The following is a 55898-nucleotide window of genomic DNA, read 5'->3' on the forward strand; positions in this document are numbered from 1 at the left end:
GACGCGGGCAGCGCCTGGACCAGGCCGTAGGCACCGGAGGAGGCGTTGGTGGCGCGGGGGTTCCAGCCGCTCTCCCGTTCGACGATCCGGCTGAACGCGTGGAACTGCACGGCGTCCGGGATCATCCGGCGCGCGGCCGCCTTCGCGGCGGCGGCCGAGTGCCGCGGGGCCGCGTGGGCGGGGGCCGAGGTGAGGGCCAGGGCGGCGGCGGTGGCGGCGGCCACGGCGGTGGTGGCGAAGGCCTTCTTCGGGGTGGCCGTGGCGTGGAGGGCGGAGACGGGCATGGAGGACCTCTTACGTCGGGGACGGGGAATCGCGGGCTGCCGTGCACCACGGGGTGTGGGGCGGGGCGTGCCCTCGGCGCTCCGGCCCGGTGCGGGCCGGAGCGCCTGGCGACGCCGTACAGAAAAGCAGGCGGGAATCCCGTCCGCAAACACCCCCTTTTGCTGGTTTCCGTCGCGTTTGTGATGCTCCGTGTGGGTGTGGGCGGGCTCGCAACGCACAGGTCAGGGCCCTGGCTGCGCGTACATGCCAGGCCGGGCGGGTCGCGGTCCCGGCTCGTGGGCGACCCAGCTCATGTGGCGGCCTCACCGGGCGTGTCACGGTCGGCGTACGCGGTCGCAGCGACCGGTCACGGCGAGGGCGCCTCGAAGGTGACCGGGGTCTCGAAGGCGGCCCGGCGGGTGGCCCGGCGCAGCGCGCGCAGGACGGCGTGGCCGAGGACGAGGGTCAGGACCACGGTGACCGAGGCCCGGCCCAGGTCCCAGCCGAGCGAGGTGGCCAGGCAGTACGCCACGAACCGGGCCAGGTTGGCGGCGATGTCCGCGTGCGGGTCGAAGGCGATGGAGGAGGCGAGGGTGCCCATGAAGGGCCAGCCCGCGAGGTTCATGACGGTGCCGTAGGCGAAGGCGGCCAGGAAGCCGTAGAGCGCGAGCAGCAGCAGTTCCGCGCGTCCGCGCAGCCGGTCGGGGCCCGGCAGCAGACCCGCGCCCATGGTGAACCAGCCCATGGCCAGCATCTGGAACGGCATCCACGGGCCCACCCCTCCGGTGAGCAGCGCGGAGGCGAACATCGTCACCGAGCCCAGGACGAACCCGAAGCCGGGCCCGAGCACCCGCCCGCTCAGCACCATCAGGAAGAACATGGGCTCGATGCCGGCCGTCCCGGCTCCGATCGGGCGCAGCGCGGCCCCGGTCGCGGCCAGCACTCCGAGCATGGCGACGGCCTTCGGGCCGAGTCCTGACTCGGAGATCGTCGCGGTGACGACGGCGACGAGCAGCACGAGCAGACCCGCGAACAGCCAGGGCGCGTCCTGGGCGTGCGCGCTGAGCTGCGAGGCGGGCGGGGCGAGGAACGGCCAGCCGAACGCGGCCACGCCGACCGCGCTGACCAGGGCGAGCGCGGCGAGGGACCGGGGGCCGAGACGAACGGCCCGCACCCGGGCGCCCGCGCGGCGTATCTTCTCGTCGGCCGGACGGGTGTTTGGTCCCGCGGAACGGGTCTCCGCGCCGGCAGGGCGGGCCGTCATGCCAGCGCCTCGCGGACCTGGGTGGCGGTGAGCCACCGCTGCGGGGCCAGGATCTTGGTGACCTGCGGGGCGAACGAGGGGGAGGACACCACCACTTCGGCCGTCGGACCGTCGGCGATCACCTCGCCCTCGGCGAGCAGCACGACCCGGTGGGCGAGTTCGGCGGCCAGCTCGACGTCGTGGGTGGCGAGCACGATGGCGTGTCCCTCGGCGGCGAGCGCCCGCAGCAGGGCGACCAGGCGGGTCTTGGCGCCGTAGTCGAGGCCGCGGGTCGGCTCGTCGAGCAGCAGCAGGGGCGGGCGGGCGGCGAGCACGACGGAGAGCGCGAGCGCGAGGCGCTGGCCCTCGGACAGGTCGCGGGGGTGGGTGCCGTCGTCGACGCCGGGCAGCAGCTCGCGGACCAGGGCCCGGCAGGTGCCGGGCGCGGCCTGCGCGTCCTGGTCGGCGGCCGCGCACTCGGCGGCGACCGTGTCGGCGTACAGCAGGTCGCGCGGCTCCTGCGGGACGAGCCCGACCCGCCGCACCAGTTCGCGGGGCGTCGTGCGGTGCGGGACCGCGCCGCCGACCCGGACGCGCCCGGCGGACGGCTGGACCAGTCCGACGAGCGAGCCGAGCAGCGTGGACTTGCCGGCGCCGTTGCGGCCCATGAGCGCGACGGTCTCGCCGGGCGCGAAGGACAGGTCGACGTTCCGCAGGGCCTGGACGCCGGCGCGCCGTACGCCGAGGGAGTGGACCTCGGCCATGGGCGCGTCCGCCGGGACGGACTCGGGGGCGGGGGCGCGGCGCAGCCGCCACCGGGGGGCCGGACGGGGTGCGGGGACCGGGACCGCTGCCGTCGGTGCCGTCCCGGAGCCCACGGGTTCCCGTCCGTCCAGCCGCTGTCGCAGGTCCGCGGCCCGGCGGCGGGCGTCCCGCACGGTCAGCGGCAGCGGCGACCAGCCCGCGAGGCGGCCCAGGTCCACCACCGGCGGGTACACCGGGGAGACGGCCATGACGTCCGCCGGGGCCCCCAGCAGCGGGGCGGAGCCCGGAGCGGGCAGCAGGACGACCTGGTCGGCGTACTGGACGACCCGTTCCAGGCGGTGCTCGGCCATGAGGACCGTCGTGCCCAGGTCGTGCACGAGCCGCTGGAGGACGGCGAGGACCTCCTCGGCGGCGGCCGGGTCGAGTGCCGAGGTCGGCTCGTCCAGGACGAGGACCTTCGGGTGCGGGGTGAGGACCGAGCCGATCGCGACCCGCTGCTGCTGGCCGCCGGACAGGGTGGCGATGGAGCGGTCGCGCAGCTCGGCCAGGCCCAGCAGGTCCAGCGTCTCCTCCACACGCCGCCGCATCACGTCCGGGGGCAGGCCCAACGACTCCATGCCGTAGGCGAGTTCGTCCTCCACGGTGTCCGTGACGAAGTGCGACAGCGGATCCTGCCCGACCGTGCCGACGACGTCGGCGAGTTCGCGCGGCTTGTGGGTGCGGGTGTCCCGGCCGGCCACGGTGACCCGGCCGCTCAGGGTGCCGCCGGTGAAGTGCGGCACCAGTCCGCTGACCGCGCCCAGCACGGTGGACTTGCCGACCCCCGACGGGCCGACGAGGAGGACGAGTTCACCCTCGGGCACCTCGAAGTCGACGCCGCGGACGGTGGGTTCCACCGCTCCGTCGTAGGTGACGGAGACATCCTCGAAGCGGATCACGACGGCTCCTTGGGGGCGGGACGTGCGGGTGCGGCGAACGCGGGGGCCAGACCGAGGAGTACGGCGGCGGCGGGCCACAGGGGAAGCGTGGGCGCGACGAGCGGGACCACGCCCGGGTGCAGGGCCTGGGGATCGCGGGCGGCGGCGAGCGCCAGCAGGGCCGCGACCAGCGCGCCCGACCCGGCGACCAGGCAGGAGCGCGGGTTCCAGGAGTCCGGGCGGTAGCGGGTGCGCGGGGAGCGGCGTCCGCCGAGCCACAGTCCGGCCAGGGCGGCGGCGACCCCGGCGAGCAGCACCGGCAGCCCGTAGGTGCCGCCCTCGGCGGTGAGCAGCCCGTACGTTCCGGCGCAGACGCCCAGCAGACCGCCGAGCGTGAGCACGGCGGTGGTGCGGCGGACGGCGGGCGCGACCTCGGCGGTACGACCGTAGCCGCGGGCGTCCATCGCGGCGGCGAGAGCGACGGAACGCTCCAACGCGCCCTCCAGGACCGGCAGTCCGACCTGCACCAGGCCGCGGACGCCCCGGTCGGGACGGCCCCGCAGCCGGCGGGCGGCCCGCAGACGCCGGCCGTCGGCGACCAGGTGCGGGGCGAAGGTGAGCGCGACGACGACGGCGACCCCGGTCTCGTACAGGGCGCCGGGCAGGGACTTCAGCAGCCGGGCGGGCGCGGCGAGGGCGTTCGCGGCGCCGACGCACACCAGCAGCGTGGCCAGCTTCAGCCCGTCGTACAGGGCGAAGACGACCGCCTCGGCCGTGACCCGGCCGCCCAGGCGGATGCCCTGCGCCCAGTGCGGCAGGGGGACTTCGGGCAGGGAGACGAGCACGTGCGAGCCGGGAACGGGCGAGCCGAGCACGACGGCGAAGACCAGGCGGATGACGAGGACGGCGAGGGCGAGCCTGACGAAGGCGGTGTAGGACCGCGCGGAGGGCGTGTCGGGGCGGCAGCTCACCACGACGTAGCCGGAGACCGCCAGCAGCAGGCCGAGCAGCAGGGGATTGGTGGTGCGGGTGGCCGCGGTGCCCAGGGCCAGCGCCCACAGCCACCAGGCGCCCGCGTGGACACCGGCGGAGCCGCGGGCGGGTGCGCCGCCGGAGCGGCCCGCCCGCCCGCGGCTGCGCACGGCGTCACGCATCCCTGCGCCGGCGCGCCTGCCAGACGGCCGCCGCGGCCAGTACGACCACCACGGCACCGCCGGCGAGGAGGCCCACCGAGGGGCCCCCGTGCGACTCGTCCCCGGCCGGCTGCCCGCTCTCGCCCGCCGCCGGCTGCTCGCTCCCGCCCGCCGTCACCTGTTCGCCGCAACCCTTCCGCGGGTAGCCGGCGATGGCGCACAGCAGGGCGTTGGCGTCGTACCGCAGCGGTTTCGCGACGGCCGCCAGGGCCTCGGCGGTGGTCGCGTCGGACGGCACCCGGGCGCACTCCGTGCGCGGCGCCGGCGGGGTCTCGCCCGCCGGGGCGTCCGCCTGGACGCCGAAGTCGAGGACGAGCGCCACCCGCTTGCTGCCCTTCTGGGCGGGCGTCTTCGCGCAGATGGCCGCGAAGTCGGCCGTCCCGCGCGGCTTGCTCGCGTCCTGGGAGTCCTCGCTCACCGCGAAGCGCAGGCCCTGCACGTCGCCGTCGGAGGGACGCGCGGTCGACGGGCCCTCGGTGGCGTACACCCACGTGCCGCCGTCGCGGTCCCAGAAGGACCAGTACCGGTAGCCGGTGGCCTGGGCCTGGCCGGCGCCGGCCACCAGCAGGAGCGCGGCGGCGAGCAGCGGTGCGCACAGCGCCCGGAGCCGGCGGGTCACGACTGGCCCTGCTTCTTCCGGCCGCTCAGCAGGAACCCGATGCCGATGCCCGCGACGAGGAAGACGCCGACGGTCCACCAGACGCCGAAGGAGGAGTCGCTCTTCGCGGAGTCCGTGGCGTCCTTGCCCTCGGCGGCCCGCGGCGCCGGTCCGGTGGCGTTGAGCCGCTGGATCAGGTCGACACCGCCGAAGTCACGCGGGTCGGCGCCGGCCGCGCGGGCCGCGAAGACCAACTGGGCGTAGGCGGCGGGACCGCTCTGCTTCGCCCATGCCTCGGAGTTCTTCTCCAGCCACTTCAGCGGCTTCTGCGCCTGCGCGGTCCCGCCCTGCACGGCGAGGGCGACGACCGTGTCGGCGGTGTTGCCGAAGTCGGGCTGGTCGGTGGCGCCGGCGAGGGAGGAGGTGAGGTGACCGTCCTTGGCGACGGCCTGCGCGAGGTACGAGGCGCCGTTCGCCGCGGCCCGGTCGGGGGTGGGCCTGCCGGAGTCCTCGCAACGGGCCGCGCCGCCCGCGTCCTTGCCCTTGCCGCCGGCCTCGGGGGCCATGCCCTGTCCGAGCGCGGCGACGACGGCGGCAGCCGTGGCGTCCGCGTTGGCGTCGAGCTTGCCCTTCTTGTCCGGCTGGTAGGCGAAGGCGCCGGCCCCGTCGCCCGAGCACGGCAGGGCGAAGGTGAGCAGGGCGTCGTAGGGGGACTTGCCGTCCTTGACGACGCTCTCGGGCTTCTGCCCGGCGGCGGCGAGCGCGCCGATCACGACCGAGGTCGAGTTGGTGTCGCTGGGCCCGCCGGGCGTGTACCCCCAGCCGCCGTCCTTGTTCTGCACGGACTTCAGCCACGACAGCGCCTTCGCGGTGACCGTGTCGTGGCCGCCGAGCGCGGCGAGGGCCTGCACGGCGGCGGCGGTGCTGTTGGTGTCGACCATCACCTTGGCGTCGCAGGCCTTGCCCGGCTCGGCGCGGAAGGCGGCGAAGGAGCCGTCGGCGCACTGCTGCCCGGTCAGCCAGTCCACGCCCGCGGCGGCGGGCCGTACCCCCACGGTGTGCTGAGCGAGCAGCGCGACGGACTGCCGCCAGACGCCGTCGTACTGGGGGTCGGTCGTGCCGTAGAGCCCCGCCGGAAGGGCCGGCGAGGACGGGGACGGGCCGGCGGACGCGTCTGCGACGGCGGGGGCCGCGCCGCCGATCACGGCGACGGCTGCGGCCAGGGCCGCGGCGCTGCGGCGGAAGTTCATGATCGGCGGGTGCCTCTCCCTGCGGGGAGCCGGACAGCACGGGACACCCCGGCGGCTCGGCTCCGTATACCTCGACGGTGCGATGCGCCGGCGGGTCCGCCGAGCACATGAGCCGGTCACGTCCGCCCGGGGCATTCCGGCTCGCCGCCCTCGCGGGACGGTTCACGGCTGCGGGTCAGCGCCGGATTTCCACCGGCTTCCCCCCGAACGGGTGTGATGACGACCCGGTCACTCTACCGGCCCACCGGAAAGGCCCCGAGGGGTGGCCGATGCCGGTCTCCGCCCGGCCCGCGAGGAACCGAAAAAATCTTCGGATTGGGGGGTTCCATCCGATACATATGGATTTATTCTGGAAGTGGCCTACGAGGCGAGTGAGGGAGTTCGACCGGAGTAGCCGACTTTGGCGAGACGCTACGGCATCCGCTGGGGCCGACGTCGACGGTCGGGCTGAGAGGCCGGAAGGTAGCAGTCGGACCCGAAGGCGACCCCCAATACCTGATCCGGGTAATACCGGCGAAGGGAACCCGTCTCGTAGGTTCATTCGTGCCCCGGTTCATGCATGTCCCGGTTCATTCGCGCCCCGCGGCGGGCGTGGTCAGGTCGATCAGCCGGCACGCCGTCTCTATGTCCGCCTTCGCCTGGGCCAGGGAGGCACGGCCCGAGAGCCAGGTGATCAGGGCCGACAGCCAGGTGTGCTCGATCACGCGGATCGCGGAGAGCTGCTCGGCGGTCGGCTCCTGAAGCCCCATGGCGTCCAGGACGATCGCGGTGGTCTGGCGGGAGACCTGGTCGACCTCGGGGCTCACGCTGCGGTCCGCGAAGGTCAGCGCCCGGACCATCGCGTCCGCGAGGTGGGGGTCGCGCTGGAGGGCGCCGAAGGCGCGCATCAGAGTCTCCGCCACCCGCTCGCCGGCGCTCTCCCCGGCCGGCGGCTTCTTGCGCAGCGTGCCGTGCAGCCGCTCCAACTGGTCCTGCATCGTGGCGACCAGCAGGTGCACCTTGGACGGGAAGTACCGGTACAGCGTGCCCAGCGCCACCTGCGAGCACTCCGCGACCTCCCGCATCTGCACCGCGTCGAAGCCGCCCCGGGCGGCCAGTTGGGCACTCGCGCGCAGGATGCGGCGGCGACGGGCCTCCTGCCGCTCGGTGAGGGGCGGTGAGGCCGGCCGGGAGGTACTGGCTCGCGCAGGCATGGGTCCCGTTCCGTGACAGTCGGTGAGGGGGCAGGGGGCCGGACCGCGGGCAGTGGCGCGGGCCGTGGCACGAATCACCCGATCCGCTGCTCACAGCGTGGCTACCTGCCGGTAGATTCGGAACCTCCTGAACGATCAAGTCTGAAACTTGTTCTAGATTAACGTCCCGGCGTAATGTCGCGGGACAGTGCAGCCAGAAGGGGGCCGGAGTGACCGCTGAGCCCAGTCAGGCGGGGTCCCCGGCGGACCCGGCCGCGGACGGCGAGCGACGGCTCGGCATAGCGCTCCTCACCTACAAGGGAAACCCGTTCTGCGGCGGGCAGGGCGTCTACGTACGCCACCTCTCCCGTGAACTGGCCCGCCTCGGCCACCGGGTCGAGGTGATCGCCGCCCAGCCGTACCCCGTCCTCGACACGCTCGGTGACATCACCGGCGACGGCCACGACGGCCGGCTGCGCCTGACCGAACTCCCGAGCCTGGACCTCTACCGGCAGCCCGACCCCTTCCGCACCCCCGGCCGCGACGAGTACCGCGACTGGATCGACGCGCTGGAGGTCGCCACCATGTGGACCGGCGGCTTCCCCGAGCCGCTGACCTTCTCGCTGCGCGCCCGCCGCCATCTGCGCGCCCGCCGCGGGGAGTTCGACATCGTCCACGACAACCAGACCCTGGGATACGGGCTGCTGGGGGACATCGGCGCGCCGCTGGTCACCACCATCCACCACCCCATCACCGTGGACCGGCGGTTGGAGCTGGACGCCGCCGAGGGATGGCAGCGGCGCTGGTCCCTGCGGCGCTGGTACGCCTTCACCCGCATGCAGAAGCGCGTCGCGCGCCGGCTGCCCTCCGTGCTCACCGTCTCCGGCACCTCCCGCCAGGAGATCGTCGACCACCTCGGGGTGCGCCAGGACCGCGTCCACGTCGTGCACATCGGCGCCGACACCGACCTGTTCTCACCCGACCCGACCGTCCGGCAGGTGCCCGGCCGGATCGTCACGACCTCCAGCGCGGACGTGCCCCTGAAGGGGCTGGTGTTCCTCGTCGAGGCGCTGGCGAAGGTGCGCACCGAGCACCCCGCCGCGCACCTCGTCGTCGTCGGCAAGCGGCCCGAGAAGGGACCGGTCGCGCAGGCCGTCGCACGCCACGGCCTCGAAGGCGCCGTCGAGTTCGTCAAGGGCATCTCGGACGCCGAACTGGTCGACCTGGTCCGCTCCGCCGAGGTCGCGTGCGTCCCGTCGCTGTACGAGGGCTTCTCCCTGCCGGCCGCCGAGGCCATGGCCACGGGCACCCCGCTGGTCGCCACGACCGGGGGCGCCGTCCCCGAGGTCGCGGGACGCGACGGCGAGACCTGCCTCGCGGTGCCGCCCGGCGACGCCGGGGCGCTGGCCGTGGCGCTCGGCCGGCTGCTGGGAGACCCGGAACTGCGCCTCCGGCTGGGCCGGGCCGGACGGGAGCGGGTCCTGCGGCACTTCACCTGGGCCCGCGCCGCCGAGGGGACCGTGGCCCGGTACCGCGAGGCCCTCGCCCGCTCCCACGCGGGCAGCCCCGCAGCCGCCACGGGGACCGGCACCACCACGACCGACGCCGACCTCAACCGCGAAAGCAGGGCCACGTGCTGACCGTCGACTTCTCCCGGTTCCCGCTCGCCCCGGGCGACCGCGTCCTGGACCTCGGCTGCGGCGCCGGCCGGCACGCGTTCGAGTGCTACCGGCGCGGGGCCCGGGTCGTGGCGCTGGACCGCAACGGCGAGGAGATCCGCGAGGTCGCCAAGTGGTTCGCGGCGATGAAGGAGGCCGGTGAGGCGCCGGAAGGGGCGACCGCGACCGCCATGGAGGGCGACGCGCTGGCGCTGCCCTTCCCGGACGAGTCCTTCGATGTCGTCATCATCTCCGAGGTGATGGAGCACATCCCCGACGACAAGGGCGTCCTCGCCGAGATGGTCCGGGTGCTCAGGCCCGGCGGGCGGATCGCGGTCACCGTGCCGCGCTACGGCCCCGAGAAGGTCTGCTGGGCCCTGTCCGACGCCTACCACGAGGTGGAGGGCGGCCACATCCGCATCTACCGGGCCCACGAACTCCTCGCCAGAATGCGCGAGGCGGGCCTGAAGCCCTACGGCACCCACCACGCGCACGCGCTGCACTCGCCGTACTGGTGGCTGAAGTGCGCCTTCGGCGTCGACAACGACCAGGTGCTGCCGGTGCGCGCGTACCACAAGCTGCTGGTCTGGGACATCATGAAGAAGCCGCTGGCCACCCGGGTGGCCGAGCAGGCGCTGAACCCGCTCATCGGCAAGAGCTTCGTGGCCTACGCGACCAAGCCGCACCTGCCCGCCACCGCCGGGCCCGCCGAGGCGGCCGCCACGTGACGACGCCCCGGACAGAACACCTCGTCCTGCCCGGGGTCCTCACCGCCGGGCAGGCCGCCGCGACCGTACGCGGCATACTCGCCGCCCAGCGGCGGGACGGGGCGATCCCGTGGTTCCGCGGGCACCACCTCGACCCGTGGGACCACGTCGAGGCGGCGATGGCCCTCGACGCGGCCGGCGAGCACGAGGCCGCCGAGCGCGCCTACGCCTGGCTCGCCCGCCACCAGCTCGACGACGGCTCCTGGTACGCGGCCTACGCCGACGGCGCCCACGACGACGTCACCGACCGCCGCCGCGAGACCAACTTCGTCGCCTACACGGCCGTGGGCGTCTGGCACCACTACCTCTCGACGGGCGACGACACCTTCCTGGACCGCATGTGGCCCGTCGTCCACGCCGCCATCGAGTTCGTGCTGCGGCTCCAGCAGCCCGGCGGGCAGATCGGCTGGAAGCGGGAGGACGACGGCACGGACACCGCGGACGCGCTGCTGACCGGGTGCTCCTCGGTCCACCACGCCCTGTGCTGCGCGCTTGCCATCGCCGAGCAGCGTGAAGAGCCGCAACCCGACTGGGAGTTGGCGGTCGGCACGCTCAGGCACGCGATCCGCGCGCACCCGGAGCGGTTCCTCGACAAGGACCGCTACTCCATGGACTGGTACTACCCGGTGCTGGGCGGCGCGCTGACCGGCACGGAGGCCAAGGCACGCATAGCGGCGGGCTGGGACCGCTTCGTGGTGCCCGGACTCGGGGTGCGCTGCGTCGTCCCCAACCCGTGGGTGACGGGCGGGGAGTCGGCCGAACTCGCCCTGACGCTCTGGGCGTTGGGCGAGTCCGACCACGCCCTGTCCGTGCTCCAGTCCATCCAGCACCTGCGCGATCCGGACACCGGCCTGTACTGGACGGGCTACGTCTACGAGGACGACGCCGTGTGGCCCCGCGAACTGACCACGTGGACCGCCGGTTCCCTGCTCCTCGCCGTGGCCGCGCTCGGCGGCCACGAGGCCACCTGCACGGTCTTCGCCGCGGGCGACTGCCTGCCGCGCGGCCTGGAGACGGACTGCTGCGGCTGACGCCGCCCTGCCTGCCGGCTCCGCCCGGTACGCCGTCGTCAGGTCCGTCGGCCCGGTACGCCGTCGTCAGTGCCGGTGCATCCGGTTGGCGACGGCGTGGCCGACGAAGAGGTAGACCACGGCGGCCAGTCCGTAGCCGGCGATCACGCGGGCCCAGGGCCTGTCGAAGGTGAAGAGGTCCCGGGACCAGCCGGCCAGCCAGTCGGCCGCGCCGTGCACGAACCGGACCAGCTCGTTGGCCCTGTTGGCGTCCAGCAGGTACATCAGGATCCACAGTCCGAGGATGACGGCCATGACGTCGGCGACCACCGCGATGACCGTACCGGCGGAGTTGGGACCCGTGCGATATCGAGGGGACATGCTCTGCGTCTGCCCCGGAATCACGCCGGAAACCCGGTCCGCGCACGGGGAGTGACCCGGAGGGTACCTCCGGTGCACTGTTTCGGCGCGGCCACCCGGGATCACACGGACCTTCTGAACACCCGCAGCGACACGTTCCGGGAGGACACCGTGCCCGTACCGATGCGGCGCCTCGCTCTGGCGCTGACGCTCTGCTGCGCCCTGCTCGCCGGTTCCACCGGCTGGGCCGTGGGCGCCCAGAGCATTCCGCAACACAGTCCGACGGTCGCCGTGGCGGCGGCCACGCCCAGCCCCACCACGCCCGCGCAGAGGCAGCACTTCGCCAAGACGCGGTTCGTGGCGAACGCGGCGCTCGCGGCCGGGGCCACCTACGAGTGGATCGTGAAACCGTACAAGCAGGGCAAGTTCAAGAAGGGCGCTCCCCACCGCAAGGGCACCCTCGTCAAGGCGGCCCTCGCGGGCGCGTTCACGTACAACCGGCTCAAGGCCGCCGTGCGCAACGCCAAGGGCGACCCCCTGCTGTCGAAGGCCCTCGCCCCGCTCAACTCGGCCATCAACGACCTGCGAGCCCTGCCCTCCAAGCTGCGCCACGGCGACACCTCGGCGGTCGGTGACTACAACAACGTCATCAACAAGGTGAAGGGCGCCGGGAGCAGCGCGGGCGCGCCGGTCCACAACAAGGTGCCGTCCCACTCGCAGCTCCTCCAAGGCTCCTAGGAGCCGTCCCGGGCTTTCTCACGGACGGCCCGCCGGGTCCAGGCCCCGCGTGCGGCACGGCAACGGCCCCCCGCCCGTGAGGGCGAGGGGCCGCGGGGCCGGTCCGGCGGGCCGGATCAGCCGCGCTGGATGTTGGAGGTGTCCTGGAGGACACCGCGGCGGCCGTCCTGCATCTCGGCCAGCAGGCCCTGACCGCGCTGCTCCACGGCCAGGTACCACACGCCCGGCGCCAGTTCGGCGATCGGCGCCGGGGAGCCGTCCTCCGCGAACAGCGGACGCGGCGCCGGCACGGCGAACCAGAACGGCGAGAAGCCGGCCGCGGGCTGCTGGCCCTGTTGCGGCTGGCCGGCGCCGAACGGCTGCCCCTGCTGCGGCTGACCGCCGAACGGCTGCTGCGCGCCCGGGTAGCCGTACCCGCCCTGCGGCTGCGCGCCGTACGGCTGCGGCGCGGCCGGCCTGGGCGCGGGCATCAGGGCTGCCTGGAGCGCCGGGACCAGCGGGGTGGCGACGGCGCCGGCCGCCAGGACCAGGGCGGCGACGAAGCCCAGGATCAGGCCGGCGCCCGCGCCGACCTGGGGGGCGTCCACCAGGTTCCAGAACATGATCCACGCGACCAGGACCGTGAACGCCACTCCCGCAGCGCCCAGGTCCAGGCCCGCCACCTTGCGGGGCTGCGGCAGACACCGGTTGACGACGATCAGCGCGGCGCCGATCACTCCGCCCATGTAGACGCCGAAACCCAGACCGAGCGAGTCCCAGGCGTTGTTGCTCAGGTAGCTCGAGTAGGTGTGGAGGAACGACGCGATGAACAGCAACACCGCTGCTCCGATCACCACGCCGTCGCCCCGAGTGAGGGAGCGGATATTCACGTCAGGTCCTTCTGGTTCGTCGTCTCGTCGTCGGTGGAGGCGTCGCTGTCGCCGTCTCGCCGGTCGGGCGGCGGCGCGAAGCGCGGGGGTGGCACCTCATCGTACGGATGACACTATCGTCCGTACGGCCGCGATGTCCGCCGGGATGAGCGCCCTGATCACGACCCGCGCAGGAAACTCACGATTCCCTCAGAGATCCCCTGGGCCGCCTTCTGCCGCCAGGCGCCGCTGGTGAGCAAGGCCGCGTCCTTGCTGTCGCGCATGTTGCCGCACTCGATGAACACCTTGGGAACCGTTGACAGATTGAGACCGCCCAGGTCCTTCCGCGTGACGAGTCCGGTGCCGCCGCCGAGGTAGTTGGACGGCGCCTCGCCCGTGACCCGCACGAAGTCGCCCGCGATGCGCTCGCCCAGGTCGCGGGAGGCGGAGACGATCGGGCGGGTGTCGGCGGAGCCGGAGTGCACGGCCCCCGGCAGGATGACGTGGAAGCCGCGGTCGCCGGACGCCGCGCCGTCGGCGTGGATCGAGACGGCGGCGTCCGCGTGCGCGTCGTTGCCGATCCGGGCGCGCTCGTCGACGCACGGGCCCCAGGCCGGTGAGCCGCCGTCGTGGGTCAGCTTCACCGTGGCACCCTGCGCCTGGAGCAGCGCGCGCAGCCGGTGGGCCACGTCCAGCGTGAACCGTGCCTCGGAGTAACCGGCGTTGGTGGACGTGCCGGTGGTGTCGCACTCCTTGCGGTTGGTGCCGATGTCCACCGGGCGGTTGATCTCCGCCGTGTGCCGGAAGTTTCCCGGGTTGTGGCCCGGGTCGATGACGACGACCTTGCCCTTGAGCGGACCGGAGGCGGCGGGCGCCGAGGACTTCCGCGTGGGTGAGGGGCCGCCCCCCTTGTCGTCCTGTCCGGGATAGGAGGGCAGGAGCGGCCCCTCGGACCCCGAGGCGGAGCCGGACGCCGGGCCGGAGCCGCTCGCCGACGGCGGGGCCGCCGTGTCCGAGCCGCCGCCGGGGTCGCCCACCGCCTCGTACACCAGCCAGCCCAGCAGCGCGCCGGGCACCAGTGCCGCGAGGGCGACGGTCAGCAGCCCCCGGCGCAGGCGGCCGGGGCGCTCGGGCTGCGGGACATCGAATTCGGGGCCTTGGTACGACACGTCTGCGACTCTAACGGCGGGCGCGGGCGGCTGCTTCCGTTCGCCGCAGGACGCGCAGCGATCCGGTCGCCGACACCTCGGTGAACTCGCCCGACTCCAGGGCGCGGAGCCAGACGCGGTACGGGGCCTGTCCGGTGAACTCGTCCACCGGGTCCGGGAACACGTCGTGGATGACCAGCAGCCCGCCCTCGGCCAGGTGCGGCGCCCATCCCTCGTAGTCGGCGCCGGCGTGCTCGTCGGTGTGGCCGCCGTCGACGAAGACCAGGCCGAGCGGGGTGTTCCACAGGGCGGCGATCTGCGGCGAGCGGCCGACGAGCGCCACCACGTGGTCCTCGAGACCCGCCCGGTGCAGGGTCCTGCGGAACGTGGGGAGCGTGTCCATCAGCCCGGTCTCGGGGTCGACCGTCTCCGGGTCGTGGTACTCCCAGCCGGGCTGCTGCTCCTCGCTGCCGCGGTGGTGGTCCACGGTGAGCGCGGTGACCCCGGCCCGCCGGGCCGCGTCGGCGAGCAGGATCGTCGAGCGCCCGCAGTACGTGCCGACCTCGAGCAGCGGCAGCCCGAGCCGCCCGGCCGTCATGGCCGCCGCGTACAGCGCGAGTCCCTCGTCGGTGGGCATGAACCCCTTCGCTGCCTCGAACGCGGCGAGGATCGGGGGTTCAGGTGCCGCGGGCATGAGGGTCCTTCCGGTCGTGCGTCCCGGCCGTGCGTCCTGGTCGGTCGCCCTGGCCGGTCGTCCTGGTCGTGTCCGTTCAGGCCGCCATGCTGCCGCACCCCCGGCCGCGCGGGCGACCGGGGGTGCGGGTGGTGCGTCTCTCGGGCGTGCGTCCCGTCCCAGGGGAGGCTCAGGCGGTGACCGTCTCGCCCGGCAGGAACAGGTCCAGGTCGACCGGGTGGTCCTCGCCGGTGTGGTGCGCGGCGCTGGCGAGCGGACCGTGCCCGGCGGCGCGGGCGGCCAGGACGTACGGGCCCCGGGCCGGTACCACGAGGGCGTAACTGCCGTCCTCGGCGGAGAGCGTGGCGCCCGCCTGACGGCCGCGGCGGTCGATCAGCGTGACCTTGGCGCGGGCGACCGGGGCGCCGCCGGCGTCCAGGACCCGGCCGCGGAAACCGCGCAGAACCGCCTCGGCCCGCGCCAGGTTGGCGTCCTCCTCACTGCTCGCACGCAGTTGCGTGCCCGTCGACCGGTTCGGCCGGGGCAGGCACAGGGCCAGCGCCAGGCCCACGACGACGGCCGCCGTGGCGATCAGGAAGGAGACACGGAAGCCGTGCATGGTGGGGATCGCGAGACTGCCGGAGTGGTGCGCGGTGTTGGCCAGCACCATGCCGATCACGGCGCTCGACACCGAGGTGCCGATGGACCGCATCAGGGTGTTGAGGCCGTTGGCCGCGCCGGTCTCGGAGGCCGGGACCGCGCCGATGATCAGCGCGGGGAGCGAGGAGTACGCCAGTCCGATACCGGCGCCCAGGATCACCGACACGACGACGGTCTGCCAGGCCGCCGCCATCAGACCGAGGCCGGCGGCGTAGCCGACCGCGATCACCAGCAGGCCGATGATCAGCGTCACCTTGGGGCCGTAGCGGGCGGAGAGGCGGGCGTAGACGGGCGCGGTGAACATCATGGTCAGGCCCAGCGGGGCCACGCACAGACCGGCGACGACCATCGACTGCCCGAGCCCGTAGCCGGTGGCGGTGGGGAGCTGGAGCAGTTGGGGCAGGACGAGGGAGACGACGTAGAAGCTGACGCCGACCATGATCGAGGCCAGGTTGGTCAGCAGCACCTCGCGGCGGGCGGTGGTGCGCAGGTCGACCAGCGGGGCCGCGACGCGCAGCTCCATCAGGCCCCACAGCAGCAGGACGACGACGGCCGCGGCGAACAGGCCGAGCGTGGTGGGCGCCGACCAGCCCCAGTCGCTGCCCTTGGTGACGGGCAGCAGGAGCAGCACCAGGCCGCCGGACAGGCCCAGCGCGCCCGGCAGGTCGAAGGAGCCCTCGGCGCGCGCCGGGGACTCCGGTACGACGAGGAGGGTGAGGCCTATGGAGAGGACGCCGAGGCCGGCGGCGCCGTAGAAGAGGGTGTGCCAGTCGGTGTGCTGGGCGACCATGGCCGCGGCGGGCAGGGCGAGTCCGCCGCCGACGCCGATCGAGGAGCTCATCAGCGCCATGGCGGAGCCGAGCCGCTCGCGCGGCAGCATGTCCCGCATCAGGCCGATGCCGAGCGGGATCGCTCCCATCGCGAAGCCCTGGAGCGTACGGCCCACGATCATGGGCAGCAGCGCGGAGGTGAACGCGCTGACCAGCGCGCCGACCACCATCACGGCGAGGCTGGCGATGAGCAGGCGGCGCTTGCCGTACAGGTCGCCGAGGCGGCCCATGATCGGCGTGGCCACCGCGCCGGACAGAAGGGTGGAGGTCAGGACCCAGGTGGCGTCGCTGGGCGAGGTGTCGAGGAGTTGCGGCAGGTCCTTGATGACCGGGACGAGCAGGGTCTGCATCACCGCGACGGCGATCCCCGCGAAGGCGAGTACCGGGACGACGGCCCCGCTCGCGCTCCCTCGGGTCCGTCCGGTCGTCGTGAGCGTCATCGAGTGGGGCCTCCGGGCCGTGAGGAGTGGAGCGTGCGGTCATCCGAGCGGAACGAGCGCTGGGTCAACCCCGTCGACCGAGGCAACTATTCCGATGCTTTGGCGTACTAACGAATTCTTGACCGTTCCGTGAGGTTCCGCACGCCTGCCGGGCGGCCGGTGGGCCGGGGGAGTGGAGCAGGGAAAACCGCGGCCGGCCCGGCGGTGGAAGCCCTTCTCCGGCTCCTGGACGGGGGCGTGGGCGGACTTTCGCACCGGGCCCGGGGGCGTGTCCCTCCGGTGCCCGCCACGGTCCCGCACCCGCCCGCACAGCGGTCCCGCGGGACCCCGCGCATGCCCGCTGACCTGGGCTTTTGCGGTGTCCGGCCGTAGAATCGACCCACTCGGACACGGATACGGGAGGGGGCCGTATGGAGCGGGGCGTGCGCACGGTCGAGGACGTACTGGCGCTGCTGGACGGGCTGTTCGCGCCGGACGCCGACCGGTGGACCGGAGACGCGGCCGGCTGGTGGGACGGGTTCTACGCGGACCGGAACCGGCCGGTACCGTTCTTCGCGGACAAGCCGGACGAGAACCTCGTCGAGTGGCTGGAGCGGGGGCTGATCGGCGGTCGCCGGGCACTGGACCTCGGGTGCGGGCCGGGGCGCAACGCCCTGTATCTCGCCGAGCGGGGCTTCGAGGTGGACGCGGTCGACCTGTCGCCGCAGGCCATTGCCTGGGCCCGGGAGAGGGCCACAGAGGCGGGGGCCGAGGTGCGCTTCCTGTGCGGGGACGCCTTCGGCCTGGCCGGCGCGCAGCTCACCGGGCCGTACGACGTGGTGTACGACTCCGGCTGCTTCCACCATCTGCCGCCGCACCGCCGGATCAGTCACCTGGCCCTGCTCGACCGGGTCCTGGCCCCCGGCGGCCATCTCGCCCTGACCTGTTTCGCGGCCGGAGCCATGGGCTGCGAACTGTCAGACACGGAGCTGTACCGCTCCGCCCGCCTGCACGGCGGCCTCGCCTACACGCCCGAGTCGCTGCGGCGGATCTTCGCGGACCTGACGGAGGTGGAACTGCGCCGGATGCACGACGAGCCGGAGGACTCCCCGCACTTCGGAGAGGCGTTCCTGTGGGCGGGGCTGTTCCGGCGGGAGACCGTCTAGCGCACGCTCAACGCGCTTGCCGAAGGCGGGAGTTACAGCCACCCCTGGCGGCGGGCCTCGCGCAGGGCCTCCATGCGGTTGCGGGTGCCGGTCTTGCCGATCGCGGCGGACAGGTAGTTGCGGACGGTGGACTCCGACAGATGCAGCTTCGCGGCGACGTCGGCGACCGTCGCCCCGTCGGCGGAGGCCCTCAGCACGTCGCACTCGCGGACGGTGAGCGGGCTGGGGCCGGCGCTCAGGGCGGCCGCGGCGAGCGCCGGGTCGACCACCGTCTCCCCGCCGAGCACCCGGCGGACCGCCGCCGCCAGTTCCTCCACCGGCCCGTCCTTGACCAGGAAGCCCCCGGCCCCGGCCTCCATGGCCCGGCGCAGATAGCCGGGCCGGCCGAAGGTGGTCAGGATCAGCACCCGGCAACCGGGAACCCGCTCGCGCAGCTCGGCGGCGGCGTCCAGGCCGCTCATCCCCGGCAGTTCGATGTCGAGGAGCGCCACGTCGGGGCGGTGGGCCAGCGCGGCGTCCACGACGGCGTCGCCCGCCGAGACCTGGGCGACGACCTCCATGTCGTCCTCCATGCCGAGCAGCAGCGCGAGCGCGCCCCGCATCATCTGCTGGTCCTCCGCGAGCAGAAGGCGGATGGACTGGGCGGGCCGGCGGTCCCCGGGCATCTCGTTCACGCACCAAGGGTATTGACTCGCGCCCCGCGGGAGGGCGCGCGGGCCGGTCACCCCACCGAGGAGCCGAGCCGGGCGCCGCCGCTCTCCACCGTCTCCCCGCCGTCCAGGGGCACTTCGGCGGTCACCGTGAAGCCGCCGCGGGGCGAGGGACCGGCCCGCAGCGAGCCGCCCGCCGCCGCGAGGCGTTCGGTCAGGCCCTTCAGACCGGTGCCGCCCGCCCCGTCCGCCGGATCCGGGTCCCCGGCCCGGCCCGCGGACGTGCCGTCCCCGTCGTCGACGACCGTCAGACGGACCCGCTCGGCTGTGGCGGTGACGGCGATCTCGCAGCGCCGCGCGCCACTGTGCCGTACGGCGTTGGTGACCGCCTCGCGCACCGCCCAGCCCAGCAGCGCCTCGGCGTCCGGCGTCAGCGGCGGGCCCGACCGGCGCACCACGGGCTCTACGCCGGCGGCGGTCAGCGCCGAACGGGCCCGGTCCAGCTCCGTGTCGAGGCCGCCCTCGCGGTAGCCGGTGACCGCCTCGCGGATCTCGGTGAGCGCCTGCCGCCCGACGGACTCGATGTCGGTGATCTGCGTCAGCGCCGCCCCCATGTCACGGGGCGCCAGCCGCCGGGCCGCCTCCGACTTCACCACGATCACCGACAGCGTGTGGCCGAGCAGGTCGTGCAGGTCCCGGGAGAAGCGCAGCCGCTCCTCCTCCACCGCGCGGCGGGCCAGCTCCTCACGGGCCGCCCGCAGTTCCCGTACGGCGTCGGACAGGCTGAGGATCACCGCCGTCACCACCGTCGACAGGAACGTGCCGTAGCCGACGTTGATCCCGTTCCAGCCCTCGCGCAGCCCGGCGACGATCCCCGCGAACAGGCCGAGCCCCACACCGATCCGGCCGAGCGCCGGACCGCGCAGGGACGCGCCCGTCGCCAGGCCGAACAGCGGCAGGAACAGCAGCCAGGTGCCCCCGTACCCGATGGCCAGACCGCAGGTCACCAGGAACAGCAGCAGCAGCGCGAGGCGCGTGGAGCGGGCCGTGCGCGCCCGCTTGTCGAAGGCGCGGAACACCACATAGATGTAGAGCGAGTTGAAGGCGAACAGGCCCACTGCGCCGATCCACGGGTTGGGGGTCTTGCCCTGGAAGAGGTTGGAGAAGGCGCCCATCCCCATCAGCAGCCAGGGCAGCAGGGAGAAGCCGGTGGGCGGCGGCCCCGGGCGCTCGTGCTCCTGCCCGCCCCCGCGCCCCGCCCCCTGCTTCACGCGGCAGGAGACCCTGCGTGACCAGTTCATGTTCCGCTTCCCCGATCAGACCTTGCCGGCATTGCGGCGGTAGGACAGCACAGCGTACGAACCGAACAGCGACAGCCAGCCCGCCAGTACGAGGATGGCACTCGCCGCCGGGGCGTGGCCCTCGGTGACCGATACCCCGAGTCCGGCGATCCCGTGCGTGGGCGTGTACGTGGACACGGCGCGCAACCAGTGCGGGAACAGCTCGACGGGGAACCACAGGCCGCCGAGCACGGCGAGCCCCAGGTTGCACACCATGTTGACCACTCCGGTGGTCTGCGCGGTCAGCCCGTAGCCGTTGCCCAGGCCGAGCAGCGTGAACGGGACCGAGCCGAGCCACAGCAGCAGCACCGCCGCCGCCCACTGCCACGCCGCCAGCCGTACGCCGTTGATCAGACCGCCCGCCAGCAGCACCGCGCCGATCGCGGGCAGCACGGTCGCCGAGGCGGTCAGCGCCCGCCCGGCGACGACCTGACGCGGGGTCATCGGGGTCACCCTGAGCTGCCGCAGCCAGCCGACCGTACGGTCCTCGGCGACGCCACCGCCGGTGTTGAGGGCCGAGCCGACCGCGCCGTAGGCGGCCATGCCGACCATGGAGGCGGTCCGCCAGCCCGAGTCGGCGCCGTCGCCGAGGTTGGTGAACAGCAGGTACATCAGCACCGGCATCGCGATCCCGCCGATCACGAAGCCCGTGTCGCGCAGGGTGCGGCGCACCTCCAGGCGCAGGTAGTCGAGTATGTCGCGCATCACGCCACCTCCCGTTCGCGTTCCGTGGCCGCCCGCGCGCCCGTCAGCGCCAGGAAGGCGTCGTCCAGCGAGGCCGGCGCGACCTCCAGCCCGCGTACGGCGCCCAGTCCGGCCAGGGCGATCACGGTCGCGTCCGGGTCGTCGGTGCGCAGCCGCGCCCGGTCCCCGCGGACCTCGACGGACCGCACGCCGGGCAGGAGTTCCAGGCCGTCGGCGCCCCGCCCGGCCAGGTCGAAGGCGACCAGGCCGCCGCCCGCCGCGCGCCGCAGCTCCTCGCCGGTGCCGTCTGCGACGATCCGACCGTGGTCCAGGACGAGGATGCGGTCGGCGTGGGCGTCGGCCTCCTCCAGGTAGTGCGTGGAGAACAGCACCGTGCGACCGCTGCGCGCGTAGGTCCCCATCGCCTCCCAGAAGGAGAGGCGGGCCTCCACGTCCAGGGCCGCCGTCGGCTCGTCCAGCACCAGCAGCGCGGGGCCGCCGGCCACCGCGACCGCGAACCGCACCCGCTGGGTCTGGCCGCCGGAGAGCCGGTCCACCCGGCGTCCGTCCAGGTGAGCGATCCCGGCCAGCTCCAGGGCGCGCGCGACGGACAGCGGCGCCGGGTACCGTCCGGCCACGAAGGTCACCAGCTCGCGGACGGTGACCCGGGGCACCGCCCGCGCGTCCTGGAGCATGGCCCCGACCAGACCGGCGCGCACCGCACGCTCGGGCGGCCCGCCGAACAGCTCGACCCTGCCCTCGTCGGGCGGATGCAGGCCGAGCAGCAGGGAGATCACGGTGGACTTCCCGGCGCCGTTGAGGCCGAGCAGGGCGACCGTCTCGCCCCGCTCGATGGTGAGGTCGACGCCGTCGACGGCGCGCACCGCGCCGAAGGACTTGACCGCCCGTGTGAAGGACACGGCACGTTCCGTCCGTGTCATGTCTACGACTTGTGTCATGTCTACGACGCTACGAACTCCCGTGCCTCGCCCGGCAGATGCGCTTGTACGGACTCCGGCAGGACAAATGTCACGGCCGGCGGGCGCACCGCGTGCACCTGACGCGGTGTCTGGATCTGTCTGGATCCTTCCCAGCCGAAGGGCGCTGGGCTAGATTCTGGAAGCCCATGCCCATCGACGCAGCCGAGGCCCTCGCGGCCGGACCCCGTACCGGTGAGATCTCCTGGACTCCCCGGGACGTCCTGCTCTACCACCTCGGCATCGGCGCGGGCCTGCCCGCCACCGACCCCGCCGAGCTGCGCTACACCCTGGAGACGCGGCTGCACGTCCTGCCGAGCTTCGCCACCGTCGCCGGTGGCGGACCGCCCGGTGTGATCGGCGGCCTGTCCATGCCCGGCGTCGACGTCGACCTCGCTCGCGTCCTGCACGGCGGCCAGTCGCTGACCGTGCACCGCCCCCTTCCCGTGGCGGGCGCCGCCACCGCCACCAGCCGTATCGCCGCCGTCTACGACAAGGGCACGGCGGCCGTCCTGGTCATGCGCACCGAGGTCGCCGACGGCGACGGCCCCCTGTGGGCCGGTGACGCGGAGATCTTCGTCCGGGGCGAGGGCGGCTGGGGCGGCGACCGCGGTCCCTCCGCCCGCACCGCCGCGCCGGCCGGCGAGCCGGATCGCACCGTCGAGCGGACGGTCCGCGAGGACCAGGCCCTGCTCTACCGCCTGAGCGGCGACTACAACCCGCTGCACGCCGACCCGGAGTTCGCCCGGCGCGCCGGCTTCGACCGGCCCATCCTGCAGGGGCTGTGCACCTACGGCATGACCCTGAAGGCAGTCGTCGACACACTCCTCGACGGGGACGTGACCCGCGTACGGTCCTGGTCCACGCGCTTCGCCGGGGTGGTGTACCCGGGCGAGCCCCTGCGCGTCCGCATGTGGCGGCGGGACGGCGGGGCCCTGGTGGCGGTGAGCGCCGTCGAGCGGGACGACGCGCCGGTGCTGACCGGCACGGTCGCCTTCGACGCCCCGGTACGCGAAACGGCCCCGCCCGTCTGCTGACGGGCGGAGCCGCGGCGTTCGACGTGCCGTCAGGCCGCCGATTCGTTCTGCTCGGCGGGCCTGCGGTGGCGGCCGCTGGGTGCGGACTCACCGTCGCCGGCCGAAACCGGACCCCGGTGCTTGCCGTGAGCCGCGGACTCTTCGACGTCGGCGGCGGAGCGCTGGGTCGTGCTGGCGTCGTTCATCGGAAGAAATTCACCCCGTCAACAATGATCTTTCGTACTGCCCGGCGAGTCTAACCGGCACACCTCGGGCCGAATCCAGGCGGCCACGCCAACCGGCACTACTTCGTTACAAGCCGTCCCAGAGGCGCCTGTTGAAGCGGAACGGGACGGTTGGCGAGGGGAACCGGATGCCCGGATTCCGGGGTGGGAGAGGATGCGGGGGAGGAGTCGGGGCCGGGGTGCGGGCCAGGGGCAAGGGCGTCGTGCGGGCCGGCTTCAGGGACGGGACAGGGCCATCCGGTTTCGGGTGTGGCGTACAGGGCGGCCTGGGTCGCGGGGTGGGGTTCTGAGCCGGGCCGGATGAGGAGCCCGGTTCCGAGGGTGGCGTGAGTCCTGGTTCCGGGGGCGAGGTGCTGGTGCGGGGCGACGTCGCGCGGGGCGGGGGACCCGCTTTCGGGCCCGATGGGGGGCTTGGCGCCGGACTCGAGTGTGGGGCGGGGCCCGGGTTCGCATCCGGTGTGGGGCCCGGCCGCCTGGGGCGCGGTTTCGGGGCGAGTGTGGGGTCCGGCGTCGGGCGCGGTGTGGGGTCCGGCTTCGGGCCCGGCCCCGGGAGTGACGTGGGGTTCGGCCGGGGGTGCGGCTCCTGGTCCGGATTCGGGCCCGGGCCCGAGTGTGGTGTGACGTTCCGCTTCGGGGCGGGCTTGCGGTCCGGTTCCGTGGGCGGCGCAGGGCCCGGGTTCGGTGGGCGGTCCGGGTACGGCTCGCGGCCCGGGTACGGCGGGCGCGGGTGGTACGAACCCGACTCGCGGTCCGGGCCAGGACTCGGATGCGAGGTGTGGTTCCGCCTGGAGTGCGGATTCGGGCCCGGCCTCGGGTGTCGCCCGGCGTTCCGGTTCGGGGCCGGCGAGCGGGCCGGTGCCGGGCGGGGCGCAAAGCCCCGGTACGGCGCGCGGTCCCGGTACGGAGGGTGGGCCGAACCCGGCTCGCGGGCCGGACTCGGTTCCGGGGCGCGGGACCGGTGCCGTGCCCCGGTCGGGCACGTCAGGCGGCGCGTGGAGTGGGGCGCGTGCCCCCTCCGGCTCCGGTGCCGGCACCGACTGCCTCGTCGGAGACGTCCACCGCGCCACACCGCACGGCACCGCGCTCGTGGCGTAGGGCAGACGGAGCACTCCGTCGTCGGTCCACAGACCGGACCCGGCCAGCCAGCCCTCGGGGGCCGGAAGATGACGTACCTGACGCTCGGCGGGCCGCCACACGGCCACCCAGCTGCCCGATGCGCCGTCGCAGCGCAGCGCCACCCCGCACTGCTCGGGGGTGAGCACCTGCCCCGGCTGGATCGCGAACGGCGTCACCACGCAGTCCGGCAGCCGCAGGCACTCCGGGAAGCGCACCGGCCGCGTGCTGCCCAGCACGCCCCAGCCCAGCCGCTGCCGCCCGGGCGAGGGGGCGTCCGAGCGGATCAGCAGCAGTCCGCTGTCGGGGTCGGCGAGCAGCAGCCGGTCGTCGCTGCCGGCGGCGATCTGGAGCAGCGGCGACGTCTCGCCGCCGCACTCCAGGTCCACCACCACCGCCTTGGTGCGCCCGCCGCTCTCCCGGTCCAGGGCCAGCATCCGCCCGCCACGGTCCAGCCAGACCCCGCCCGAGCAGCGGCCCGGCACCTCGGCCAGGTGCTCGGGCCCGAAGGCGCCGCCCACCACCAGCCACACCGCCGAGGACCGCAGGCCCACGGCGAGCGCGTAGGCCCGCTCGCCGCCGGGCGCCGGGGGCAGCAGCCGCAGCCCGGTGCCCTCGGGGCACTCGATGGCGCCGAGCGGCAGCTCACCTGTGCCCGGCCCGGTCGGGTACAGCAGCGAGAAGGTGTGCCGGCCGTCCACCAACCGCCGGATCAGCACCCGGCCGTCGCCCATCGGCAGCACCTCCGTGCCGCGCTCCTCGGGCTGGTTGCCGGGCAGCGGCACCGCGTACGGCTCGGGGCCGTCCAGCGTCCAGCGCTCCGGGTACAAGGAGTCGCCGCTGCCCGCGAGCCGGGCGGCGTAGGCCCCGTCCACCGTGATCGTGCAGCCCGCCCGCGGGGTACCGTCGTCCTCCTCGCCGGCCGCCGAAGTCTCGACAATGCAGGCTGTCATCGTTCGGTCACCTCCTGCCAGGACGGTAGTTTTCCTACACACACCGGGCGGACCGGCGGGCGACTGCTTCACACATACGGGTGGCCGAAAAACGATTCGCCTGAGGAAACCGGACTGATGTGCTGGACGGCCCCGGTTCGGACGGGGGGCGGCGGCACCGGTTCTGCCGCGGCGAACACCCAGGTAGCCTTGCACCCGTGCCCCGTCTGTCTGAAGTCATCGCCGCGCTGGAGAACCTGTGGCCCGCCGAGCGGGCCGAGTCCTGGGACGCGGTCGGCACCGTCGTGGGCGATCCCGAGCAGGAGGTCGGCCGGGTCCTGTTCGCCGTCGACCCGGTCCAGGAGATCGCCGACGAGGCGGTGAAGCTGGGCGCCGACCTGCTGGTCACCCACCACCCCCTCTACCTGCGCGGCACGACGACCGTCGCGGCCTCCACCTTCAAGGGCCGCGTGGTGCACACCCTGATCAAGAACGACGTCGCTCTGCACGTGGCCCACACCAACGCGGACACCGCCGACCCGGGCGTCTCGGACGCGCTGGCCGGCGCCCTCGACCTCCGGGTCGTACGCCCCCTGGTGCCCGACGCCACCGACCCGGAGGGCCGACGGGGCTTGGGCAGGGTCTGCGAGCTGGACCACCCGCTGACCGTGCGCGAACTCGCCGCCCGCGCCGCCGAGCGGCTGCCCGGCACCGCGCAGGGCGTCCGCGTGGCCGGCGACCCGGAGGCCGTCGTCCGCACGGTCGCCGTCAGCGGCGGCTCGGGCGACAGCCTCTTCGACCACGTACGGGCGGCGGGCGTCGACGCCTTCCTCACCGCGGACCTGCGCCACCATCCGGCCTCCGAGTTCATCGCGGACCGCGCCCGCAGTCCCCTCGCGCTGCTCGACGCGGCGCACTGGGCCACCGAGTGGCCCTGGTGCGAGCTGGCCGCAGCCCAGCTCGACGAGATCTCCGACCGGCACGGATGGGGCCTGCGCGTCCACGTCTCCACGACGGTCACCGACCCCTGGACCGCCCACGCGGCGTCCACCACCGCCACTTCTAGCGACATGGGAGCCCCCAACTGAACGCCGCGCCCGCCGACCAGATCCGACTTCTCGACGTCCAGGCCCTCGACGTCCGCCTCCAGCAGCTGGCGCACAAGCGGAAGTCGCTGCCCGAGCACGCCGAGATCGAGTCGCTGAACCGGGACCTCGCGCAGCTGCGCGACCTCCTGGTGGCCGCGCAGACCGAGGAGAGCGACTGCGCCCGCGAGCAGACCAAGGCCGAGCAGGACGTGGACCAGGTGCGCAAGCGTGCCGCCCGTGACCAGCAGCGCCTGGACTCCGGCGCGATCACCTCGCCCAAGGACCTGTCGAACCTCCAGCACGAGATCGTGTCCCTCGCCAAGCGGCAGGGCGACCTGGAGGACGTCGTCCTGGAGGTCATGGAGCGCCGCGAGTCCGCGCAGGAGCGGGTCGCCGAACTGACCGGGCGCGTCGCCTCCGTCCAGGCCAAGGCCGACGACGCGACCGCGCGCCGGGACGCGGCCTTCGAGGAGATCGACGGCGAGGTGGCGTCCGTGACGAAGGAGCGCGAGGTCATCGCCGCCGCCGTACCCGCGGACCTGCTGAAGCTCTACGACAAGCTGCGCGGGCAGCAGGGCGGCATCGGCGCGGCCAAGCTGTACCAGCGCACCTGCCAGGGCTGCCGCCAGGAGCTCGCCATCACCGAGCTGAGCGAGATCCGCGCGGCCGCCCCCGACACGGTCGTCCGCTGCGAGAACTGCCGCCGCATCCTGGTGCGCACCGCCGAGTCCGGTCTGTAGCCGGGTCTGCAAGGAGTAAGCGGCGTGCGGGAGTTCATCGTCGAGGCCGACGGCGGGTCACGGGGCAATCCGGGGCCCGCGGGCTACGGGGCGGTGGTGCTCGACCCGGCGACGGGGGAGACCCTGGCTGAGCACGCCGAGTACCTCGGGGTGGCCACGAACAACGTGGCCGAGTACCGGGGCCTGCTCGCCGGACTGCGCGCCGCGCACGCGCTGGACCCGGCGGCGGCCGTGCACGTCCGCATGGACTCCAAGCTCGTCGTCGAGCAGATGTCGGGCCGCTGGAAGATCAAGCACCCCGACCTGAAACCGCTGGCGGCGACGGCTTCCCGGGTGTTCCCGGCCGACCGGGTCACGTACGAGTGGATCCCGCGCGAGCGCAACAAGCACGCCGACCGCCTGGCCAACGAGGCGATGGACGCGGGCGCGCGCGGCGAACAGTGGTCCGGGCCGTCCGCGGACACCCTGACCGTCCCGAGCCCGAGCCCCAGCACCGACAGCGGCGAGGGCGCAGACGTCCGGGCGGCGCGCGCCACCGCCGGCGGGGCCGCTTCCGGTGCCGGAACCGGCGTCGGTGCGGGGGCCGAGGGGGCGGCAGCGGTCGCCACACCCGGCTGGGCGCCCGCCGATCTGGGCGCGCCCGCCACCTTCGTACTGCTGCGGCACGGGGAGACGCCGCTGACGCCGCAGAAGCGTTTCTCGGGCAGCGGCGGCACCGATCCGTCGCTCTCCGGCGTGGGCCGCGAGCAGGCCGAGAAGGTCGCGGCGGCGCTCGCCCGGCGCGGCACCGTCCAGGCCGTCGTGTCCTCGCCGCTCGCCCGCACCCGCGAGACCGCCGGCATCGTCGCCGCCCGCCTCGGCCTCGACGTGACCGTGGAGGAAGGGCTGCGCGAGACCGACTTCGGCGCCTGGGAGGGGCTCACGTTCGGCGAGGTGCGCGAGCGCTACCCGGACGACCTGAACGCCTGGCTGGCCTCCCCGGACGCCGCGCCCACCGGCGGCGGCGAGAGCTTCGCGACCACCGCGGTCCGGATCGCCGCCACCCGGGACAAGCTGGTCGCCGCCCACGCGGGCCGCACGGTGCTGCTCGTCACGCACGTCACCCCGATCAAGACGTTCGTCCAACTGGCCCTCGGCGCCCCGCCGGAGTCCCTGTTCCGCATGGAGCTGTCGGCGGCGTCCCTGTCGGCGGTGGCGTACTACGCGGACGGCAACGCGAGCGTCCGCCTGTTCAACGACACGTCCCACCTGCGCTGACCGGCGCCACCGCCGCCCGCGCGTCAGTGGATCTCCGTCACCACCACGTCCAGCGCCCACGGCCGCCCCGCCTTCCCCGGCGGCTCCGCCTCCACCACGTACCCGAGGTCCCGCAGCGCCTCGACCAGCCCCGCCGGGTCCTTCGGAGCGGCGGCCCCGGCCAGCAGGGCGCGTACGATCCGGCCCTTGGTCGCCTTGTTGAAGTGGCTGACCACGGACCGCTTCTCCACCCCGTCCACGACCTGGGAGTGCAGCACCCGCACGGTCGCCGTCCGGTCCGCGACCTCCCCCTTCGGCTTCCACGCCGCCGCGTACGCCGAGGACCGCAGGTCAAGCACCAGCCCGTCACCGGCCGCCTCGGGCAGCACCGAGGCCATCGGCGTACGCCAGTACGCGGCCAGCGCGCCGAGGCCGGGCAGCTTCACGCCCATCGAGCAGCGGTAGGAGGGGATCCGGTCGGTCACCCGGACCGCGCCCCACAGCCCCGAGAAGACCAGCAGCGAGCGTGCGGCGCGCCGCTTGGCCGACGGGTCGAGGGAGGCGAGGTCCAGGGCGTCGTAGAGCACACCGGTGTAGATCTCCCCGGCGGGCCGCGTGCCTGCTGTGCGCAGCCCCGCGTTCTTGGCGATCTCGCCGCGCAGGCCCTCGCTCAGCCCGAGCACCTCGCGGGCCTTCTCCTCGTCCCCGGTGCACAGCTCGACCAGTTCCGTCAGCACCGTCTCGCGGGCGGCGGCCAGCCCCGGCAGCGACAGCGACTCGGGCCTCAGCGGGGCGCCGCGGCCGGCGGCGGCCTTGCCTTCGGACGGGGGCAGCAGCACAAGCACGGGGGTTACTCCTTCGGATAGCGCTCCGCGCCAGCGTACGGCGTGCCGCCCAGGGGCCCCCGCCCCGCGTCCGCAGCCGTCGTCGCCCGCGTGAGCTCCTGTACGAGCGCACCGGCGTCCTCGGCGTGGAACCGCACGAGCCGCACCGGCCTGCGCCTGCCGAGGAGGGTGACGTGCTCGACGGGCGCGGTCAGTTCGAGGGTGACGGAGGTCTGCGAGCCGACGGGCAGGTTCAGCTCGCCCTCGGCCCGCTCGTGCGTGGTGCGCGTCTCGCGGCGCGTGGAGGCGATCCGGTCCAGCGGGACGCGCAGATCGACGTGGGCGGCCTGCCGTATGCGCAGATGGTCCGCGTCCAGCACATGCGGCCGGACCACCGTGGCCGCGTGCAGGGCCACGACGAGGACGACGGCGTACACGTCGAGGAGCAGCACCACCGTGTGCACGGCCGGCCAGTTCCGCAGCAGGACGGACATCGTCACGGTCTCGGTCACGCAGACGAACGCCAGCCCGGCCATGACGGGGCCCTGACCACGGGCATACCCGAAGGCCTGCCCGCCGCCGGCGCCGTGGGTGCGGCGCGTCACCCACAGGACCAGGCCGGTCAGCAGCCGCAGCTCGTGCCGGGCGAGGCGGGCCGCCGCCCGCGCCGCGGCCCTCACCGCCGTCCCTCCGAGAGGATCCGCAGGGCCTGCCGGACCGCCTCGGCCTGGGCCGGTGCGAAGTCCGCGTAGAGGGCGCGCAGGAATCCGTGGCTCTCGTCGGGCCCCGCGCCCTCCGGCAGGACGGCGCAGGCCTCCCGCGGCAGCATGTCGCGCGGCACGCACCCGGCGATCACGCGGGCCGCCTCCGCGATCCGCGGATCCCGCGGACTCGCCTCGGCGTCCACGTCGGCGAGCGCGTCCAGCAGGGCGTAGGCCTCCGCCGCCCGCGCGGCCCCCTCCGGCGAGCCGAAGGCCGCGCTCATGGCGCCCATCGTCCGCTCCCAGTCCGCGGGTGCCGCGGCCGTCTCCAGCAGGGCGAGGATCTCGCGGTCCTTGGCGGCCGCCGGGGAACCGGACAGCCCGGCCCCCGCCGTGGCGAACAGGGCGGCCAGCTCGGGGGAGACCGGCCCCTCCGCGGGCAGCTCCCCCACGTCGAGCAGGGCACGCAGCCGGGCCCTGCGGTCCCGGATCGCCGCCTCCTGCCGCGCCAGGTCGGCGTCGAGTTCCTCGAGCACCTCGGCGAGATCCTTCCCGGCGTCGTCCGCGAGCACGTCCCGTACTTCCGCCAGTCCGAGCCCCAGCTCGGTCAGCCGCCGGATCCGGGCCAGTGCGACGGCGTGCCGCAGGCCGTAGTGCCGGTAGCCGTTGGGCCGCCGCTCCGGCTCCGGCAGCAGCCCCAGGTGGTGGTAGTGCCGCACGGTCCGCGTCGTGACACCGACGGCCGCGGCGAGTTCTCCGATCCGCATGCGACCAGTACAGACGTTGACGCCACGTGAAGGTCAAGCGCGGGGTGCGGCGCCTGACCACTGCCCGATGGGAGACGGCGCGGCCCGCGCGACCGGTACGATGGTGCCCACGGCAGACGAGCCGGGCGGGCGGCCGCGTGGAGTTCCCCTCACGGGGGCTTCCCGAGGAACGTCCGGGCTCCACAGGGCAGGGTGGTGGCTAACGGCCACCCGGGGTGACCCGCGGGACAGTGCCACAGAAAGCAGACCGCCGGGGATCTCGGTCCTCGGTAAGGGTGAAACGGTGGTGTAAGAGACCACCAGTGCCCAGGGTGACCTGGGCAGCTAGGTAAACCCCACCTGGAGCAAGGTCAAAAGGAAACACCCCGGTGTTTCTGCGCGGACGTTCGAGGGCTGCCCGCCCGAGTCCGCGGGTGGACCGCACGAGGCCGGCGGCAACGCCGGCCCTAGATGGATGGCCGTCGCCCCGGGCTCCGCGAGGAACCCGGGGAACAGAACCCGGCGTACAGCCCGACTCGTCTGCCGCTCTCCCTCGCGTATTGTCCGCCGCAGCAGTACCCGGCCTCCCTGGGTCGGCCGTATGCGAGCCGGGGCCGATATGGCGCCGGCGGGCGGATTCCGGCAGGTCAACCGGCATCGGTACGGGTGACCGTGGGGAAGACCGCTGTCCGGGGAGGTCGGTGTCCGCTTCCTCCTTCGCGAGGCCGACTGGACCGTCGACGACCTCGAAGAGCACCTGAAGCAGCACCGTCCACGAGGCTCTCACCGCCGGCCCCGGTGTGCGGCTGCTGGCCCTGGCAGAGGCTGTCGAGCGATCTCGCCGTTATCGGGGCCCATCGGCAGGACGTCAGCCGGATGGGCTCCGAGGGTGCCTTGCCCGCCGGTTTACAGCGACCCCGGAACTCAGAGTTCAGCTTCGAGTGGCGTGTGGTTGGCTGGAAAGCGGCTGTAGGTGACCGGAGTTGACGCGTGAGCAGCGATCTTTTTTGCAATTTTGACACTCCGTCAGCACATTTGGCGGCCTGCCCTTGTGCGTCAGTGCGGGTGGGACGGCGTCATCTCCCTTACCACGGGCGGGCGTTCAGGCGGTCGGTTCGCGACGAACTTGGGTCAGTGGCGGAGTGGGCGATTAGTCAGATCTTCTCGCGCAGAAGGATGGCTAGCATGAGCCAGTACCCGGTCGGAAGATCGTCGTCCTCTTGGCGACCCATCTCCGGCCCGCGGCCGCCGTGAGCCGGCTGCCCCGTTTCTTCTGATCTCATGGACCGAGGGACCGCGGAATGTCAGTGCCTGCACCGCCCAGTCAGCACCGGTCGGCGAAGGCGCCGCACACCTCGCCGGCCGCGCCCCTCGCCGTACTGGTGGTGGCCGCCGCGGGCGGCGGTGCGGCCGTCGCCCTCGCGCCCTCCGGCGCCCGCACCTGGGCGCTGACCGTCGCGGCGGTCGCCTGGGTGTGCGTGGCCGTGACCGTCCTCGTCAGCCGCCGGCTCATCCACCGGGCCCGGCGCGCGGCCGCCGCGCAGGCCGCGGAGACCGGCCGTCTCAAGGCGCAGTCCGCGCAGCTCTCGGCGGAGACCGCGCACCTGGTCAACGTGACCCTGCCCGCCGTGGCCAAGCAGCTGAGGGACGGCGCGAGCGCGGACGACGCGGTGGGCAGCGTGCCGCCGCCGTCCGAACCCCAACTCGGCCGGATCGTGCACACCTTCGCCGCCGCCGTCGAGGAGGGCGTGCGGCGCGCGGCCTCCCTCGACGACGAGCGCCGGCAGGCCCGGCAGGAGCTGGCCGAGGCCACCACCGCGCTGGAGCGGCTGGAGCAGGAGACACTGCCCGCCGCGGTCGCCCGGCTGCGCGACGGCCAGTCCGCCGACACGGTGCTCGCCGAACTCGACCTGCCGCGGCTGCCCGTGGTGCGCACCCCCACCGAGTCGTTCGTCCGCGAACTCGCCCACAGCGAGCGGCGCGCCGCCGCGGCCCAGGCCGCCTCCGCCAAGGCGCTCAGCCGCGTCCAGGCCAAGTCCGTCAGCATGCTCGCCGACCTGCGGGAGATGCAGGAACGCCACGGCGAGGAGGTCTTCGGCGACCTGCTCAAGCTGGACCACAGCACCTCCCAGCTCGGCCTGATGACCGACCGGCTGGCACTCCTCATGGGCGGCCGGTCCAGCCGGGCCTGGAACAAGCCGATCGTGATGGAGAGCATCCTGCGCGGCGCCGTCGGCCGTATCGCCGCCTACCAGCGGGTGCGCCTGCACTGCTCCACCACCGCCGCGATCTCCGGCTTCGCCGCCGAGGGCGTCATGCACCTGCTCGCCGAGTTGATGGACAACGCCGCGAACTTCTCCCCGCCCATCGACGAGGTGCACGTCTACGTCGAGGACCGTGCCGCCGGCATGGTCGTCACCATCGAGGACAGCGGTCTGAAGATGGCCGACGCGGCGATGCGCCGCGCCGAGGAGGCGGTGTCCGGACGCATGACCGACCTCGCCTCGCTCCAGGGCACCCGGCTCGGACTCGCCGTGGTCGGACGGCTGGCGGGGAAGTACGGCATCAGCGTCAACTACCGGCCCTCCTCGCGCGGCGGCACCGGCGTCGTCGTCCTGCTGCCCCCGCAACTGCTCGCCCAGCAGCGCGAGTTGCTCCCGCGCGAGACCAGCGGCCGTCCCGCCGCGGGAACCGCGCCCACGCCCGGTCCCGCCCCCGCCGTGGCGCCCGCCCCGGCCCCGGCGCCCGAGGCCCCCTCGCGCCCCGGCGTCCCGGAGCGGCCCGCCGTCCGGCCGGAGCTGCCCGAACAGGGACGGCCCCGGCGTGCCGGCGGCGCCACGCCGAACGGCCTGCCCGTCCGCGCCCCCGGCCGCACCATGGCCGAGGCCGAACGGGAGCGCGAGCAGCGCCGGTCGGCGTCCGAGGCGACCACCGGCCCGGCCTCCGGCACGGCGTCCGAGGCGGCCGACGGAGCCCGCCCGGCACGCGACGCCGGTTCACGGTTCGGCGCCTTCCACCGCGGGCGCCGCTCCGCGGGCGGCACCGCAGGCTCGGACGCCCGGCCCGAGTCCGAGCCGCCGGCCGCCCCCTAGTGCCGTGCCGGGCGTCGCGAGCCGGTGAACCTGTCCGGTCGCAGCACCAGTGCTGTGGCCGCCGCCCCCTTCCCGTACGGCGCCCGGGGCGTCGACGCCCACGTCCCGCTCGATTTCCCGAGATTGGAGGAACGGGCCGGTGACCGGTCGAACCGGGCACCACCGTCCCATCACCATCATGCAGACCACAGACAACAGCCTCACCTGGCTGCTCCGGAGCCTTCTGGAGCGCACCCCCGGCACCCGGCACGCCCTCGCCCTGTCCCGGGACGGCCTCAAGCTGTGCTGGACCGAACACCTGGCCCTCGACCAGGCCGACCAACTGGCCGCGATCTGCTCCGGCATCCAGGCCCTCGCCCAAGGCGCGTCCATGGAGTTCGGCGACGGCAGCGGCGGCGTCCGGCAGTCCATGACCGAGTTCCACGGCGGCCTGCTGTTCATCGTGGAGGCCGGCGAGGGAGCGCATCTGGCCGTCCTCGCCGACGAGGACGCCGACCCCGGCGTCGTCGGCCATCAGATGACGGAACTGGTCGAGCAGATCGGCGAGCACCTGCGCGCCCTGCCCCGAGAGCCCGTCCCGGGGAGTGCCGCGTCATGATGCGCAAACCCGTGGACACCGGTGACCCCGACCGGCTCTACACGGTCACGGCCGGCCGCAGCCGCGCCGACGACTCCTTCGACCTGGTCACCCTCATCGTCAGCGAGAGCCGGCCCACCGCGGGAATGCAGTCGGAGCACACCCGGATCCTGGATCTGTGCCAACACCCCACGGCCGTCGTCGAGATCGCCGCGGAGCTGAGACTGCCCATCACGGTGGTGCGGATCCTGCTCGGCGACCTGCTCGACATGGGCCGTATCACCGCCCGCCATCCGCGCGCGGCGCAGTCCGTCGCCTCGCTCCCCGATTCCGCCCTTCTCAAGGAGGTGCTCCATGGGCTCCGCAACCTCTGAGCTGCCCTCCCACCGCACGCCACTGGACGACGCCGCGGAGACCGGCCTGAAGATCGTCATCGTGGGCGGTTTCGGTGTCGGCAAGACCACCCTGGTCCGCTCGGTGAGCGAGATCCGGCCGCTCAACACCGAGGAGGTGATGACGCAGGCCGGCGTCGGCGTCGACGAGACCAGCGCGGTCGCCACGAAGACGACCACGACGGTGGCGTTCGACTTCGGGCGGATCAGCCTCAACGAGCGCATGGTGCTGTACCTGTTCGGCGCTCCGGGCCAGGAGCGCTTCTGGTTCCTGTGGGACCGACTGTTCTCCGGCACCCTGGGCGCCGTCGTGCTCGTGGACACCCGCCGGATGGACGACTCCTGGTACGCGATCGACCGCCTCGAGCACCACAAGACGCCGTTCGTGGTGGCCGTCAACCGGTTCGACGACGACACCGACCGGTATTCCCTCGACGAGATCCGCCAGGCGCTCGCCCTGCCCGAGCACGTGCCGATGCTCGACTGCGACGCGCGGGTCAGGCAGTCCGGCAAGGACGTGCTGATCACCCTCGTGGACCACCTGTACGAACTGGCCATGGCCCAGGAGGCGACACCGTGACCGACTCCTCTTCCGCGCAACCGGCCCCGCCGGGCTGCCCCGCCCACCACCCCGACGCGGTGCGCCTGTCGGGGCTCGAGTACCAGCAGACGCCGTCGCAGCTCTACCGCGCGCTGCGCTGGGAGCACGGCGCGGTCGCGCCGGTGCTGCTCGACGGGGACATCCCGGCCTGGCTGGTGCTCGGCTACTCCGAGGTCACCTACGTGACCAGCCACGACGAGCTGTTCGCGCGGGACTCCCGGCGCTGGAACCAGTGGGACAACATTCCGGCGGACTGGCCGCTGATGCCGTACGTCGGCCATCAGCCGTCGGTGCTGTTCACCGAGGGCGACGAGCACCGGCGGCGGGCCGGGGTGATCACCGAGGCGCTGGAGGGCATCGACCAGTTCGAGCTGGCCCGCAACTGCCAGTTGATCGCCGACCGGCTCATCGCCGACTTCGCGGGGAGCGGGCACGCGGAGCTGATGTCCGGTTACGTGCACGCCCTGCCGATGCGGGCCGTGGTGCAGATGTGCGGGATGCCGACCTCGGGCGAGGACACCCAGCAGCTCGTCGAGGACCTGCGGATCTCGCTGGACGCCGCCGAGGGCGACGACCCCGTGGCCGCGTACGGGCGTGTGGGCGAGCGGCTGCGGCAACTGGTGAAGGACAAGCGGGTCAGCCCGGGCCCGGACGTCACCTCGCGCATGCTGCGGCATCCGGCGGGGCTGACGGACGAGGAGATCGTCCAGGACCTGATCTCGGTGATCGCCGCGGCGCAGCAGCCGACGGCGAACTGGATCTGCAACACGCTGCGACTGCTGCTGACGGACGAGCGGTTCGCCGTGAACGTGTCGGGCGGCCGGCTCAGTGTGGGCGAGGCGCTCAACGAGGCGCTGTGGCTGGACACGCCGACGCAGAACTTCATCGGGCGCTGGGCCGTCCGGGACACGCAGCTCGGCGGGCGGCACATCCGGGCCGGCGACTGCCTGGTGCTGGGTCTCGCCGCGGCCAACACCGACCCGCAGATCTGGCCCGAGTCGCACGTGGGCGCGGAGAACGCCGCGCATCTGTCGTTCAGCAACGGCGAGCACCGCTGCCCCTATCCGGCGCCGCTGCTGGCGGACGTCATGGCGCGTACGGCGGTCGAGACGCTGCTGGAGCGGCTGCCCGACCTGGTCCTCTCGGTGGAGCCGGAGACGCTGACCTGGCGCCCGTCGATCTGGATGCGGGGGCTGACGTCGCTTCCGGTGCGGTTCACGCCGGTGGTGCAGTAGGCGGGCCGATGGGCCCCTGTCCCCTGTCCCTGGAAGGGGCCCATTGCCTCCGCGGTGGTGCGGGTCTGCCGGTCAGGCGCTCACGGGCGTGAACCGCACCGGCAGCCGCTCCGGTCCACGGGTGAAGACGCCCTGCTCGACCGGGTCGAAGCCGTCGGCGAGGCGCAAGTCGGGCATGGCGTCCAGCAGTTGGCTGACGCCGATCTCGACCTCCGCCTTGGCGAGCAGCGCGCCCACGCAGAAGTGCCGGCCGAGCGCGAAGGCGAGGTGGTCGGCGGCGGCGGAGAACGCCGTCGTCGTGGTGAGGTCGTCGCGGAAGATGTCGAAGCGGTCGGGGTCGCGGTAGCGGTTCTCGTCGCGGTTGGCGGCGCCGATCAGGCAGGTGACGGTGACGCCCGCGGGTATGGTGCCGCCGCTGAGCTCCACCTCGGTCGCGGACTGCCGCATGATCATGTGGACGGGCGGGGTGTACCGCAGGGTCTCGGCGAAGGCCCGCGGGATCAGGTCGCGGTCCGCGCGGACGGCGGCGAGCTGGTCGGGGTGGAGCAGCAGGTTCGCGAAGATGCTGGCGATCGCCTTGTCGGTGGTCTCGCCGCCGGCTGCCAGCAGCAGGCTGCAGAACGCCTTGACGTCCTCGTCGCTCATCCGCACGCCGTCGACCTCGGCGGCGCACAGCGTCGACAGCAGGTCGTCGCCCAGGTTCTCGCGGCGCTCGCGGATGATCGGCAGCATGTACTCGGCGAACTCGACGCGGGTCCGCTCGCCCGCCGCGGCCACCTCGGGGTCGCCCGAGAGGTTGCCGAGGAAGGCGATCACGGACGTGTACCAACGGTGGAAGCGCGCGTGGTCGGCCTTGTCGAGGCCCAGCATGTCGGCGATCACGTTGACCGGGAAACGGGTGGCGTAGTCGCCCACCAGGTCGGCGGAGCCGGAGTTCCGGAAGGCGTCGATCAGTTCGCGCGAGTTGCGCTCGATGACGGGCAGGAACTTGTCCTGGAGGTCGGCGCCGCGGAAGGCGGGGGCGACGAGGGCGCGGCGCACGGCGTGCTCACGGCCGCTGAGCTGGAGGATCGTCTTGCCGTGCACCGGCTCGATCTGCCAGTCGTAGTTGTCGGTGGTGAACTCGCCCTTCTTGTCCTTGAAGACGCGTTCGACGTCCTCGTAGCGCGAGATGACGTAACTCTGCGTGGCCTCGTGCCAGATGAGGGGCGCGGTGTCGCGCATCAGACGGTACGCCGGGTAGGGGTCCGCGGCGAACTCGGGCGAGAGGATGTCGGGCACCTGCTGCGCGGTGGACATGGGGCTCCCTCAAAGTGAGTGACTGGCTTACGGCACAAGGTAATTGATCAACTGTCAACCAAGACAGCCCCACTCCCTGCCCAGCCGTCCCACCAGCGCCCCTTGGCCGAAAACGGCCTCTTGGCCCGGCCGGAGCAGCCGGGCCGGGCCGTCGCGTCAGCCCGAACCCGCCCGTGCCCCCGTCGCAGAGCGGGAGCTCACCCCGCGCGACGGCCGGCCAGGGGCGCCCGCCGCGGCCGACCGTCCAGGGGCAGGTGGAAGGACTGGAGGGAATGCCGTGCTCCGCCGGTGTCGAAGCGGTCGGCGACCCTGCCCAGCGGGTTCCGGACACGCCCGTCCGGCATGAGGACGCCGACCGGCTGGCAGAACCGGGCCCGCTGTTCGGCGTCGAGGTCCACCCAGGTCGCACCGGCATGGCGCACCAGCACCTCACCCACGTACGCGCCGAGGCCGAGCAGCGGACCCCGTACGCGCTCGCGCGAAGCACCGCTCTTGCGCATGCCGTCGATCAGGAAGTCGACGATCCGCAGACTCGCCACGGAGTAGTCCAGAGGCAGCCGGCTGCGCTCCGCGAGACGGGCGACCAGGGCGGCCGCGCGCAGGGGCATTCCCGCCGCGTCCCGGTTGCTCTCGTCGGCCTCGGCCATGGAAATTCCACCCTTCGCTTGCCATGGGTGCCTTGACGGGCTCCCTGACCAGCAAGCGGATTCCACCGCCGGAACGTCACGCTCCGCCGGTGCGCGGGCCGCTCGGCCGGCTCTCGCCGCCCGACCCCAGTGAGCGCTGCCTGACCCGGTCCAGGTGCCGGGCGAAGATCTCACGGGCCTGAGGGGTCAGGGTGCGCAGGGCCACCAGGGCGGTGATCACCACGTCGCACAGTTCGGATTCGACGTCGTCCCAGGTGTGGGTGGTGCCCTTGCGCGGGTTCTGGCCGGTCGCGCCGATCACCGCCTGGGCGACCTCGCCGACCTCCTCCGACAGCTTCAGGATCCGCGGCAGCACCGACGCCTCCCGGCTCTCGTCGAGCGGGCGGTGCCCGTCCAGCCAGGCCCACAGGTCGTCGACGGCGGACCAGAGGTCGTCGGGCGGTGCCGGCGCGGTGCCGGGGTGCTGATCGCTCATGCGGCGCAGCCTGCCACGACCCGCCCGTCCCGCTCATCGAAAGCGCCTGTCGCTACTCCTCGAAGAGCACCTCCTGCTCGCCCTCCTTCTCCTGGCGCAGCCGCCGTACGCGCGCGCCCAGGATCACGGACGTCGCCGCGGCCACCGTCGCGAACGCCGCGGGGACCATCCAGCCGCGGTTGACGGCGTGCCCGAGGGCGTGGTCCACGGAGAGCCGGCCGGGGCCCGTGATCGCCAGGCCCGCGGAGGTCAGGCCGAGCGAGGCGGCGTACTCGTAGCCGCCGCTCTGGGCGAAGAAGCCACTGGGCGCGTGCACCGCCGCCGCCCCCGCCATCGCGCCGGCCGCCGCCGCTCCCGCCGCCGGGGTCGCCAGGCCCATGGCCAGCAGCAGACCGCCGCCGGCCTCCGACAGCCCGGCCGCCATCGCGCTCGCCTTCCCCGGCCGGTAGCCCACGGACTCCATGAACCGGCCGGTCCCCTCGATCCCGCCCCCGCCGAACCAGCCCAGCAGCTTCTGCGCTCCGTGCGCCGCCAGCACGCCGCCGGTACCCAGCCGGAGCAGCAGCAGGCCCAGATCACGTCGGTCGTAACAGGTCACGGTGACTCCCCAGGCAGACGGCGGAAGAGCAGCGGCTTCGGACTCCGGGTGTCCACCGTCGCACCGCCCACACCGCGCGGGCCTGTCCTGGGTGCCGTTCGAGTGGCGGCCTTGCCCTCGTGTGCGCTTCAACTCGTAGCGTTCCGGGGCATGGAGACCACCACCTTCACAAGGACACTGGGACGCGACGGGATCGAGGTCAGCGCGCTCGGCTTCGGATGCTGGGCGATCGGCGGTGAGTGGCGGTCGGCGGACGGGCAGCCGCTCGGCTGGGGCACGGTGGACGACGAGGAGTCCGTACGGGCGGTCCGGCGCGCCCTCGACCTCGGCGTCACGTTCTTCGACACGGCCGACGATGGGGGTCCCCCCTGCTCCTTAAGAGCTTGGGGGAGGCTGCGGGCACAGCGAGCGGCTGCTCGGGCGGGCCCTGGGCAAGCGCCGGGACGAGGTCGTCGTCGCCACCAAGTGGGGCAACCTGTTCGACGAGCGCACCCGCACGGCCGACGGCCAGGACGCCACCCCCGAGCACGCGCGCCGCGCGCTCACCGCGTCCCTCGCCCGCCTCGGTACCGACCACGTCGACCTGTACCAGCTGCACATCTCCGACGCCTCTCCCGGCCACGCGGCCGCCCTTCGGGACGCCTGCGAGGAGTTCGTGGCCGAGGGACTGATCCGGGCGTACGCCTGGAGCACGGACGACCCCGACCGCGCGGCCGTCTTCGCCGAGGGCGAGCACTGCGCGGCCGTGCAGCACGCGCTGAACGTGCTCCAGGACGCCCCCGGGATGGTCGCGCTGTGCGAGAAGCAGGACCTCGCGAGCGTGAACCGCAGCCCGCTGGCCATGGGACTGCTCACCGGCAAGCACGCCGGGCGCGCGCCCCTGAAGGCGGGTGACATCCGCAGCCGGCCGCCCGTCTGGCTGAAGGGTTTCGGCGACGGCTCCGGCGCCGACCCGGAGTGGCTGGCCCGGGTCGAGGCGGTGCGCGAGATCCTGACCAGCGGCGGCCGTACGCTCGCGCAGGGCGCCCTGGCCTGGCTGTGGGCGCGCAGCGGGCGGACCGTGCCCATCCCCGGCTTCCGCTCGGTCGCCCAGGCCGAGGAGAACGCGGGCGCCCTCGCCAAGGGCCCACTGACCGCCGCCCAGCTGGCCGAGACCGACCGCATCCTGGTGCGCTGAGCGGGCGGTGAGCGCGACGGCGGCGCAATACGACAGGGCATCGGGTGACTCGTCCTTTGATGATCTTTTGATCAGCCTTTGAGGACATGTCGTGCACGGGCTCAGGATCGCTCTGTACGGTCCCGGGGTGCGTGTTTCCTCTCGGTCCCCCCACCTGTCCCGGCGTTCCCTGCTCACCCTCGCCACGGCCGCCCCGCTGGCCGCCGTGACCGCCACCGGCCCGGCCGTGGCCGCCGTGCCCGCCCGCGCCGGCACCGTGATCGGCGGCGAGCGGCTGGCCCGTACGGAGGTGCAGGTGAGCGGCGCCACCCCACTGCCCGGCCGGCTCACCGCCCGTGCCTGGCTCCTCGCCGACTGGGAGACGGGGCACGTGCTCGCCGCCTACCGCGCGCACCAGCGCCTCGCGCCCGCCTCCACGCTGAAGATGCTGTTCGCGGACACGGTGCTGAGGAAGTTCCACCGCGCCGAGCGGCACACCGTCACCGATGCCGAGCTGGCCGACATCCCCATGGGCTCCAGCCTCGTCGGGATCCAGGCCGGGGCCACCTACACGGTGGAGCAGCTGTGGCAGGGCGTGTTTCTGCGCTCGGGCAACGACGCCGTGCACGTGCTCGCCCACATGAACGGCGGGGTGGCGAAGACGGTCGCCGAGATGCAGGCCAGGGCCCAGGACCTGCAGGCCCTGGACACCCACGTGGTCAGCCCGGACGGCTTCGACCACCCCGGTCAGCTCTCCTCGGCGTACGACCTGACGCTGATCGCCCGGCACGGGCTGCGCAACGCCGACTTCCGCGGCTACTGCGGCACGCGCGCCGCCGACTTCCCGGCCGGCCGGCGCAGGACCTTCGGGATCCAGAACACCGACCGCCTGCTGACCGGAGCGTGGGGCCTGAAGGCGTACCACGGCCTGATCGGGGTGAAGAACGGCTACACCAGCGACGCCGGCAACACCTTCACCGGCGCGGCCGTACGCGGTGGCCGCACCCTGCTGGCCACGGTGCTGAACCCCGCGACCGGCAGCAACGCCGTCTACGAGGAGACCGCCGCCCTGCTCGACTGGGGCTTCGCGCAGGGGAGTTCCGCGCAGCCCGTCGGCACGCTGGTCGAACCGCTGAGCGAGGGCGGGCAGAAGGCGGACCCGGGCGGGAAGAAGGCGGACCCCGGCGCCCGGCCCGTGAAGCGGGCGGCGCCGGCCGCCGCGGGGCCGCCTGGCGCGGCGGCGGACGGCAGCCCCTCGGCCTGGCGGCTGCTGGAAGGCGCGGGCGGGACGGTCGCGCTGCTGACCGGCGGCGTGTGGGCGCTGCGCCGGCGCCGGGCCGCGGCCGCCGCGTCCGGGGGACGCCACCGGCGCTGAGCCGTACGTGCGGCAGCCGTTCCACGCACCGGCGCGTATCCCGCGGTCCCGCCACGAGGTCCCCCCCCGCCCGGTGCCGTGGAACGGCTGCCGCCTCCCTCCCCCGGGATGTGGCTCTGGACCCGGCCGACGGAAGCGCGCTCCTCCATCTGTGAAGCTCCGATGGAGGAGTTGTCGAGCATAGGTGTGCCACCGGCCCCGACGGTGCGGAACTTGGAACTCCGCTTGTGTGGATCGCCCGCCTGCGGCCCGGGTCGCCGCCGATCCCGCGCCGTTCGGGCCCGTTCCGGGCGGCTCAGCCCCGGCCCACGTACGGCATCGTCGTCGCCAGCACGGTCGCGAACTGCACATTCGCCTCCAGCGGCAGCTCCGCCATGTGCCGCACGGTGCGCGCCACGTCGGCGACGTCCATCACGGGTTCCGGGACCACCTCCCCGTTGGCCTGGAGGGCGCCCGACTCCATCCGGGCCGTCATGTCGGTGGCCGCGTTGCCGATGTCGATCTGTCCGACCGCGATCCGGTAAGGCCGCCCGTCCAGGGAGAGCGCCTTGGTCAGGCCGGTCAGGGCGTGCTTGGTCGCGGTGTAGGGCGCCGAGTGGGGCCGGGGCGTGTGCGCCGAGATCGAGCCGTTGTTGATGATCCGGCCGCCCTGCGGGTCCTGCTCCTTCATCCGGCGGTACGCGGCCTGCGCGCAGAGGAAGGCCCCGTTGAGGTTGGTGTCCACCACGTGCCGCCACGCCTCGTAGGACAGGTCCTCCACCGGCACGCCGCCCGGCCCGAAGGTGCCCGCGTTGTTGAACAGCAGGTCGACCCGTCCGAACCGTTCGACGGTGGCGGCGAACAGCGCGTCCACGTCGTCCGGCCGGGCCACGTCGGCGCGTACGGCGAGGGAGGCGGCCCCCGGGGCGAGCGCCGCCGTCTCCCCGAGCGTCCCGGGGCGGCGTCCCGCCAGGGCCACGGACCAGCCCGCGCACAGCAGTTCCACGGCGACGGCCCGCCCGATGCCCGAGCCGGCTCCGGTCACCACCGCGATCTTCGATTGCCTGTCGGTCATGGCACCGGAGCGTACGAGGACGGTCCGCCACGCGGAATCCACTGTCCGCCATACGGATGCCCGTGAGTGCCCACTCAGGCGAGCGCGGCCTCCCGGGCCCGCCCGGTGTCCGGTCCGTCCGCCTCCGCCGGATACCGCACGCCGATCCGCTCACGCACCGCGTCCAGTGTCCGCATCACCGCCAGGGTGCCCTCCAGCGGCACGAGCGGCGACTCCGTCTCGCCCGCGCGCAGGGCCCGCATCACCTCCCGCGCCTCGTGTCGCAGGGTGGTGCGCGGACCGTCGGCCGGGTCCGCGGTGAACTCCTCCGGGTCACGGCCGTGCCGGCGCAGCACGAAACGCTCGGGGTGGAAGAAGCCGGAGGGCACGTCGATCCGGCCCTTGGAGCCGGTGACCGAGGCGCAGGTCGCGGTGGATCCGGTGATGGAGCAGTGCAGTTGGGCCAGCGCTCCGTTCGTCCAGGAGAGCAGTGCGCCGGTCTGGAGGTCGACGCCCTCCGCGGAGAGCACCGCCCTGGCCGTCACGTCCGACGGCTCACCGAGCAGCAACTGCGCGAACGACACCGGGTAGACGCCGAGGTCGAGCAGCGCCCCGCCACCGAGGTGCGGGTCGCGCAGCCGGTGCGAGGGCGGGAAGGGGCCGGCGAGCCCGAAGTCGGCCTGAACGGTGCGCGCTTCGCCGATCGCGCCGTCGTCGACCAGTGCCTTCAGCCGCCGTACCAGTGGATTGCAGTACATCCACATGGCCTCCATCAGGAACCGGTCGTGCTCCCGGGCGAGCGCGACGAGTTCCCCGGCCTGCCGCAGGTTCAGCGTGAACGGCTTCTCGCACAGCACGTTCCGCCCGGCCTCCAGGCACAGGCCGGCGGCCGCCCGGTGGGCCGTGTGCGGGGCGGCGACGTAGACGACGTCCACGTCCGGGTCCCGGGCGAGCGACTCCCAGTCGCCGTACGCCCGCGGGATCCCGAACCGTTCCGCGAACGCCTTCGCCGGCGCCTCGGTGCGCGAGGCCACCGCCACGACCTCGGCGTCCGGCAGGTCCACCAGGTCCGCGGTGAACGCCGCCGCGATCTGGCCGGTCGCCAGAACGCCCCAGCGCACCCTCTGTTCCGCCACCCCGGACACTTCCGACATCCCGGACCCCACCCTCGCTCACGCGTTCCTCGGCACGGTGTACGAGCTGAGAGCATAGGCGGCGGATCGGCCGAGGAGCCCGGAGCGGGCCGAAGAGTGCCGAAGAGGGCCACGAGTGGGCCGGGAGAGGAAGGGACACACATGTCGGAGGGTGGGGCGCCCGCACCGCACGCGCCGCGGACGGCCGTACCGGAGCGGGGACTCGCCGGCCCGCCGGCGCGCTCGGCCCGCCGTGCCGGGCTGCTGGTGACGCTGATCCTCGGCGGGCTGACGGCGACGCCTCCGCTCGCGATGGACATGTACCTCCCGTCCCTGCCGGAGGTCACCCGGTCCCTGCACGCGCCGGCCGCGACCGTCCAGCTCACGCTGACCGCCTGCCTGGCCGGCATGGCGCTCGGGCAGATGGTGGTCGGCCCGATGAGCGATCGGTGGGGGCGCCGCCGACCGCTGCTGGCGGGGCTCGCCGTCTACGTCCTCGCCACCGCGCTGTGCGCGTTCGCCCCGAACGTCGAGACCCTGGTCGCCTTCCGGCTGGCCCAGGGACTGTCGGGCGCGGCCGGCATCGTGATCGCCCGCGCGGTCGTCCGGGACCTGTACGACGGCGTCGCCATGGCTCGCTTCTTCTCCACCCTGATGCTGATATCCGGGGTCGCCCCGATCGTGGCGCCGCTGATCGGCGGGCAGATCCTGCGGGTGACGGACTGGCGGGGCGTGTTCGTCGTCCTCACGGTGGTCGGCGCGCTGCTCGCCGTCGTCGTGTGGACCCGCCTGCCGGAGACCCTGCCGCCCGCCCGGCGACACGGCGGCGGGGTGGGCGAGACGCTCGGCTCGATGCGCCGGCTGCTCGCCGACCGCGCCTTCACCGGGTACCTGCTCGCGGGCGGTTTCGCCTTCGCCGCGCTGTTCGCGTACATCGCCGCCTCGCCGTTCGTGATCCAGGAGATCTACGGCGCCTCCCCGCAGACGTACAGCCTGCTGTTCGGGCTCAACTCGGTCGGGCTGGTCATCGTGGGCCAGGTCAACGGCCGGGTGCTGGTCGGCCGGGTCCGCCTCGACCGGGTGCTGGCCGTCGGCCTCCTGGTGGTCATCCTGGCCGCGACCGGACTGCTGCTGATGGCCACGGGGGTCTTCGGTCACGTGGGCCTGGCGCCCGTCGCCGCCGCGCTGTTCGTGCTCATGTCCGCGATGGGCGTCACCCTGCCCAACACGCAGGCGCTCGCCCTGATGCGCACCCGTGAGCACGCCGGTTCCGCGTCCGCCCTGCTCGGCACGTCCTCCTTCCTCATCGGCGCGGTCGCCTCCCCGCTGGTCGGGATCGCCGGGGAGCACACCGCCGTGCCCATGGCGCTGGTCCAACTGGTGGCCGCGCTGGTGGCGCTCGCCTGCTTCATGGGAATGTGCCGTCCCTGGAGGCCACATGCGGCCGAGAGCGTGCAGGAGGAGAGCTGAGCGCACCGAGACTGCGCGGGGACACACCGGAGAGGGCCGGACTCGACCCCGCCGAGCTGCGTCACCTCGTCCGCGAGGTCCACGACCTCACCACCGGGGAGCACCCCTGGGCGGCCGGCGCCGTCGTGGTCGCCGGGCGCGGCCCGGTGGTCGCCGTCGCCGAGGCGGCGGGCTGGGCGGTGCGGTACGCGTCCTACGACCCCGCCACCGACCGGGGCGTCGAACTGCCGCCCGCCGAGCGGGTGCCGATGACCGTGGACACGCCGTTCGACCTGGCCTCCCTCACCAAGCTGTTCACCGCGGTCGCCGCCGTGCAGCAGATCGAGCGGGGCACGCTGGGCATCGACGCGCGGGTGGGGGCGTACCTGCCCGAGTTCCGGGCGGCCGCCGCGCACGGCGTCACCGTACGGCAGTTGCTCACCCACACCTCCGGGCTGCGCCCCGAACTCCCGCTGTACGACTGCCCCGACGCCGCCGCCCGGTCGGCGATGCTGCGCGCGGAGGCGCCGGCGGGCGTGCCCGGCACGTACACCTACTCGGACCTCAACCCGCTGCTGCTCCAGCGCGTCCTGGAGCGGATCACCGGCCGCACCCTGGACGTCCTGGTCCGCGACGGGATCACCCGCCCGCTGGGCATGGCGTCGACCCGCTTCGGTCCGTGCCCCGGCGCGGCGGCGACCGAGGACCAGCGGCGGCCGTGGGCCAAGGCGGACCGGGGGATGCTGCGCGGCGAGGTCCACGACGAGAACGCCTGGGCGCTGGGCGGTGTGGCCGGCCACGCGGGCCTGTTCTCGACGGGCCCCGACCTCGCGGTCTTCTGCCGCGCCCTGCTCGCGGGCGGCTCGTACGGCCCCGCCCGGATCCTCGGCCCCGACTTCGTCGACCTGCTCCTCACCCCGCCGGGCCTGGGCTTCGCGGTGGACCAGCCCTGGTTCATGGGCGAGCTGGCGGGCCACGGAGCAGCCGGCCACACGGGCTTCACCGGCACGTCCCTGACCCTCGACCGGGCCACGGACACCTTCCTGGTCCTCCTCGCCAACACGGTCCACCCCCGCCGCCGGCCCCCGTCGAGCGACCCACGGGCGAGGGCGGCGACCCGTTTGGCCCGAGCGGTCAGGGGCGCCCGCCGGACCTGAGCGGTCGACTGCTCCGGGCGCCCCGCCGGGCCGGGACGCGCTTGTCGTGCGGGGCTCCCGCTCCCGCTCCCGTTCCTGAACCGCCGGCGCCGACGGTTCAGGGGGTCCGCCGGACCTGAGAGAATCGCACGGTGAACGACGTTGTACCGCCGTCGGAGACTCTCCGTAACGCGCTTTCCGGGTTGCTCGACGGGCTGCCGCCGAGGCAGGCCGCGGGGGCCGTGGAGCGGCTGATCGCCAACTACCGGGGGACCACCCCGACCGACGCGCCGATCCTGCGCGACCGCGCCGACGTGGTCGCGTACGCCGCGTACCGGATGCCGGCCACCTTCGAGGCGGTGCGCTCGGCGCTGGCCGCGTTCGCCGAGGCCGCGCCGGAGTGGTCGCCCCGCAGCCACACCGACGTCGGCGGCGGCACCGGCGCCGCCGCCTGGGCCACCGCCGCCACCTGGGACGGCGTCCGCCCGGTGACCGTGCTCGACTGGGCAGAGCCCGCGCTCGCCCTCGGCCGCGAGATCGCCGAGGCCGACCCGGCCCTGCGGGACGCCCGCTGGCAGCGGGCCCGGATCGGCGCGGCGCTCACCCTCGACGACACCGACCTCGTGACCGTCTCCTACGTCCTGGGCGAGCTGACCGCGCCCGACCGCGCCGCCGTCGTGGACGCGGCCGCGGCCGCCGCCCGCGCCGTCGTGGTCGTCGAACCCGGCACACCCGACGGCTACGCCCGCGTCATCGAGGCCCGGGAGCGGCTGATCGCGGCCGGCTTCCGGATCGCCGCGCCCTGCCCGCACAGCGCCGCCTGCCCGATCGTGCCCGGCACCGACTGGTGCCACTTCTCCGCCCGGGTCAGCCGGTCCTCCCTGCACCGGCAGGTCAAGGGCGGCTCCCTCGCCTACGAGGACGAGAAGTTCAGCTACGTCGCCGCCACCCGCTTCCCGGTCGCCCCGGCCCCCGCGCGCGTCGTCCGCCGCCCCCAGATCCGCAAGGGCCAGGTCCTGCTCAACCTGTGCGCGCCCGACGAGGGCCTGCGCCGTGAGACGGTCACCAAACGCCACGGCGACCTGTACAAGGCGGCCCGCGACACGGACTGGGGCGCCTCCTGGCCGCCCCCCGACCCGGCGCGCTAGCCACCGGGCCCCCTCCGGCGGGAGCGGCGAGACGCGCCGTCTCACCTGGCTGCTACCGTCGGCGCATGCCCGACAAGCCCGTCCCCGACGCCGGCCGCCGCAGCGAGAAGTCCCGGCGCGCGATCTACGCCGCCGCCCTCGCGCTTGTCGCCGAGACGGGGTATCCGAAGACCACGGTCGAGGGGATCGCCGCGCGGGCCGGGGTGGGCAAACAGACGATCTACCGCTGGTGGCCCTCGAAGGCGGACGTGCTCCTGGAGGCGTTCCTCGACCTCGGCGAACAGGCGGCTGCCCGGCAGGGCGACGGACAGGGCGACGGGATCCCCGACACCGGCGACCTCGCCGCCGACCTCAAGGCCGTCCTGCGCGCCACCGTCGACGAACTCTCCGACCCGGTGTTCGAGGCACCGGCCCGGGCGCTGACCGCGGAGGGCATGGTGAACGAGCAGCTCGGCCGGCGGTTCGTGGCCCAGCTGCTCGAGCCGCAACTGGAGCTGTACGTCCGCAGGCTCCGCTCGGCCCAGGAAGCCGGCGCCGTACGCCCCGGCATCGACCCGCGCATCGCCCTGGAACTCTTCGTCTCCCCGCTCGCCCAGCGCTGGCTCCAGCGCACCGCGCCCATCTCCCACGAGTACACCGACACTCTCGTCGACTACGCGCTGTACGGGCTCGCACCGCGCTGAGCACCGCCCCGGCCACCCCGGTTGCGGGCTCCGGCCCCCCGAGGCGGAGGATGGTGGGACCATGGGACATGCTGTCCACACCAGCGAGGTCAGGGGATAAATGAGCGCGGAGTTCGGCGGTCGTACCGGCCGGGAGGGCAAACTCACCAGGTGGCTGCGGGGACGCCGCCCCAAGGAGACCGCCGGCGACGGCGGCCGTGAGGACCTGCTGCTCGCCGCCGCCACCGCGGGACTGCCCCTCGCGCCCGCCGCGCACCCGGCCACCGGATACGGCTGCTCCTGCGACCGCGTCGGCTGTCCCACACCCGCCCGGCACCCGGTGTCGTTCGCCTGGCAGACGCAGTCGACCACCGACCGCGCCCAGATCGAGCGCTGGGCCCGGCACCAGCCGCAGGCCAACTTCATCACCGCGACCGGAATGGTGCACGACGTCCTCGACGTGCCAATGGAGGCCGGGAGCGAGGCCCTGGAGCGGCTGCTCGCCGAGGGCGTCGAGGTCGGTCCGGTCGCGGTGAGCGACGACGGCCGCATGCTGTTCTTCACCCTCACCCGCGGCACGCCCGAGGACGAGGACGAGTGGTGGCCCTGCGAGCTGGACTGCCACCCGGAGACCATGGACGAGCACCCGGGCCTGCGCTGGCACTGCCGCGGCTCCTACGTCCTGGTGCCGCCGGCCCGCCTGCCCGGCGACGACGACCAGCAGGTGCGCTGGCTGCGCGGCCCCGAGTACGCCCTCCCGGACCCCCTGAGCCTGCTGGAACCCCTCACCGACGCCTGCGCCCGCCACGCCGCACAGGCGACGGATCCCCACTCCACGACCTGGCCCCTGCGCCACTGAGACGCCGGGGCCCGCGAGCTCCCGGCGGCTACTCGCCCTGGGCCGAGGTCAGGCCCTGGACCCGGGCCAGTATCGACACCTGCTGTCCGGCCGCGCCCTTCGGCGGGTCGAGAGCCGCCTGGTTGGAGACGAACTCCATCGTCAGGGACTGCCTGACCTCGCCCGTGGTGAGCGCCTGGACGTCCTTGTTGGGCGTGGGCACGGAGGCGCCCTCGGCGGCGGTCTGCTTCTCGTAGTGGCGGGTGGTGAAGAACACCAGGGCCCCGCCGTCCGCGGTGCGCAGCGCCAGAGGGGCGAACGCGCCGTCCGTCCTGGGCTGGTCGATGTACTGCCGCGCCAGCCCCGGCCGGCTGGCCGCCTTGTCGCGCAGCTTGCGCCAGCCGGTGGTGTGCGGGCCGTCGGCGAAGGTGTCCCCGCCGTTGCTCAGGTAGGTCGCGTAGTCCTGGCTCAGGTCGCCGGGAACGACCGCCAGTTCTGGGCTGCTCTCGGGCAGGGCCTCGGCCCGGCCGTCCTCGTCCTTCCGGAACTCCGGTATGTCCCCGGGGGCCATCAGCGTCAGGTACGCCACCCGCCACTCCTCGGTGACGCCGTAGCGCAGGAACACCAGCAGCCAGCGCTGGCCGCCGCCCTTGTTGCCCTTGGCGTCGGCGAGGAACCAGCGCGGCCAGCCCGCCTTCTGCGGGATGGTGAACCTGGCGTCCGTCAGCGTCAGCGGTGTGTGCGCGGGGTTGCCGTCCGGATGGTTGGTGCGCCCGGCCTTCAGCCGCGCCCCGTCGATGGCGCCGAGCGCGCCGACGACGAAGTCCGCGTCCAGGGTGCGGTCGTAGGCCTTGTCGGCCGCGTTGTAGGCGTCGGTGAACCGGCTCAGCGCCTTCGCGGCCTCCGCGGGGGTGGTGGCCGGAAGCACCTCACGCTCACCGTGCACCACCACGCACCCGCTCGCCGTCAGCGTCAGCGCGGCCGCCGTGACCGTCGCCGTCGCCCAACGCTCAAGCCTGCGAAGCCTGTGAGGGCCGCGAACCCTGCTCATCAGCCACCGTCACCTTCCTCTTCCCGGAGGGGAACCCTACCGGGGCGAAGAAGAACGTGAGCGTCGGGACCAAGTACAGCAGCCACACCGTGACCTGAAGCACCGTCGGGTCGGGCTGGAAGTTGAACACGCCCTTCAGCAGCGTGCCGTACCAGCTGTCCGGTGGGACGGCGCCGCTGACGTCGAAGGCCAGGTTGCCAAGCCCCGGCACCCAGGCGGCCTCCTGGAGGTCGTGGAGGCCGTACGCCAGCACACCCGCCGCGACGACGACCAGCATGGCGCCGGTCCAGGTGAAGAACTTGGCGAGGTTGATCCGCAGCGCGCCCCGGTAGAACAGCCAGCCGAGCAGGACCGCCGTGGCCAGGCCGAGGGCGACGCCGATCAGCGGGCGCGGGGTGCCGTCGGAGGCCGCGTGCACGGACGCCCACACGAACAGTGCCGTCTCCAGGCCCTCACGGCCCACGGCGAGGAACGCGGTGGCGACCAGCGCGCCCGTGCCCATCGCCAGCGCATGGTCCAGCTTGCCGTGCAGTTCGGACTTCAGGTGCCGGGCGGTGCGCCGCATCCAGAAGACCATCCAGGTCACCAGCGCCACCGCGAGGATCGACAAGCCACCCCCGAGCGCCTCCTTCGCCTCGAAGGTCAGCTCCTGGGAGCCGAATTCGAGGACGCAGCCGAAGCCCATGGCGATGGCGACCGCGATGCCGATGCCGGTCCAGATCGGCTTCAGGGCGTCCCTGCGGCCGGTCTTGACCAGATAGGCGATGAGGATGCACACGACGAGGCTGGCTTCCAGCCCCTCGCGCAGGCCGATCAGATAGTTGGAGAACAAGGGTCACGCCTCCTCGGACAGCAGGGTGCGGCCCCACCAGTCGTGCGTGTCACGCACGCCGGGCGGGATCGCGAAGACCGCCGAACCCACGTGCTGGATGTACTCGTTGAGGGCGTCCGACGCCGCCAGCCTGCGCTGGAGCGGGATGAACCCGTGACGCGGGTCGCGCTGGTAGGCCAGGAAGAACAGTCCGGCGTCCAGACGGCCGAGGCCGTCGGTGCCGTCGGTGAAGGAGTAGCCGCGGCGCAGGATCGTGATGCCGTCGTTGGAGTCGGGGTGCGCGAGCCGTACGTGCGCGGTGGGCTTCATGGCCTTCAGGAACGGCTCGTCGTGCTCCTTGGGCTTGCCGACCGGCGCGCCCTCGCCCTTGTCCCGGCCGAAGATGTCCTCCTGCTCCTGGAGCGGAGCCCGGTCCCAGGTCTCGATGTTCATCCGGATGCGCCGGGCGACGAGGTACGAACCACCGTGCATCCAGGCGTCGTTCGCGCCGCCGTCCTGGTCGCCGACCCAGACGTGCTTCGTCAGCCGGGCGGTCTCGGTGCCCGCGATGTTGCGGGTGCCGTCCTTGAACCCGAAGAGGTTGCGCGGGGTGTGGGCGTCCGGGGTGGTGGAGGAGGTCTTGCCGAACCCGAGCTGGGACCAGCGGACGGCGACCTTGCCGAAGCCGATGCGGGCCAGGTTGCGGATCGCGTGCACGGCGACCTGCGGGTCGTCCGCGCAGGCCTGGATGCACAGGTCGCCGCCGGTGCGGGAGCGGTCCAGGTTGTCGCCGGGGAACCTGGGCAGGTCCACCAGGGCGGCCGGCCGCCTGTCCGCCAGGCCGAACTTCTCGAACAGCGAGGGACCGAAGCCGATGGTCAGCGTCAGCCGCGAGGGGTGGAGGCCCAGCGCCTCGCCGGTGTCGTCGGGCGGCGCCTCGGGGAGTCCGCCGTACGCGCCCTCGCCGACCTCCTTGCCGGCGGTCATCCGGCGTGCGGCGGCCGTCCAGTCCTTCAGCAGCCGTACGAACTCGGCGCGGTCGTCGGTCTTCACGTCGAACGCGGCGAAGTGCAGCCGGTCCTGCACGGGTGTGGCGATGCCGGCCTGGTGGGCGCCGTGGAAGTCCACCGCGCCGCCCGCGTCCGCACCGACCGGGTCCAGGTCGGAGCCGGTCCTGGTCATCGCCACGGCGCCGCCGGCCGCGACGGCGCCGAGCGCGATCCCCGCGCCGCCCCAGCCGATCACGGCGCGGCGGGACGGAGAGCTGCCCTGGGTCTCGGTCATCTCCAGCCTCTTCTTCACTACTTCACGACGGCCGCGGCGAGCTTGGACAGCGGCTCGGCGAGCGCGTTCACCGCGTCCGAGAGCTCCTTGCGGTCGTCCTTGCCGACCTTGTCGTAGGAGACGAACTCGTACGACGTCCTGTCCGTGCGGTACTTGTCGAGAAGCGCCTCGAGCGCGGCGAACTGCTTGTCGAGCTCCCTGGCCAGCGCCGGGTCGTTCTTCGAGGCGACCGGCTTGAGGAGTTCGTACGCCTTCTGCGCGCCCTCCACGTTGCCCTTGAAGTCGACGAGGTCGGTGTGGGCGTAGCGGTCCTCCTCGCCGGTGACCTTGCCCCGGGCGACCTCGTCGAGGAGTTCCTTGGCGCCGTTGGCCATGGAGGTCGGGGTGATCTCGGCGGTGCCCACCCGCTGCTGCCAGTCCCTGAGGTCGGCGAGGAGCTGGTCGGCGAGCGTCTTCTCCTCGGAGCCGATCCTGCCGTCCTTCCACAGGGACTTCTCCAGACGGTGCCAGCCGGTCCACTTCTGGCCGTCCTCCAGGCCGTCCTCGCGGACGTCGACCTTGGGGTCGATGTCGCCGAAGGACTCCGCGACCGGCTCGGTGCGCTCCCAGCCGAGGCGGGAGATCGCGTAGGCCTTCTTGGCGGCCGGCACGTCGCCGGCCTTGATCGCCTTCACGAAGGCCTCGACGCGGGGCAGGGTCTCGTCGGCCTGGTCCTGGGCGTACTGGCGGTAGTCGGCGACGGCCGCGTCCAGCTTCGGGTCGCGCTTGGCGACCTGGCCGCCGGTCGCCTTGACCTCCTGGCGGATGCCCTTGCCCTTCATGCCCGGCTTGCAGGCGATGAGGTAGTCGCCGGCCTTCACCTCGGCGGTGACCTTCTGCTTGATGCCGGGGCCGATGTTCTCGCGCTCGGCGACGATCCGGTCGTCCGGGAAGAGGAGGTAGACCTCGGTGACCTTCGAGCCCTTGTTCTCGACGGCGAGTTCCACGTGCCCGGCCGGGAATTCCTTCTTCGAGACCTCGCAGGAGTCGTCCTTCGCGGTCACGTCGACCACGCGGTCGGCGCTCTCGGCGCCGCTCTTCTGCGTACAGGCCGTCACGGCGGTCAGCGCGACCGCGGCTGCGGCGGTGATGACGGAGAAGCGGACGGCTCGCACGAGGGCTCCCGGAAGTGGCTGGAAGGTGACCTGACACCCCACGACCGTTAGTGAGGCTTGCCTAACTTAACCGAGGCTTACCTCATTCCTACCCGCGCGGACCGTGATTCCTGTCTCATGATCGGCGTACGGGAACGAGCTGATCGCGAATGTGTCATGAAAAGGCAAAGGGGTGGTCAAGGGCAAGTCAACGGCTCCGTCTGGGGGTCACCAGGACCGCGCCCGTACGCGGATGCGGCAGCACCTCGACCCGCTGGTCGTAGACCCGGGAGAGCAGTTCCTCGGAGAAGACCTCGGTGGGCGGGCCGTCGGCCACTACACGGCCGGCGCACAGGATCGCGACCCGGTGCGCGTACGAGGCGGCCAGTCCGAGATCGTGCAGCACCACGACGACCGCGTCACCGGCGTGCGCCCTTGCCCGGCACAGCCGCAGCACCATCTCCTGGTGCTTCAGATCGAGCGCGGCGGTCGGCTCGTCGAGCAGCAGCAGCGGCGCCCGCTGGGCCAGCACCCGGGCGAGCGCGACCCGGGCCCGCTCACCGCCGCTGAGCGCCGGGAACGGGCGCGCGGCGAACGCGGTCACCTCGGTGGCGGCCATCGCCTCGGCCACGATCCGCTCGTCCTCGTCCGGGGAGGCCGAGGACGCGTGCGGGGCACGGCCCATCCGTACGACCTCCTCGACGGGGAAGGGGAAGGAGAGCGCCGCCGACTGCGGCAGCACGGCCCGGCGCAGCGCGAGTTCGGGCGCGGACCACTCGTGGGCCGGACGGCCGTGCACGCGCACCACGCCCCCCGTGGGCGGGAGATCGGCGGCGAGCGCGCCCAACAGGGTCGACTTGCCTGCGCCGTTGGGGCCCACCAGGGCCAGCACCTCACCGGCGCGGACCGTGACGTCGACGCCGTTGAGCACATCGCGGTGACCCCGGCGCACCCGCAGCGCCTCCGTCTCGGCGAGCACGTCCCCGGGCCCGGCCGGGGCGGGGGGAACCGGTCGGATCCTCGGCAGTCTCATGCCCAGCCTCCTTGCCTGCGGCGGGTGCGGCGCAGCAGCCAGAAGAAGAACGGGCTGCCGACCAGTGCGGTGAGGACGCCGAGCGGAAGCTCGGCGGGTGCGGCGACGGTACGGGCGGCCAGATCCGCGGCGAGCAGGACGAGCGCGCCGAGCAGGGCGCTGCCCGGCACCAGGAACCGGTGCCCTGGCCCGGCCACCATCCGCAGCAGATGCGGTACGACCAGGCCGACGAAGCTGATGATGCCGGCGACGCTGACGGCCGCCGCGGTCAGCAGGGCGATGACCAGCACCAGCACGACGCGCAGCCGCTCCACGTCCACGCCCAGGTGCCGGGCCGGACCCTCGCCGAGCGACAGCAGGTCGAGGCGGCGCGCGTACAGCGGCGCGACGCCCAGTCCGAGCACCGCGCACGGCAGCACGGCCATGACCTTCGGCCAGGTGGCCTGGGAGAGCGAGCCGAGCTGCCAGAAGGTGATCTGGTTGACCGCGGCGGAGTCCGCGAAGAACAGGAACAGCCCGATCAGCGCGGCCGCGAAGGCGTTCACCGCGATCCCGGTGAGGATCAGCGTCACCACCTCCGTACGGCCGCCCGAACGCGCCATCGCGTACACCAGCAGCACCGTGCACAGGCCCGCGACGAAGGCGGCCACCGAGACCGTCCAGGTGCCGAGGAAGTCGAGACCGAGGGCGATCGCGGCGACCGCGCCGACCGCCGCGCCCGAGGAGACCCCGATGACGCCCGGTTCGGCCAGCGGATTGCCGAACACGCCCTGCATCAGCGCGCCCGCGCAGCCCAGCGAGGCGCCCACGAGCAGGGCCAGCGCGATGCGCGGGAAACGCACGTTCCACAGCACCGACTCCGGGACCCGGTCGAGACCGCCGCCACCGAGGCCGATCCGGTGCAGCACGGAGGAGAGCACCTCGCCGGTCGGAATCGGGTACGCGCCGGTCCCGGCGGCGACCGGCACCAGCACGAGCAGACCGAGCAGCAGACCACCCGTCAGGAACCAGGCCGCGCCGCGCCGTTTCCGTCCGGCGGGCGCGGGTGGCGCCTGGAGGGGGCGTACGGGCTTGTCGTCCAGCGCCGTCACCGGGCACCGCCCGCGTAGAGCTGGTCGACGATCGAGCGCAGCACCTGGTCCGTGCGCGGGCCGTAGTTGAGCAGCACGCCGTCCTCGACCGACACGACCCGGCGCTCCATGCCGGCCGGTGTCTGGGCGATGCCCGGGATCTTCACCAGCCCGTCGAGGCCGCCGACGGATTCGAGGCCCTTGCTCATCACGAGGATCGCGTCCGGGGCGGCCTTCGCCAGCGCCTCGGTGGTGATGGCGGTGAAGTCCTTCGTCAGCCCCGAGTCGGCGCCCGCGTCGATCCCGCCCGCCGCCTCGATGAGCGAGGTCGCACCGGACCTGGCGCCGCCGATCAGGTAGACGGAAGCCGAGCCGCGCAGGTACAGGAAGGCGACGCGGGGGTGGTCGGCGTGCGCCGGGATCGCCTCGCGCACGGCGTCGATCCGGTCCTGGGAGCGCCCGGTCAGCTCCTTGCCCGCGGCGGGGACGCCGAGCGCGCCGGCGACCGCCTGGATGCGCGCTCCCACGTCGGCGAGGCCCGTCGCCGCCTTCACCACGAGCACCGGGACGCCCGCGGCGCGGATCTGGTCCATGGCCTCCACGGGCCCGCTGGTGGTCTCGGCCAGCACCAGGTCCGGGGCGAGGGACAGGACGCTCTCGGCGGACACGTCGTGATTGCGGGTCACCACCGGCAGCTCC

Annotated in this window: 53 protein-coding genes, 1 other RNA gene, 2 pseudogenes and 2 riboswitches (2 of these 58 running past the window's edge); of the genes and pseudogenes, 22 read left to right on the plus strand and 34 right to left on the minus strand. The window is 73.7% G+C overall.

The annotated features are described in order from the left end of the window. The 7 genes from ACF09J_RS00525 to ACF09J_RS00555 all read right to left on the minus strand — a co-directional run. Positions 1 to 284 carry the 5' portion of a transglycosylase SLT domain-containing protein gene (locus tag ACF09J_RS00525; RefSeq protein ID WP_392303165.1) on the minus strand. The gene continues 136 nt to the left of window position 1, outside the view, so only the first 284 of its 420 coding nucleotides appear in the window; the start codon lies at positions 282 to 284; its stop codon lies off the left edge, out of view. Between the two features lie 347 nt (positions 285 to 631). Next, complete coding sequence (locus tag ACF09J_RS00530; protein WP_392303166.1) at positions 632 to 1528, minus strand: ECF transporter S component; 897 nt, start codon at positions 1526 to 1528, stop codon at positions 632 to 634. Continuing rightward, positions 1525 to 3210, minus strand: coding sequence for an ABC transporter ATP-binding protein (locus tag ACF09J_RS00535; protein ID WP_392303167.1), 1686 nt, complete (start codon positions 3208 to 3210; stop codon positions 1525 to 1527). The genes ACF09J_RS00530 and ACF09J_RS00535 overlap by 4 nt, the downstream gene beginning before the upstream one ends. Beyond that, on the minus strand, positions 3207 to 4343 hold the full coding sequence (locus ACF09J_RS00540) for a CbiQ family ECF transporter T component (protein WP_392303168.1): 1137 nt from the start codon (positions 4341 to 4343) through the stop codon (positions 3207 to 3209). The genes ACF09J_RS00535 and ACF09J_RS00540 overlap by 4 nt, the downstream gene beginning before the upstream one ends. After that, a complete protein-coding gene (locus ACF09J_RS00545) occupies positions 4336 to 5001 on the minus strand; it encodes an SCO2322 family protein (RefSeq protein ID WP_392303169.1) in 666 nt (221 codons plus the stop codon). The genes ACF09J_RS00540 and ACF09J_RS00545 overlap by 8 nt, the downstream gene beginning before the upstream one ends. Continuing rightward, positions 4998 to 6230 (minus strand): prenyltransferase/squalene oxidase repeat-containing protein, encoded by a 1233-nt coding sequence (locus tag ACF09J_RS00550; protein WP_392303170.1) that lies wholly within the window; start codon positions 6228 to 6230, stop codon positions 4998 to 5000. Before ACF09J_RS00550 ends, ACF09J_RS00545 begins: the two co-directional genes overlap by 4 nt. A gap of 129 nt (positions 6231 to 6359) precedes the next feature. Continuing rightward, positions 6360 to 6433, minus strand: a riboswitch (cobalamin riboswitch). A 160-nt stretch (positions 6434 to 6593) separates the two neighbouring features. Continuing rightward, positions 6594 to 6769: riboswitch (TPP riboswitch) on the plus strand. Between the two features lie 30 nt (positions 6770 to 6799). After that, entirely contained in the window at positions 6800 to 7423 is a 624-nt protein-coding gene (locus ACF09J_RS00555) for a TetR family transcriptional regulator (RefSeq protein WP_392303171.1), read from the minus strand. 209 nt (positions 7424 to 7632) lie between these two features. On the opposite strand from ACF09J_RS00555, the gene ACF09J_RS00560 reads away from it, so the two are divergent. Genes ACF09J_RS00560 through ACF09J_RS00570 form a run of 3 tightly spaced genes read left to right on the plus strand, consistent with a single transcriptional unit; the run spans position 7633 to position 10858 of the window. Beyond that, on the plus strand, positions 7633 to 9042 hold the full coding sequence (locus ACF09J_RS00560) for a glycosyltransferase family 4 protein (RefSeq protein ID WP_392303172.1): 1410 nt from the start codon (positions 7633 to 7635) through the stop codon (positions 9040 to 9042). After that, positions 9036 to 9788, plus strand: a complete 753-nt coding sequence (locus tag ACF09J_RS00565; RefSeq protein WP_392303173.1) for a methyltransferase domain-containing protein — start codon at positions 9036 to 9038, stop codon at positions 9786 to 9788. The genes ACF09J_RS00560 and ACF09J_RS00565 overlap by 7 nt, the downstream gene beginning before the upstream one ends. Next, positions 9785 to 10858, plus strand: coding sequence for a prenyltransferase/squalene oxidase repeat-containing protein (locus ACF09J_RS00570; protein ID WP_392303174.1), 1074 nt, complete (start codon positions 9785 to 9787; stop codon positions 10856 to 10858). Before ACF09J_RS00565 ends, ACF09J_RS00570 begins: the two co-directional genes overlap by 4 nt. Positions 10859 to 10924: 66 nt before the next feature. Here ACF09J_RS00570 and ACF09J_RS00575 read toward each other — a convergent pair whose 3' ends face one another. Further along, complete coding sequence (locus ACF09J_RS00575) at positions 10925 to 11218, minus strand: hypothetical protein (protein WP_100567044.1); 294 nt, start codon at positions 11216 to 11218, stop codon at positions 10925 to 10927. Between the two features lie 150 nt (positions 11219 to 11368). On the opposite strand from ACF09J_RS00575, the gene ACF09J_RS00580 reads away from it, so the two are divergent. After that, positions 11369 to 11935, plus strand: a complete 567-nt coding sequence (locus tag ACF09J_RS00580) for a hypothetical protein (RefSeq protein ID WP_392303175.1) — start codon at positions 11369 to 11371, stop codon at positions 11933 to 11935. A 116-nt stretch (positions 11936 to 12051) separates the two neighbouring features. Here ACF09J_RS00580 and ACF09J_RS00585 read toward each other — a convergent pair whose 3' ends face one another. From ACF09J_RS00585 to ACF09J_RS00600, 4 genes are all read right to left on the minus strand, one after another. Beyond that, positions 12052 to 12804 carry a hypothetical protein gene (locus ACF09J_RS00585; protein ID WP_392303176.1) on the minus strand — a complete coding sequence of 251 codons (753 nt, stop codon included), beginning with the start codon at positions 12802 to 12804 and terminating at the stop codon, positions 12052 to 12054. A 158-nt stretch (positions 12805 to 12962) separates the two neighbouring features. Next, positions 12963 to 13952, minus strand: coding sequence for an N-acetylmuramoyl-L-alanine amidase (locus ACF09J_RS00590; protein WP_392303177.1), 990 nt, complete (start codon positions 13950 to 13952; stop codon positions 12963 to 12965). Between the two features lie 10 nt (positions 13953 to 13962). Beyond that, positions 13963 to 14625, minus strand: coding sequence for a class I SAM-dependent methyltransferase (locus ACF09J_RS00595; RefSeq protein WP_392303178.1), 663 nt, complete (start codon positions 14623 to 14625; stop codon positions 13963 to 13965). Positions 14626 to 14794: 169 nt separating this feature from the next. Then, positions 14795 to 16534 (minus strand): MFS transporter, encoded by a 1740-nt coding sequence (locus ACF09J_RS00600; RefSeq protein ID WP_392303179.1) that lies wholly within the window; start codon positions 16532 to 16534, stop codon positions 14795 to 14797. Between the two features lie 410 nt (positions 16535 to 16944). Here ACF09J_RS00600 and ACF09J_RS00605 point away from each other — a divergent pair, with 410 nt between their 5' ends. Beyond that, positions 16945 to 17679 carry a class I SAM-dependent methyltransferase gene (locus ACF09J_RS00605; protein ID WP_392303180.1) on the plus strand — a complete coding sequence of 245 codons (735 nt, stop codon included), beginning with the start codon at positions 16945 to 16947 and terminating at the stop codon, positions 17677 to 17679. Between the two features lie 32 nt (positions 17680 to 17711). Here ACF09J_RS00605 and ACF09J_RS00610 read toward each other — a convergent pair whose 3' ends face one another. From ACF09J_RS00610 to ACF09J_RS00625, 4 genes are read right to left on the minus strand one after another with little or no spacing between them, the layout of a single operon-like run. Further along, positions 17712 to 18344: a response regulator gene (locus tag ACF09J_RS00610; protein WP_392303627.1), complete on the minus strand. Its 633-nt coding sequence runs from the start codon at positions 18342 to 18344 to the stop codon at positions 17712 to 17714. A gap of 56 nt (positions 18345 to 18400) precedes the next feature. Beyond that, the gene (locus tag ACF09J_RS00615; RefSeq protein WP_392303181.1) at positions 18401 to 19630 is read right to left on the minus strand and encodes a sensor histidine kinase; all 1230 of its coding nucleotides are present in this window, start codon (positions 19628 to 19630) and stop codon (positions 18401 to 18403) included. 15 nt (positions 19631 to 19645) lie between these two features. Continuing rightward, on the minus strand, positions 19646 to 20365 hold the full coding sequence (locus ACF09J_RS00620; protein ID WP_392303628.1) for an ABC transporter permease: 720 nt from the start codon (positions 20363 to 20365) through the stop codon (positions 19646 to 19648). A gap of 8 nt (positions 20366 to 20373) precedes the next feature. Beyond that, positions 20374 to 21312, minus strand: a complete 939-nt coding sequence (locus ACF09J_RS00625) for an ABC transporter ATP-binding protein (RefSeq protein ID WP_392303182.1) — start codon at positions 21310 to 21312, stop codon at positions 20374 to 20376. A gap of 167 nt (positions 21313 to 21479) precedes the next feature. Between ACF09J_RS00625 and ACF09J_RS00630 the strand changes: the two genes are divergently transcribed. Next, complete coding sequence (locus ACF09J_RS00630) at positions 21480 to 22367, plus strand: MaoC/PaaZ C-terminal domain-containing protein (protein ID WP_392303183.1); 888 nt, start codon at positions 21480 to 21482, stop codon at positions 22365 to 22367. A gap of 29 nt (positions 22368 to 22396) precedes the next feature. Here ACF09J_RS00630 and ACF09J_RS00635 read toward each other — a convergent pair whose 3' ends face one another. Together ACF09J_RS00635 and ACF09J_RS00640 are read right to left on the minus strand one after the other, a co-directional pair. Beyond that, complete coding sequence (locus ACF09J_RS00635) at positions 22397 to 22552, minus strand: hypothetical protein (RefSeq protein WP_392303184.1); 156 nt, start codon at positions 22550 to 22552, stop codon at positions 22397 to 22399. 1090 nt (positions 22553 to 23642) lie between these two features. Next, a pseudogene (locus ACF09J_RS00640) lies at positions 23643 to 24657 on the minus strand (hypothetical protein); the annotation flags it as partial. 197 nt (positions 24658 to 24854) lie between these two features. Here ACF09J_RS00640 and ACF09J_RS00645 point away from each other — a divergent pair. From ACF09J_RS00645 to ACF09J_RS00655, 3 genes are read left to right on the plus strand one after another with little or no spacing between them, the layout of a single operon-like run. Then, positions 24855 to 25724: a Nif3-like dinuclear metal center hexameric protein gene (locus tag ACF09J_RS00645; protein WP_392303185.1), complete on the plus strand. Its 870-nt coding sequence runs from the start codon at positions 24855 to 24857 to the stop codon at positions 25722 to 25724. Further along, a complete protein-coding gene (locus tag ACF09J_RS00650) occupies positions 25721 to 26464 on the plus strand; it encodes a zinc ribbon domain-containing protein (RefSeq protein ID WP_392303629.1) in 744 nt (247 codons plus the stop codon). The genes ACF09J_RS00645 and ACF09J_RS00650 overlap by 4 nt, the downstream gene beginning before the upstream one ends. 24 nt (positions 26465 to 26488) lie before the next feature. Beyond that, positions 26489 to 27721: a bifunctional RNase H/acid phosphatase gene (locus ACF09J_RS00655; protein ID WP_392303186.1), complete on the plus strand. Its 1233-nt coding sequence runs from the start codon at positions 26489 to 26491 to the stop codon at positions 27719 to 27721. Positions 27722 to 27744: 23 nt separating this feature from the next. On the opposite strand, the gene yaaA is transcribed toward ACF09J_RS00655, so the two are convergent. Genes yaaA through ACF09J_RS00670 form a run of 3 tightly spaced genes read right to left on the minus strand, consistent with a single transcriptional unit; the run spans position 27745 to position 29992 of the window. Further along, a complete protein-coding gene (gene yaaA / locus ACF09J_RS00660; RefSeq protein WP_392303187.1) occupies positions 27745 to 28545 on the minus strand; it encodes a peroxide stress protein YaaA in 801 nt (266 codons plus the stop codon). A 5-nt stretch (positions 28546 to 28550) separates the two neighbouring features. After that, positions 28551 to 29204 (minus strand): hypothetical protein, encoded by a 654-nt coding sequence (locus ACF09J_RS00665; protein WP_392303188.1) that lies wholly within the window; start codon positions 29202 to 29204, stop codon positions 28551 to 28553. Beyond that, positions 29201 to 29992: a MerR family transcriptional regulator gene (locus ACF09J_RS00670; RefSeq protein ID WP_392303189.1), complete on the minus strand. Its 792-nt coding sequence runs from the start codon at positions 29990 to 29992 to the stop codon at positions 29201 to 29203. Before ACF09J_RS00670 ends, ACF09J_RS00665 begins: the two co-directional genes overlap by 4 nt. A 117-nt stretch (positions 29993 to 30109) precedes the next feature. Between ACF09J_RS00670 and rnpB the strand changes: the two genes are divergently transcribed. From rnpB to ACF09J_RS00700, 6 genes are all read left to right on the plus strand, one after another. Beyond that, an RNA gene (gene rnpB / locus ACF09J_RS00675) (RNase P RNA component class A) lies at positions 30110 to 30514 on the plus strand. A 758-nt stretch (positions 30515 to 31272) separates the two neighbouring features. After that, complete coding sequence (locus ACF09J_RS00680) at positions 31273 to 33063, plus strand: sensor histidine kinase (RefSeq protein ID WP_392303190.1); 1791 nt, start codon at positions 31273 to 31275, stop codon at positions 33061 to 33063. Positions 33064 to 33241: 178 nt separating this feature from the next. Further along, a complete protein-coding gene (locus ACF09J_RS00685) occupies positions 33242 to 33661 on the plus strand; it encodes a roadblock/LC7 domain-containing protein (RefSeq protein ID WP_392303191.1) in 420 nt (139 codons plus the stop codon). Beyond that, a complete protein-coding gene (locus ACF09J_RS00690; protein WP_392303192.1) occupies positions 33658 to 34014 on the plus strand; it encodes a DUF742 domain-containing protein in 357 nt (118 codons plus the stop codon). Before ACF09J_RS00685 ends, ACF09J_RS00690 begins: the two co-directional genes overlap by 4 nt. Beyond that, on the plus strand, positions 33995 to 34612 hold the full coding sequence (locus ACF09J_RS00695; protein ID WP_358729578.1) for an ATP/GTP-binding protein: 618 nt from the start codon (positions 33995 to 33997) through the stop codon (positions 34610 to 34612). Before ACF09J_RS00690 ends, ACF09J_RS00695 begins: the two co-directional genes overlap by 20 nt. Then, positions 34609 to 35868, plus strand: a complete 1260-nt coding sequence (locus tag ACF09J_RS00700) for a cytochrome P450 (RefSeq protein ID WP_392303193.1) — start codon at positions 34609 to 34611, stop codon at positions 35866 to 35868. The genes ACF09J_RS00695 and ACF09J_RS00700 overlap by 4 nt, the downstream gene beginning before the upstream one ends. A gap of 72 nt (positions 35869 to 35940) precedes the next feature. On the opposite strand, the gene ACF09J_RS00705 is transcribed toward ACF09J_RS00700, so the two are convergent. The 4 genes from ACF09J_RS00705 to ACF09J_RS00720 form a co-directional block, all read right to left on the minus strand. Continuing rightward, positions 35941 to 37167, minus strand: a complete 1227-nt coding sequence (locus ACF09J_RS00705) for a cytochrome P450 (RefSeq protein ID WP_392303194.1) — start codon at positions 37165 to 37167, stop codon at positions 35941 to 35943. Positions 37168 to 37364: 197 nt separating this feature from the next. Continuing rightward, positions 37365 to 37814 carry a hypothetical protein gene (locus ACF09J_RS00710; protein ID WP_392303195.1) on the minus strand — a complete coding sequence of 150 codons (450 nt, stop codon included), beginning with the start codon at positions 37812 to 37814 and terminating at the stop codon, positions 37365 to 37367. A gap of 76 nt (positions 37815 to 37890) precedes the next feature. Beyond that, positions 37891 to 38289, minus strand: a complete 399-nt coding sequence (locus tag ACF09J_RS00715) for a MazG-like family protein (RefSeq protein WP_392303196.1) — start codon at positions 38287 to 38289, stop codon at positions 37891 to 37893. Positions 38290 to 38341: 52 nt separating this feature from the next. Continuing rightward, a complete protein-coding gene (locus ACF09J_RS00720) occupies positions 38342 to 38887 on the minus strand; it encodes a DoxX family protein (protein ID WP_392303197.1) in 546 nt (181 codons plus the stop codon). Positions 38888 to 39037: 150 nt separating this feature from the next. Between ACF09J_RS00720 and ACF09J_RS00725 the strand changes: the two are divergent. Both ACF09J_RS00725 and ACF09J_RS00730 read left to right on the plus strand, forming a co-directional pair. Next, positions 39038 to 40064: pseudogene (locus tag ACF09J_RS00725) on the plus strand (aldo/keto reductase). A 127-nt stretch (positions 40065 to 40191) separates the two neighbouring features. Beyond that, complete coding sequence (locus ACF09J_RS00730; protein WP_392303198.1) at positions 40192 to 41418, plus strand: D-alanyl-D-alanine carboxypeptidase family protein; 1227 nt, start codon at positions 40192 to 40194, stop codon at positions 41416 to 41418. A gap of 295 nt (positions 41419 to 41713) precedes the next feature. On the opposite strand, the gene ACF09J_RS00735 is transcribed toward ACF09J_RS00730, so the two are convergent. Together ACF09J_RS00735 and ACF09J_RS00740 are read right to left on the minus strand one after the other, a co-directional pair. After that, positions 41714 to 42472 (minus strand): SDR family oxidoreductase, encoded by a 759-nt coding sequence (locus ACF09J_RS00735; protein WP_392303199.1) that lies wholly within the window; start codon positions 42470 to 42472, stop codon positions 41714 to 41716. 74 nt (positions 42473 to 42546) lie between these two features. Continuing rightward, complete coding sequence (locus tag ACF09J_RS00740) at positions 42547 to 43605, minus strand: Gfo/Idh/MocA family protein (protein ID WP_392303200.1); 1059 nt, start codon at positions 43603 to 43605, stop codon at positions 42547 to 42549. Positions 43606 to 43746: 141 nt separating this feature from the next. Between ACF09J_RS00740 and ACF09J_RS00745 the strand changes: the two genes are divergently transcribed. From ACF09J_RS00745 to ACF09J_RS00765, 5 genes are all read left to right on the plus strand, one after another. After that, positions 43747 to 45054, plus strand: a complete 1308-nt coding sequence (locus ACF09J_RS00745; RefSeq protein WP_392303201.1) for a multidrug effflux MFS transporter — start codon at positions 43747 to 43749, stop codon at positions 45052 to 45054. Further along, positions 45003 to 46190, plus strand: a complete 1188-nt coding sequence (locus tag ACF09J_RS00750) for a serine hydrolase domain-containing protein (protein WP_392303202.1) — start codon at positions 45003 to 45005, stop codon at positions 46188 to 46190. Before ACF09J_RS00745 ends, ACF09J_RS00750 begins: the two co-directional genes overlap by 52 nt. Before the next feature lie 131 nt (positions 46191 to 46321). Further along, on the plus strand, positions 46322 to 47317 hold the full coding sequence (locus tag ACF09J_RS00755; RefSeq protein WP_392303203.1) for a small ribosomal subunit Rsm22 family protein: 996 nt from the start codon (positions 46322 to 46324) through the stop codon (positions 47315 to 47317). Between the two features lie 65 nt (positions 47318 to 47382). After that, positions 47383 to 48000, plus strand: coding sequence for a TetR/AcrR family transcriptional regulator (locus ACF09J_RS00760; protein WP_392303204.1), 618 nt, complete (start codon positions 47383 to 47385; stop codon positions 47998 to 48000). Between the two features lie 100 nt (positions 48001 to 48100). Next, positions 48101 to 48838: a bifunctional DNA primase/polymerase gene (locus ACF09J_RS00765; protein WP_392303205.1), complete on the plus strand. Its 738-nt coding sequence runs from the start codon at positions 48101 to 48103 to the stop codon at positions 48836 to 48838. 28 nt (positions 48839 to 48866) lie between these two features. On the opposite strand, the gene ACF09J_RS00770 is transcribed toward ACF09J_RS00765, so the two are convergent. The 7 genes from ACF09J_RS00770 to ACF09J_RS00800 all read right to left on the minus strand — a co-directional run. Further along, on the minus strand, positions 48867 to 49868 hold the full coding sequence (locus tag ACF09J_RS00770) for a hypothetical protein (protein WP_392303206.1): 1002 nt from the start codon (positions 49866 to 49868) through the stop codon (positions 48867 to 48869). Continuing rightward, positions 49828 to 50700: an iron uptake transporter permease EfeU gene (efeU, locus tag ACF09J_RS00775; RefSeq protein ID WP_392303207.1), complete on the minus strand. Its 873-nt coding sequence runs from the start codon at positions 50698 to 50700 to the stop codon at positions 49828 to 49830. Before efeU ends, ACF09J_RS00770 begins: the two co-directional genes overlap by 41 nt. Positions 50701 to 50703: 3 nt before the next feature. Next, positions 50704 to 51963 (minus strand): iron uptake transporter deferrochelatase/peroxidase subunit, encoded by a 1260-nt coding sequence (gene efeB / locus ACF09J_RS00780; RefSeq protein ID WP_392303208.1) that lies wholly within the window; start codon positions 51961 to 51963, stop codon positions 50704 to 50706. A gap of 17 nt (positions 51964 to 51980) precedes the next feature. After that, on the minus strand, positions 51981 to 53117 hold the full coding sequence (gene efeO, locus ACF09J_RS00785; protein ID WP_392303209.1) for an iron uptake system protein EfeO: 1137 nt from the start codon (positions 53115 to 53117) through the stop codon (positions 51981 to 51983). Between the two features lie 187 nt (positions 53118 to 53304). Continuing rightward, on the minus strand, positions 53305 to 54129 hold the full coding sequence (locus ACF09J_RS00790; RefSeq protein WP_392303210.1) for a heme ABC transporter ATP-binding protein: 825 nt from the start codon (positions 54127 to 54129) through the stop codon (positions 53305 to 53307). After that, on the minus strand, positions 54126 to 55220 hold the full coding sequence (locus tag ACF09J_RS00795) for a FecCD family ABC transporter permease (RefSeq protein ID WP_392303211.1): 1095 nt from the start codon (positions 55218 to 55220) through the stop codon (positions 54126 to 54128). Before ACF09J_RS00795 ends, ACF09J_RS00790 begins: the two co-directional genes overlap by 4 nt. Further along, on the minus strand, positions 55217 to 55898 hold the 3' portion of the coding sequence (locus ACF09J_RS00800; protein WP_392303212.1) for a hemin ABC transporter substrate-binding protein. The gene runs 335 nt beyond the window's last position; the window shows 682 of its 1017 coding nt (coding positions 336-1017); the start codon falls outside the window, past its right edge; its stop codon occupies positions 55217 to 55219. Before ACF09J_RS00800 ends, ACF09J_RS00795 begins: the two co-directional genes overlap by 4 nt.

It is taken from the genome of Streptomyces sp. NPDC014889, from assembly GCF_043081205.1.
Taxonomy (GTDB): Bacteria; Actinomycetota; Actinomycetes; order Streptomycetales; family Streptomycetaceae; genus Streptomyces.

Bases quoted from the DNA above. Each gene is read 5' to 3' on its own strand.
- ACF09J_RS00530 (WP_392303166.1), bottom strand. From the start codon at position 1,528: ATGACGGCCCGCCCTGCCGGCGCGGAGACCCGTTCCGCGGGACCAAAC.
- ACF09J_RS00540 (WP_392303168.1), bottom strand. From the start codon at position 4,343: ATGCGTGACGCCGTGCGCAGCCGCGGGCGGGCGGGCCGCTCCGGCGGC.
- ACF09J_RS00550 (WP_392303170.1), bottom strand. From the start codon at position 6,230: ATGAACTTCCGCCGCAGCGCCGCGGCCCTGGCCGCAGCCGTCGCCGTG.
- ACF09J_RS00555 (WP_392303171.1), bottom strand. From the start codon at position 7,423: ATGCCTGCGCGAGCCAGTACCTCCCGGCCGGCCTCACCGCCCCTCACC.
- ACF09J_RS00575 (WP_100567044.1), bottom strand. From the start codon at position 11,218: ATGTCCCCTCGATATCGCACGGGTCCCAACTCCGCCGGTACGGTCATC.
- ACF09J_RS00595 (WP_392303178.1), bottom strand. From the start codon at position 14,625: ATGCCCGCGGCACCTGAACCCCCGATCCTCGCCGCGTTCGAGGCAGCG.
- ACF09J_RS00600 (WP_392303179.1), bottom strand. From the start codon at position 16,534: ATGACGCTCACGACGACCGGACGGACCCGAGGGAGCGCGAGCGGGGCC.
- ACF09J_RS00605 (WP_392303180.1), top strand. From the start codon at position 16,945: ATGGAGCGGGGCGTGCGCACGGTCGAGGACGTACTGGCGCTGCTGGAC.
- ACF09J_RS00610 (WP_392303627.1), bottom strand. From the start codon at position 18,344: ATGCCCGGGGACCGCCGGCCCGCCCAGTCCATCCGCCTTCTGCTCGCG.
- ACF09J_RS00615 (WP_392303181.1), bottom strand. From the start codon at position 19,630: ATGAACTGGTCACGCAGGGTCTCCTGCCGCGTGAAGCAGGGGGCGGGG.
- ACF09J_RS00625 (WP_392303182.1), bottom strand. From the start codon at position 21,312: ATGACACAAGTCGTAGACATGACACGGACGGAACGTGCCGTGTCCTTC.
- ACF09J_RS00630 (WP_392303183.1), top strand. From the start codon at position 21,480: ATGCCCATCGACGCAGCCGAGGCCCTCGCGGCCGGACCCCGTACCGGT.
- ACF09J_RS00635 (WP_392303184.1), bottom strand. From the start codon at position 22,552: ATGAACGACGCCAGCACGACCCAGCGCTCCGCCGCCGACGTCGAAGAG.
- ACF09J_RS00670 (WP_392303189.1), bottom strand. From the start codon at position 29,992: ATGCGGATCGGAGAACTCGCCGCGGCCGTCGGTGTCACGACGCGGACC.
- ACF09J_RS00680 (WP_392303190.1), top strand. From the start codon at position 31,273: ATGTCAGTGCCTGCACCGCCCAGTCAGCACCGGTCGGCGAAGGCGCCG.
- ACF09J_RS00685 (WP_392303191.1), top strand. From the start codon at position 33,242: ATGCAGACCACAGACAACAGCCTCACCTGGCTGCTCCGGAGCCTTCTG.
- ACF09J_RS00690 (WP_392303192.1), top strand. From the start codon at position 33,658: ATGATGCGCAAACCCGTGGACACCGGTGACCCCGACCGGCTCTACACG.
- ACF09J_RS00695 (WP_358729578.1), top strand. From the start codon at position 33,995: ATGGGCTCCGCAACCTCTGAGCTGCCCTCCCACCGCACGCCACTGGAC.
- ACF09J_RS00705 (WP_392303194.1), bottom strand. From the start codon at position 37,167: ATGTCCACCGCGCAGCAGGTGCCCGACATCCTCTCGCCCGAGTTCGCC.
- ACF09J_RS00710 (WP_392303195.1), bottom strand. From the start codon at position 37,814: ATGGCCGAGGCCGACGAGAGCAACCGGGACGCGGCGGGAATGCCCCTG.
- ACF09J_RS00715 (WP_392303196.1), bottom strand. From the start codon at position 38,289: ATGAGCGATCAGCACCCCGGCACCGCGCCGGCACCGCCCGACGACCTC.
- ACF09J_RS00735 (WP_392303199.1), bottom strand. From the start codon at position 42,472: ATGACCGACAGGCAATCGAAGATCGCGGTGGTGACCGGAGCCGGCTCG.
- ACF09J_RS00740 (WP_392303200.1), bottom strand. From the start codon at position 43,605: ATGTCGGAAGTGTCCGGGGTGGCGGAACAGAGGGTGCGCTGGGGCGTT.
- ACF09J_RS00745 (WP_392303201.1), top strand. From the start codon at position 43,747: ATGTCGGAGGGTGGGGCGCCCGCACCGCACGCGCCGCGGACGGCCGTA.
- ACF09J_RS00760 (WP_392303204.1), top strand. From the start codon at position 47,383: ATGCCCGACAAGCCCGTCCCCGACGCCGGCCGCCGCAGCGAGAAGTCC.
- ACF09J_RS00765 (WP_392303205.1), top strand. From the start codon at position 48,101: ATGAGCGCGGAGTTCGGCGGTCGTACCGGCCGGGAGGGCAAACTCACC.
- ACF09J_RS00770 (WP_392303206.1), bottom strand. From the start codon at position 49,868: ATGAGCAGGGTTCGCGGCCCTCACAGGCTTCGCAGGCTTGAGCGTTGG.
- efeB (WP_392303208.1), bottom strand. From the start codon at position 51,963: ATGACCGAGACCCAGGGCAGCTCTCCGTCCCGCCGCGCCGTGATCGGC.
- ACF09J_RS00790 (WP_392303210.1), bottom strand. From the start codon at position 54,129: ATGAGACTGCCGAGGATCCGACCGGTTCCCCCCGCCCCGGCCGGGCCC.